The 56,530-nt window shown below is 68.3% G+C and carries 58 protein-coding genes and 1 tRNA gene; 40 read left to right on the top strand and 19 right to left on the bottom strand.

Annotated elements, in window-relative coordinates:
• Positions 1 to 4 precede the first annotated feature (4 nt).
• The 11 genes from AC6CID_RS19940 (at position 5) to AC6CID_RS19890 (ending at position 12,462) form a co-directional block, all read left to right on the top strand.
• Positions 5 to 1,651, top strand: coding sequence for a Na+/H+ antiporter (locus AC6CID_RS19940; RefSeq protein WP_498354352.1), 1,647 nt, complete (start codon positions 5 to 7; stop codon positions 1,649 to 1,651).
• Between the two features lie 32 nt (positions 1,652 to 1,683).
• Positions 1,684 to 3,198 (top strand): SulP family inorganic anion transporter, encoded by a 1,515-nt coding sequence (locus tag AC6CID_RS19935; RefSeq protein ID WP_217580128.1) that lies wholly within the window; start codon positions 1,684 to 1,686, stop codon positions 3,196 to 3,198.
• A 74-nt stretch (positions 3,199 to 3,272) separates the two neighbouring features.
• Positions 3,273 to 4,487, top strand: a complete 1,215-nt coding sequence (locus AC6CID_RS19930) for a sensor histidine kinase (RefSeq protein ID WP_064060195.1) — start codon at positions 3,273 to 3,275, stop codon at positions 4,485 to 4,487.
• Between the two features lie 31 nt (positions 4,488 to 4,518).
• Entirely contained in the window at positions 4,519 to 5,301 is a 783-nt protein-coding gene (locus AC6CID_RS19925) for a LytR/AlgR family response regulator transcription factor (protein ID WP_006551612.1), read from the top strand.
• Positions 5,298 to 5,672, top strand: a complete 375-nt coding sequence (locus tag AC6CID_RS19920; RefSeq protein ID WP_217580127.1) for a hypothetical protein — start codon at positions 5,298 to 5,300, stop codon at positions 5,670 to 5,672. Before AC6CID_RS19925 ends, AC6CID_RS19920 begins: the two co-directional genes overlap by 4 nt.
• Positions 5,673 to 5,679: 7 nt before the next feature.
• Positions 5,680 to 7,476: a sodium/solute symporter gene (locus tag AC6CID_RS19915; protein WP_217580126.1), complete on the top strand. Its 1,797-nt coding sequence runs from the start codon at positions 5,680 to 5,682 to the stop codon at positions 7,474 to 7,476.
• Positions 7,477 to 7,600: 124 nt separating this feature from the next.
• Positions 7,601 to 7,966 (top strand): DUF485 domain-containing protein, encoded by a 366-nt coding sequence (locus AC6CID_RS19910; protein ID WP_498354351.1) that lies wholly within the window; start codon positions 7,601 to 7,603, stop codon positions 7,964 to 7,966.
• A complete protein-coding gene (locus AC6CID_RS19905; RefSeq protein WP_019289888.1) occupies positions 7,963 to 9,597 on the top strand; it encodes a monocarboxylic acid transporter in 1,635 nt (544 codons plus the stop codon). The genes AC6CID_RS19910 and AC6CID_RS19905 overlap by 4 nt, the downstream gene beginning before the upstream one ends.
• Positions 9,598 to 9,693: 96 nt before the next feature.
• Positions 9,694 to 10,131, top strand: a complete 438-nt coding sequence (locus tag AC6CID_RS19900; protein ID WP_016695006.1) for a type II toxin-antitoxin system Rv0910 family toxin — start codon at positions 9,694 to 9,696, stop codon at positions 10,129 to 10,131.
• A 117-nt stretch (positions 10,132 to 10,248) separates the two neighbouring features.
• Positions 10,249 to 11,571 (top strand): diacylglycerol/lipid kinase family protein, encoded by a 1,323-nt coding sequence (locus AC6CID_RS19895; protein ID WP_498354350.1) that lies wholly within the window; start codon positions 10,249 to 10,251, stop codon positions 11,569 to 11,571.
• Positions 11,572 to 11,631: 60 nt separating this feature from the next.
• Positions 11,632 to 12,462, top strand: a complete 831-nt coding sequence (locus AC6CID_RS19890) for a class II glutamine amidotransferase (protein WP_112319952.1) — start codon at positions 11,632 to 11,634, stop codon at positions 12,460 to 12,462.
• A gap of 51 nt (positions 12,463 to 12,513) precedes the next feature.
• On the opposite strand, the gene AC6CID_RS19885 is transcribed toward AC6CID_RS19890, so the two are convergent.
• Positions 12,514 to 13,905, bottom strand: a complete 1,392-nt coding sequence (locus tag AC6CID_RS19885; protein ID WP_498354349.1) for a hypothetical protein — start codon at positions 13,903 to 13,905, stop codon at positions 12,514 to 12,516.
• Positions 13,906 to 14,102: 197 nt separating this feature from the next.
• Between AC6CID_RS19885 and AC6CID_RS19880 the strand changes: the two genes are divergently transcribed.
• The 3 genes from AC6CID_RS19880 (at position 14,103) to AC6CID_RS19870 (ending at position 15,168) form a co-directional block, all read left to right on the top strand.
• Complete coding sequence (locus tag AC6CID_RS19880) at positions 14,103 to 14,552, top strand: DUF6325 family protein (protein WP_498354348.1); 450 nt, start codon at positions 14,103 to 14,105, stop codon at positions 14,550 to 14,552.
• Between the two features lie 32 nt (positions 14,553 to 14,584).
• Positions 14,585 to 14,887 (top strand): SHOCT domain-containing protein, encoded by a 303-nt coding sequence (locus AC6CID_RS19875; RefSeq protein ID WP_033096945.1) that lies wholly within the window; start codon positions 14,585 to 14,587, stop codon positions 14,885 to 14,887.
• A gap of 74 nt (positions 14,888 to 14,961) precedes the next feature.
• Positions 14,962 to 15,168, top strand: a complete 207-nt coding sequence (locus AC6CID_RS19870) for a hypothetical protein (protein ID WP_033096759.1) — start codon at positions 14,962 to 14,964, stop codon at positions 15,166 to 15,168.
• Positions 15,169 to 15,248: 80 nt separating this feature from the next.
• On the opposite strand, the gene AC6CID_RS19865 is transcribed toward AC6CID_RS19870, so the two are convergent.
• Positions 15,249 to 16,700: an MFS transporter gene (locus AC6CID_RS19865; protein ID WP_254707573.1), complete on the bottom strand. Its 1,452-nt coding sequence runs from the start codon at positions 16,698 to 16,700 to the stop codon at positions 15,249 to 15,251.
• Between the two features lie 121 nt (positions 16,701 to 16,821).
• Between AC6CID_RS19865 and AC6CID_RS19860 the strand changes: the two genes are divergently transcribed.
• Positions 16,822 to 18,624 carry a glycoside hydrolase family 15 protein gene (locus AC6CID_RS19860; RefSeq protein ID WP_217580115.1) on the top strand — a complete coding sequence of 601 codons (1,803 nt, stop codon included), beginning with the start codon at positions 16,822 to 16,824 and terminating at the stop codon, positions 18,622 to 18,624.
• Between the two features lie 312 nt (positions 18,625 to 18,936).
• Positions 18,937 to 19,137: a cold-shock protein gene (locus tag AC6CID_RS19855; RefSeq protein WP_033096757.1), complete on the top strand. Its 201-nt coding sequence runs from the start codon at positions 18,937 to 18,939 to the stop codon at positions 19,135 to 19,137.
• Positions 19,138 to 19,759: 622 nt separating this feature from the next.
• Here the strand turns inward: AC6CID_RS19855 and AC6CID_RS19850 are convergent.
• On the bottom strand, positions 19,760 to 20,089 hold the full coding sequence (locus tag AC6CID_RS19850) for a hypothetical protein (protein WP_217580114.1): 330 nt from the start codon (positions 20,087 to 20,089) through the stop codon (positions 19,760 to 19,762).
• Between the two features lie 124 nt (positions 20,090 to 20,213).
• Here AC6CID_RS19850 and AC6CID_RS19845 point away from each other — a divergent pair, with 124 nt between their 5' ends.
• The 8 genes from AC6CID_RS19845 to AC6CID_RS19810 all read left to right on the top strand — a co-directional run bounded on the left by AC6CID_RS19845 (position 20,214) and on the right by AC6CID_RS19810 (position 28,534).
• Positions 20,214 to 22,604, top strand: coding sequence for an ATP-dependent DNA ligase (locus AC6CID_RS19845; protein WP_498354347.1), 2,391 nt, complete (start codon positions 20,214 to 20,216; stop codon positions 22,602 to 22,604).
• A gap of 43 nt (positions 22,605 to 22,647) precedes the next feature.
• On the top strand, positions 22,648 to 23,325 hold the full coding sequence (locus tag AC6CID_RS19840) for a response regulator transcription factor (RefSeq protein ID WP_006551596.1): 678 nt from the start codon (positions 22,648 to 22,650) through the stop codon (positions 23,323 to 23,325).
• Positions 23,309 to 24,532: a sensor histidine kinase gene (locus tag AC6CID_RS19835; protein WP_024103133.1), complete on the top strand. Its 1,224-nt coding sequence runs from the start codon at positions 23,309 to 23,311 to the stop codon at positions 24,530 to 24,532. The genes AC6CID_RS19840 and AC6CID_RS19835 overlap by 17 nt, the downstream gene beginning before the upstream one ends.
• Positions 24,529 to 25,551, top strand: a complete 1,023-nt coding sequence (locus tag AC6CID_RS19830) for a DUF8320 family protein (protein WP_498354346.1) — start codon at positions 24,529 to 24,531, stop codon at positions 25,549 to 25,551. The genes AC6CID_RS19835 and AC6CID_RS19830 overlap by 4 nt, the downstream gene beginning before the upstream one ends.
• A gap of 148 nt (positions 25,552 to 25,699) precedes the next feature.
• Positions 25,700 to 25,972, top strand: coding sequence for a LuxR C-terminal-related transcriptional regulator (locus AC6CID_RS19825; RefSeq protein WP_016692216.1), 273 nt, complete (start codon positions 25,700 to 25,702; stop codon positions 25,970 to 25,972).
• Positions 25,969 to 27,183 (top strand): ATP-binding protein, encoded by a 1,215-nt coding sequence (locus AC6CID_RS19820; protein WP_498354345.1) that lies wholly within the window; start codon positions 25,969 to 25,971, stop codon positions 27,181 to 27,183. The genes AC6CID_RS19825 and AC6CID_RS19820 overlap by 4 nt, the downstream gene beginning before the upstream one ends.
• The gene (locus tag AC6CID_RS19815; protein WP_217580110.1) at positions 27,180 to 28,193 is read left to right on the top strand and encodes a DUF8320 family protein; all 1,014 of its coding nucleotides are present in this window, start codon (positions 27,180 to 27,182) and stop codon (positions 28,191 to 28,193) included. Before AC6CID_RS19820 ends, AC6CID_RS19815 begins: the two co-directional genes overlap by 4 nt.
• Before the next feature lie 11 nt (positions 28,194 to 28,204).
• Complete coding sequence (locus tag AC6CID_RS19810) at positions 28,205 to 28,534, top strand: YnfA family protein (protein ID WP_006551592.1); 330 nt, start codon at positions 28,205 to 28,207, stop codon at positions 28,532 to 28,534.
• Between the two features lie 68 nt (positions 28,535 to 28,602).
• Here AC6CID_RS19810 and AC6CID_RS19805 read toward each other — a convergent pair whose 3' ends face one another.
• The 3 genes from AC6CID_RS19805 to AC6CID_RS19795 all read right to left on the bottom strand — a co-directional run bounded on the left by AC6CID_RS19805 (position 28,603) and on the right by AC6CID_RS19795 (position 30,962).
• Positions 28,603 to 29,055 carry a hypothetical protein gene (locus AC6CID_RS19805; protein WP_019289873.1) on the bottom strand — a complete coding sequence of 151 codons (453 nt, stop codon included), beginning with the start codon at positions 29,053 to 29,055 and terminating at the stop codon, positions 28,603 to 28,605.
• Positions 29,056 to 29,149: 94 nt separating this feature from the next.
• Complete coding sequence (locus tag AC6CID_RS19800) at positions 29,150 to 29,923, bottom strand: amidohydrolase family protein (RefSeq protein WP_217580109.1); 774 nt, start codon at positions 29,921 to 29,923, stop codon at positions 29,150 to 29,152.
• 55 nt (positions 29,924 to 29,978) lie between these two features.
• Complete coding sequence (locus tag AC6CID_RS19795; protein WP_006551589.1) at positions 29,979 to 30,962, bottom strand: helix-turn-helix transcriptional regulator; 984 nt, start codon at positions 30,960 to 30,962, stop codon at positions 29,979 to 29,981.
• A 99-nt stretch (positions 30,963 to 31,061) separates the two neighbouring features.
• Between AC6CID_RS19795 and AC6CID_RS19790 the strand changes: the two genes are divergently transcribed.
• Entirely contained in the window at positions 31,062 to 31,433 is a 372-nt protein-coding gene (locus AC6CID_RS19790; RefSeq protein WP_230826417.1) for a VOC family protein, read from the top strand.
• 21 nt (positions 31,434 to 31,454) lie between these two features.
• Here the strand turns inward: AC6CID_RS19790 and AC6CID_RS19785 are convergent, their stop codons facing one another.
• Positions 31,455 to 32,270 (bottom strand): DUF5602 domain-containing protein, encoded by an 816-nt coding sequence (locus tag AC6CID_RS19785; protein ID WP_006551587.1) that lies wholly within the window; start codon positions 32,268 to 32,270, stop codon positions 31,455 to 31,457.
• Between the two features lie 344 nt (positions 32,271 to 32,614).
• Between AC6CID_RS19785 and AC6CID_RS19780 the strand changes: the two genes are divergently transcribed.
• From AC6CID_RS19780 to AC6CID_RS19740, 9 genes are all read left to right on the top strand, one after another.
• Positions 32,615 to 33,733: a tyrosine-type recombinase/integrase gene (locus AC6CID_RS19780; RefSeq protein WP_498354344.1), complete on the top strand. Its 1,119-nt coding sequence runs from the start codon at positions 32,615 to 32,617 to the stop codon at positions 33,731 to 33,733.
• Positions 33,734 to 34,013: 280 nt separating this feature from the next.
• A complete protein-coding gene (locus AC6CID_RS19775) occupies positions 34,014 to 34,223 on the top strand; it encodes a helix-turn-helix domain-containing protein (RefSeq protein WP_498354343.1) in 210 nt (69 codons plus the stop codon).
• Complete coding sequence (locus tag AC6CID_RS19770; protein ID WP_268655610.1) at positions 34,220 to 34,705, top strand: HNH endonuclease; 486 nt, start codon at positions 34,220 to 34,222, stop codon at positions 34,703 to 34,705. The genes AC6CID_RS19775 and AC6CID_RS19770 overlap by 4 nt, the downstream gene beginning before the upstream one ends.
• 140 nt (positions 34,706 to 34,845) lie before the next feature.
• Complete coding sequence (locus tag AC6CID_RS19765) at positions 34,846 to 36,486, top strand: AAA family ATPase (RefSeq protein ID WP_498354342.1); 1,641 nt, start codon at positions 34,846 to 34,848, stop codon at positions 36,484 to 36,486.
• 322 nt (positions 36,487 to 36,808) lie between these two features.
• Positions 36,809 to 37,099: a hypothetical protein gene (locus AC6CID_RS19760; RefSeq protein WP_498354341.1), complete on the top strand. Its 291-nt coding sequence runs from the start codon at positions 36,809 to 36,811 to the stop codon at positions 37,097 to 37,099.
• Complete coding sequence (locus AC6CID_RS19755; protein ID WP_498354340.1) at positions 37,096 to 37,452, top strand: hypothetical protein; 357 nt, start codon at positions 37,096 to 37,098, stop codon at positions 37,450 to 37,452. The genes AC6CID_RS19760 and AC6CID_RS19755 overlap by 4 nt, the downstream gene beginning before the upstream one ends.
• Positions 37,453 to 37,648: 196 nt before the next feature.
• On the top strand, positions 37,649 to 37,966 hold the full coding sequence (locus tag AC6CID_RS19750; RefSeq protein ID WP_498354339.1) for a hypothetical protein: 318 nt from the start codon (positions 37,649 to 37,651) through the stop codon (positions 37,964 to 37,966).
• Positions 37,959 to 38,441: a phage terminase small subunit P27 family gene (locus tag AC6CID_RS19745; RefSeq protein ID WP_498354338.1), complete on the top strand. Its 483-nt coding sequence runs from the start codon at positions 37,959 to 37,961 to the stop codon at positions 38,439 to 38,441. The genes AC6CID_RS19750 and AC6CID_RS19745 overlap by 8 nt, the downstream gene beginning before the upstream one ends.
• 265 nt (positions 38,442 to 38,706) lie before the next feature.
• A complete protein-coding gene (locus AC6CID_RS19740) occupies positions 38,707 to 39,918 on the top strand; it encodes a phage major capsid protein (RefSeq protein WP_498354337.1) in 1,212 nt (403 codons plus the stop codon).
• Between the two features lie 123 nt (positions 39,919 to 40,041).
• Here AC6CID_RS19740 and AC6CID_RS19735 read toward each other — a convergent pair whose 3' ends face one another.
• The 3 genes from AC6CID_RS19735 to AC6CID_RS19725 form a co-directional block, all read right to left on the bottom strand.
• Entirely contained in the window at positions 40,042 to 40,284 is a 243-nt protein-coding gene (locus AC6CID_RS19735) for a hypothetical protein (protein ID WP_498354336.1), read from the bottom strand.
• A complete protein-coding gene (locus tag AC6CID_RS19730) occupies positions 40,281 to 40,565 on the bottom strand; it encodes a hypothetical protein (protein WP_498354335.1) in 285 nt (94 codons plus the stop codon). The genes AC6CID_RS19735 and AC6CID_RS19730 overlap by 4 nt, the downstream gene beginning before the upstream one ends.
• A gap of 626 nt (positions 40,566 to 41,191) precedes the next feature.
• Positions 41,192 to 41,264, bottom strand: a tRNA-Arg gene (locus AC6CID_RS19725).
• Between the two features lie 236 nt (positions 41,265 to 41,500).
• Between AC6CID_RS19725 and AC6CID_RS19720 the strand changes: the two genes are divergently transcribed.
• Together AC6CID_RS19720 and AC6CID_RS19715 are read left to right on the top strand one after the other, a co-directional pair.
• Entirely contained in the window at positions 41,501 to 42,322 is an 822-nt protein-coding gene (locus AC6CID_RS19720; RefSeq protein WP_217580108.1) for a M23 family metallopeptidase, read from the top strand.
• Positions 42,323 to 42,473: 151 nt separating this feature from the next.
• Entirely contained in the window at positions 42,474 to 43,982 is a 1,509-nt protein-coding gene (locus AC6CID_RS19715; RefSeq protein WP_217580107.1) for a glutamate-cysteine ligase family protein, read from the top strand.
• Positions 43,983 to 43,987: 5 nt separating this feature from the next.
• On the opposite strand, the gene AC6CID_RS19710 is transcribed toward AC6CID_RS19715, so the two are convergent.
• The 3 genes from AC6CID_RS19710 to AC6CID_RS19700 form a co-directional block, all read right to left on the bottom strand.
• Complete coding sequence (locus AC6CID_RS19710) at positions 43,988 to 46,300, bottom strand: M28 family peptidase (RefSeq protein ID WP_217580106.1); 2,313 nt, start codon at positions 46,298 to 46,300, stop codon at positions 43,988 to 43,990.
• A gap of 64 nt (positions 46,301 to 46,364) precedes the next feature.
• Positions 46,365 to 47,588 (bottom strand): globin domain-containing protein, encoded by a 1,224-nt coding sequence (locus AC6CID_RS19705; protein ID WP_498354334.1) that lies wholly within the window; start codon positions 47,586 to 47,588, stop codon positions 46,365 to 46,367.
• Between the two features lie 54 nt (positions 47,589 to 47,642).
• Positions 47,643 to 48,086, bottom strand: a complete 444-nt coding sequence (locus tag AC6CID_RS19700) for an RrF2 family transcriptional regulator (RefSeq protein WP_064852118.1) — start codon at positions 48,084 to 48,086, stop codon at positions 47,643 to 47,645.
• A gap of 146 nt (positions 48,087 to 48,232) precedes the next feature.
• On the opposite strand from AC6CID_RS19700, the gene AC6CID_RS19695 reads away from it, so the two are divergent.
• The 3 genes from AC6CID_RS19695 to AC6CID_RS19685 all read left to right on the top strand — a co-directional run bounded on the left by AC6CID_RS19695 (position 48,233) and on the right by AC6CID_RS19685 (position 51,192).
• Positions 48,233 to 49,141 (top strand): universal stress protein, encoded by a 909-nt coding sequence (locus AC6CID_RS19695; protein WP_064852119.1) that lies wholly within the window; start codon positions 48,233 to 48,235, stop codon positions 49,139 to 49,141.
• A gap of 73 nt (positions 49,142 to 49,214) precedes the next feature.
• Entirely contained in the window at positions 49,215 to 50,255 is a 1,041-nt protein-coding gene (locus AC6CID_RS19690; RefSeq protein ID WP_006551568.1) for an LLM class F420-dependent oxidoreductase, read from the top strand.
• Positions 50,256 to 50,280: 25 nt separating this feature from the next.
• Positions 50,281 to 51,192 (top strand): universal stress protein, encoded by a 912-nt coding sequence (locus AC6CID_RS19685; protein ID WP_217580103.1) that lies wholly within the window; start codon positions 50,281 to 50,283, stop codon positions 51,190 to 51,192.
• 27 nt (positions 51,193 to 51,219) lie between these two features.
• Here the strand turns inward: AC6CID_RS19685 and AC6CID_RS19680 are convergent, their stop codons facing one another.
• Positions 51,220 to 51,483 (bottom strand): hypothetical protein, encoded by a 264-nt coding sequence (locus tag AC6CID_RS19680; protein ID WP_220666717.1) that lies wholly within the window; start codon positions 51,481 to 51,483, stop codon positions 51,220 to 51,222.
• Between the two features lie 23 nt (positions 51,484 to 51,506).
• Complete coding sequence (locus tag AC6CID_RS19675) at positions 51,507 to 52,430, bottom strand: nitroreductase family protein (protein ID WP_498354333.1); 924 nt, start codon at positions 52,428 to 52,430, stop codon at positions 51,507 to 51,509.
• Positions 52,431 to 52,612: 182 nt separating this feature from the next.
• On the opposite strand from AC6CID_RS19675, the gene AC6CID_RS19670 reads away from it, so the two are divergent.
• Positions 52,613 to 53,260, top strand: a complete 648-nt coding sequence (locus tag AC6CID_RS19670; RefSeq protein WP_033096942.1) for a response regulator transcription factor — start codon at positions 52,613 to 52,615, stop codon at positions 53,258 to 53,260.
• A gap of 25 nt (positions 53,261 to 53,285) precedes the next feature.
• Here the strand turns inward: AC6CID_RS19670 and AC6CID_RS19665 are convergent, their stop codons facing one another.
• The 4 genes from AC6CID_RS19665 to AC6CID_RS19650 all read right to left on the bottom strand — a co-directional run.
• On the bottom strand, positions 53,286 to 54,944 hold the full coding sequence (locus tag AC6CID_RS19665; RefSeq protein ID WP_217580100.1) for a sensor histidine kinase: 1,659 nt from the start codon (positions 54,942 to 54,944) through the stop codon (positions 53,286 to 53,288).
• Positions 54,941 to 55,588, bottom strand: a complete 648-nt coding sequence (locus tag AC6CID_RS19660; protein ID WP_064256938.1) for an alpha/beta hydrolase family protein — start codon at positions 55,586 to 55,588, stop codon at positions 54,941 to 54,943. The genes AC6CID_RS19665 and AC6CID_RS19660 overlap by 4 nt, the downstream gene beginning before the upstream one ends.
• Positions 55,585 to 56,079, bottom strand: coding sequence for a hypothetical protein (locus tag AC6CID_RS19655; RefSeq protein WP_039583964.1), 495 nt, complete (start codon positions 56,077 to 56,079; stop codon positions 55,585 to 55,587). The genes AC6CID_RS19660 and AC6CID_RS19655 overlap by 4 nt, the downstream gene beginning before the upstream one ends.
• A partial coding sequence (locus tag AC6CID_RS19650; protein ID WP_498354332.1) for an SLAC1 family transporter occupies positions 56,076 to 56,530 on the bottom strand: 455 nt, incomplete at its 5' end. The genes AC6CID_RS19650 and AC6CID_RS19655, both read right to left, overlap by 4 nt.

Raw genomic sequence — 56,530 nt, 5'->3', positions numbered from 1 at the left:
CGCGATGAACGGCGCGTGGATCCTGCTGGTCGTCATCGCCGGGATCGCGGTGACGGCCGTCGCGTCGCGACGCGACCTGCAGGCCCCGCTCGTGCTCGTCACCGTCGGAGCACTGGTGTCGTTCGCACCGGGTCTGCCGCGGCTCGAACTGGATCCGGACATCATCCTCGGGGTCGTCCTGCCGCCGCTGCTGTATTCGTCGGCCCTGCGGTTCTCGGTTCCTACCTTCCGGCAGTATCTGCCGTCGATCCTGCGGCTCGGGATCTACACGGTGCTCGTCACGGCGTTCGTCGTAGCGTGGACGGCGTCCGCGATGATGGCGACGCTGACCTTCGGTGCGGCGCTCGCTCTCGGCGCGGTCGTCGCACCGACCGACGCGGTCAGCGCCGTCGCCGTGGGGCAACGGCTCGGACTGCCGAAACGGGTCATCGCGGTGCTGACCGGGGAAGGTCTGGTCAACGACGCCACCGCCCTGACCCTGTTCACCGTTGCGATCTCGGCCGTCACCGGCACACACATCCTCGCTGATTCGCCGGTACTGTTCTTCCTCTACGAGGTCGCGGGCGGGGTCGCTGTCGGTCTGGCGCTCGCGTATATCGTCCACCTGATCCGCGCCCGGATGTACGACTCGCCTCTCGAGACCGTGCTCGGCCTGGTGCTGCCGTTCGCGGCCTATCTCGCCGCCGAGGAGATCCACGCCTCGGGAGTGCTCGCCGTCGTCGCCGCCGGACTGTTCCTCGGGCACCGCGCCACCGAGGTCTCGGTGAGCACGCGGCTGCAGGAACGCGCGGTGTGGAAGAGCGTCGACGTGGTGCTCGAGACCTTCGTCTTCGCCTATATGGGTCTGCAATTCCGGTTCGTCCTCGACGACGTCCGCGACAGCGGTACCGACCTGCATGTCGCGTTGCTGGGCGCGGTCGTGATCCTGCTCGTCGTCATGCTCGTGCGACCCGCGTGGGGTCTGCTGCACTGGGGGCGACGCGCGCTCGTGCGGCGCGCCGGATCCGAACGCCTCGGCCGCGACCAACTGAACTTCCGGGAACATGTCGTGGTGTCGTGGGCGGGCATGCGTGGGGTCGTCACCCTCGCCGCAGCCGGTGGGGTGCCCGTGGTGATCGCATCGGGTGCTGCCTTCCCCGGCCGCGAGATGATCCAGATCTCCGCGCTGGTCGTCGCCATCGGCACACTCCTCATCCAGGGAGCGACGATGCCGTGGCTCATCCGCAGACTCGACGTCACCGACCCCTACGAGCGGCTGCGGACCGAGGAACAGATGACCGTGGCCCGCAGGATCTCGGCCGAGTCGAGCGACCGGGTTCTCACCGAACTCGCCGCGCATCCACCTGACGGCGTGGACCCGGAGATCTACGACAGGCTGCTGGCCAAAGCACGCACGTCGCTGCGGTCGCGGCAGGAGGCAGAGACCGTTGAGGACGCGGCTGCAGACGCGGGAGCGCGACTTGCCGCGCTGTTCGACGACATCCGGCGAGCGTCCCTGCGGGCGCGACGACAGGATCTCATCGACGCACGTGATCGCGGGGAACTCGACGACGAGATTCTCCGCGACGTGCTGGAGAGTCTCGATGTCGACGAGGCAGCCGTCGAGGAACGCATCCGCCGCCGCCGTCAGGACGGCAGTGCACAACAGTAGGACGACAGCGCGCAACGGTAGACTTTCCGCAAGTGAACACCCCGCACGGCCCGGAACAGGTGCCGCACGATCCCCGCACCGACGTCTCCGTTCGGTTCGCTCTCCGGTCACCTGCTCGTCTGAAGACCGAACTCCTGGCCGGCCTGGTCGTGGCGCTCGCCCTGATCCCGGAAGCCATCGCCTTCTCCGTGATCGCCGGCGTCGACCCCCGGGTCGGGCTGTTCGCCTCGGTGACCATGGCCATCACCATCGCGATCGTCGGGGGACGGCCCGCGATGATCTCGGCGGCGACCGCGGCCGTGGCACTCGTGATCGCCCCGGTGTCCGAGCAGTACGGGGTGGACCATCTCATCGCGACGGTGATCCTCGGCGGCGTCTTCCAGGTGCTGCTCAGCTTCCTCGGCGTCGCCAAGCTCATGCGGTTCGTGCCGCGCAGCGTCATGGTCGGCTTCGTCAACTCGCTCGCGATCCTCGTCTTCGTCGCCCAGATCCCGCACCTCGTGGACGTGCCGTGGATGGTCTATCCGCTGGTGGCGGCAGGTCTGCTGGTGCTGGTGCTTCTCCCGAGGATCACCGAGGCCGTGCCGGCGCCGCTCGTCACGATCGTGCTTCTCACCGTCGTGACGGTGGCCTTCTCGCTGAATGTGCCGGATGTCGCGGACCAGGGTGAACTTCCCGAGAGCCTGCCCACCCTCTTCTTCCCGGACGTGCCGCTGACCTTCGAGACCCTCCGGATCCTCGCGCCGTACGCGCTCGCGATGGCCCTCGTCGGGCTCATGGAATCGCTGATGACGGCCAAGCTCGTCGACGACATCACCGACACCCGGTCGGACAAGACCCGCGAGGGCTGGGGCCAGGGCGTCGCCAACATCGTGACCGGATTCTTCGGTGGCATGGGCGGCTGCGCCGTCGTCGGCCAAACCATGATGAACGTCAAGGTCTCCGGGGCACGGACCCGTCTGTCTACCCTGGCGGCCGGCGTGTTCCTGCTGATCCTCGTGGTCGCGCTCGGCGACATCGTCGGTCTGGTTCCGATGGCCGCCCTCGTCGCCGTGATGATCATGGTGTCGATCGCGACGGTCGACTGGCACAGCGTCCACCCGCGGACGCTGCGGTTGATGCCGCTCAGCGAGACCGTCGTCATGGTCGTCACCGTCGTGGCCACGGTGAGCACCGGCAACCTCGCGATCGGGGTGTCGCTCGGAGTGCTCACCGCGATGGTGCTGTTCGCCCGCCGGGTCGCGCACATGACCACGGTCGAGAGGACCCTCACGAGCGACGACACGTGCACCTACCGGGTCACGGGGGAACTGTTCTGGGCGTCGAGCAACGATCTCGTCTTCCAGTTCGACTACATCGGCGACCCGGAGAACGTCGTCGTCGACCTCACCGCCGCCGACATCTGGGACGCGTCCACCGTCGCGACCTTCGATGCGATCCAGCAGAAGTACGCGGCCAAAGGCAAAACGGTCACCATCGTCGGACTGGACGGCGCGAGCCTAGAACGCCTCCGCCGGTTGTCCGGCCGACTCGGTGGGGAGAACTGACTGCGCCTCCCGGGAGCAGGCTGCCGTTGTCGAGGCGCAACTCGACGGCGATCGATTCGACGTAACGTGAGCGCATGATCGCGATCGAGCTCGCCGCGGTGGTACTGCTCCTGGTGCTGGTCGTGGTCTCGGTGGTGCTGTGGACCCGGCGGGTGGTCACCACACCCGCCGAACGCGCGGTCCACGCGACCCTGCACACGGCGTCCCTCGCGGCGCGCCCCCTGCGCGCCGGGCTCGACGCGTCGTCCGCGAAGGAGGCCGCTCCGCACCTGCGTATGCTGCTGGCCGAAGCGCGCGCGGTGGCGCTGCTGGACGAGAACGGCGCCCTGCTCGCCTGGGACGGCCCGTTCGAGGAACTGACGGACGCGATGATCACCGCCGCGGGCCGTGCCGTCGCCGACAAGCGTCGCGTGCTCGTCGGGCACCACGACCTGCGACGAGACCACGGCGACCTCGCGGCCCGCGCACTGATCGCCCAGCCGCTCGTCGTGGAGGACATGGGTGTGGCGGGGGTGCTCGGCGTCGTGACGACCGTCGAACCCGGCCCGGCGCTGCTCGGCGCGATCACCGAGGTGGCGCGGTACGCGTGCAGTCAGATCGAGCTGGCCGAACTCGATGCCTCCCGCGCCCGGCTCGACCGCGCGGAGGTCCGCGCGCTGCGCGCCCAGATCAGTCCGCACTTCATCTACAACGCGCTCAACACGGTGGCGTCGTTCGTCCGGACCGACCCGGACCGGGCCCGCGAACTGCTGCTGGATTTCGCCGACTTCACCCGCTACTCGTTCCGCGCGGCCGGTGAGTACACCCTGCTCGCCGACGAACTGCGCAACATCGACCGGTACCTGACGCTCGAACGTGCCCGCTTCGGCAACGCCCTCGAGGTGCGCCTGCAGATCGCGCCCGAGGTGCTCAACGTGACGCTGCCCTTCCTCGCTCTGCAGCCGCTCGTCGAGAACGCCGTGCGGCACGGGATCGCGGGCAAGGAAACTCGCACGGGCACGATCACCATCACCGCGGCGGACGAAGGCACCGACTGCGTCATCAGCGTCGAGGACGACGGGATCGGCATGGACCCGGAGCTGCTGCGATCGGGCACGCTCGACGCGATCGCCGAGAGCGAGCACGGCAGCGGTGTCCGCGAGTCCGCGCACGTGGGTCTCGCCAACGTCGACGACCGGCTGCGTGCGGCCTTCGGTAACGACTACGGCCTCGTCGTCGAGACCGCGCCGGGGGCCGGCACCCGGGTGAGCATGCGCGTGCCGAAGTTCAGGGCGGGTATCCGGCCGTGAGGAACACCGGGCATGGCACGATGGATTCGCCGTGAACGAGATCACAGACAACCTGACCGTGCTGGCGGTCGACGACGAACCGCCCGCCCTCGACGAGCTGGCCTACCTGCTGCGCGCGCAGGAGGAGATCGGCGTCGTCCACACCGCGGGAGACGCGACGACCGCTCTGCGCGTGCTGCGCGACGGAGGCATCGACGCGGTTTTCCTCGACATCAACATGCCCGGACTCGACGGGCTGGAACTCGCAGGCATCCTGCGCAATTTCGCGGTGTCCCCGGCCGTGGTGTTCGTGACCGCGCACGACGATCGCGCGGTCTCGGCGTTCGACCTCGGCGCCGTCGATTACGTCCTCAAGCCGCTGCGGGAGGAACGACTCGCCGAAGCGGTCCGGCGGATCGCCGAACGCAGCCGACCCGCGGCGCAGGCCGCATCCGACACCGGCCAGAGCGACGACGTGATCCCGGTCGAGCTCGGCGGTGTCACCACGCTCGTGCCGCGCTCGTCGGTCCACTGGGTCGAAGCCGAGGGCGACTACGCGCGACTGCACACCGCGACCGGTTCGCACCTGGTGCGGATCCCGATATCGACGCTCGAGAGCCGCTGGGCCGATGCCGGCTTCCTGCGCGTTCACCGCTCCTTTCTCGTGGCGCTGCCGCTCGTCACCGGTATCCGCAGTGTGGGTTCGGGTCTCGTCGTGTGCCTGCGCAGCGACAGCAACTCCCCGCCCGTCGAACTGCCCGTTAGCCGTCGGCACACGCGGGAACTGAAGGACCGGCTCATCCGCGGTCCGATGCAGTCGTGGACGTCGCGATGAGCACCACCGGCGGATCACCCCCGCAGCGGCAGCGTGTCGTCCTCGCCGAACGGCGCGGGGCGCGCATGGTCCGCACCCGGGTCGAGGTGCAGCAGCAGACCGAGGTCGGCGACGCGATGGTCCGCGGGCTGGTCCGTGCGCAACTCGGGCTCGCCCTGCGGGTCGCGTTGTTCACCGTGTGCCTGCTCGGCGCGATTCCGGTGCTGTTCCACGTCTTTCCTGCTCTCGCGGAGATGACGGTGCTGGGGATCCGTCTGCCGTGGGTGTTGCTCGGGGTGGTCGGCTATCCGATCCTGCTCGGTATCGCGTGGGTGTATCTGCGCCTCGCCGAACGCAACGAGCAGGATTTCACCGACCTCACCGACGATTGACGAGCCCATGAGTGGATCGATTCCCGTCGTCACCGTCGTCGGTCTCGTCGCCGCGGCGGTCGCCACCGTCGCGATCGGTGTGTACGGCGTGCGGATGGCGCGCACCACCTCGGATTTCCTCGTCGCCTCGCGCAGTGTCGGACCGCGCTGGAACGCCGCAGCCATCTCCGGTGAATACCTCTCGGCGGCATCCTTTCTCGGCGTGGCCGGGCTCGTCGCGAAGTTCGGCGCCGATGCCCTGTGGTATCCCGTCGGTTTCACGGCCGGCTATCTGGGTCTGCTGCTGTTCGTCGCTGCGCCACTGCGACGTTCGGGCGCGTACACCGTCCCGGACTTCGCGGAGTTCCGGCTGGGGGAGAAGTGGCTGCGCACGCTGTCGATGATGGTCGTGGCGATCATCTGCATCCTGTACCTGGTGCCGCAGTTCCAGGGGGCGGGACTCACGCTGAACATCCTTCTGGGAGTGCCCGACTGGGTGGGCGTCGCCGTGGTCGGGGTGATTGTCGTGGCCAACGTGGTCGGCGGTGGGATGCGCTCGATCACGTTCGTGCAGGCCTTCCAGTACTGGCTCAAGCTCACCGCGGTCGCCCTGCCCGCACTGGTCCTCACGTTGCACTTCGTCGGCGACCACCGGGCCGTCGACGAACCCGTGCCGCCCACCGTCGCGGAGATCACGACCGTCGACGTGACGATCGACGTGGTCGTGCAGGTCGCCGAGCCGTTGCCGGTCGTGGTGACCGGGGAGATCGACGGCCGATCGGTCGCAGGTGACTTCGAACTCGAGCCGGGAGAGCACGTCCTCGGGGCAGGCACCGAACTCGTCCTCGATGCCGGTTCTCCGGTGCCGGTGGTGGCCGGTGCGCCGACCGACAACGACAGCTGGGCGTCGCCGGGGGCCGGATTGGGGGCGAGCAGCGAACATCCGTTGTTCCAGGTCTACTCGCTGATGCTTGCGACCTTCCTCGGAACCATGGGTCTGCCGCACGTGCTGGTGCGCTTCTACACGAACCCGGACGGTCGCGCGGCGCGCATGACGTCCTTTGCCGTGATCGGGCTGCTCGGGCTGTTCTATCTGTTCCCGACGCTGCTCGGAGTGTTCGCGCGCCTGTACGTCCCACAGTTGCTCATCACGGGACGGTCGGACGCCGCGGTGCTCTTGCTGCCGGGATCGGTGCTGTCCGGCTGGGGAGGGCAGTTGCTCGCGGCCCTCGTAGCCTCGGGCGCGATCGCGGCCTTCCTGTCGACCTCCTCCGGGTTGCTGGTCAGTGTCGCGGGCGTGCTGTCCACGGACGTGCTGCGCGGACGGGTGCGCGACTTCCGGATCGCCGCGGTGCTCGCGGGCGTGGTGCCGCTCGTGCTGGCGCTGTCGGTGACCTCGCTCGACCTGTCGCGTTCGGTGGGACAGGTCTTCGCGATCGCTGCGTCGACGCTGTGTCCGCTGCTGGTCCTGGGGATCTGGTGGCGTGGCCTCACCGCGATCGGTGCCGCGGCAGGGATGGTCGTCGGTGGTCTCGTTGCGGGGGGCGCCGCCCTGGCCACCGTGCTGCTGCCGATCGATCCGTCGGTGGCCGCAGGGTGGCCGACGGTGCTCTCTGCCTATCCTGCGGCGTTGAGCGTGCCGCTGGCGTTCGTCACGATGATCGCGGTGAGCGTGCTGACGCGTCGGCAGGTCCCTCGCGACGTGGGCCGGACGTTCTCCCGCATGCACGTGCCCGAGCGGCTCGGCATGGGCCGCGACCGCGAACTCGGAGCGTTCGGCGACCGGGGGCGGGGACCCGGGGAGAGGCGCCGTTCGTCGCGGTGACGTGACCGTTCGTCGCACGAGGACACCCCTCGTCGTTCCATCTCTTGCCTCCTCTGTTCGTGTGACAACCGTCTCATTAGCGTTGTGATCATCCTCACCTCACACGACGACCAAGGAGTCGGTAGTGACCACAGCACCACTCAGCGAGAGTGGCGTACCCCAGCAGCGACGGATACCGACGCCGCAGGAGTTCGTCACGATGCAGGAGAGCCCGGAGTTCCAGGAACTGCGCAACCGTCTGCGCCGTTTCGTGTTCCCGGTGACGGCGTTCTTCCTGGCCTGGTACGCCCTGTACGTCCTGCTCGCCACCTACGCGGACGAGTTCATGGCGACGAAGGTCATCGGCAACATCAACGTCGGGCTGATCCTGGGTCTCGGCCAGTTCGTCACGACCTTCGTGATCACCGCCGTCTACGTGAAGTTCGCCGGCCGTGAGCTGGATCCGCGTTCCGCCGCGATCCGCGAGGAACTGGAAGGACCGCAGCAGTGACCGTTCTCGCGCAGAGTGGGGCCGACGTCGGTAACCCGATCCTCAACATCGCCATCTTCGTCGCGTTCGTCGTCGTGACGATGGGCCTGGTCATCAAGGCCAGCCGCACGACGAAGAAGGCCTCCGACTTCTACACCGGCGGTGGCCAGTTCTCCGGGCCGCAGAACGGCTTCGCCATCGCCGGCGATTACCTGTCGGCCGCGTCGTTCCTCGGTATCGCCGGTGCGATCGCCGTCTACGGATACGACGGCTTCCTGTACTCGATCGGCTTCCTCGTCGCATGGCTCGTCGCCCTACTGCTCGTCGCCGAACTGCTCCGCAACACCGGCCGGTTCACGATGGCCGACGTGCTGAGCTTCCGGCTCAAGGAACGCCCCGTCCGCATGGCGGCGGCGCTCTCGACCCTCGCGGTGTCGCTGTTCTATCTGCTCGCACAGATGGCCGGCGCCGGCGGACTCGTCGCGCTGCTGCTCGACATCGAGGGCAAGGCCGGCCAGGCGATCGTCGTCGCGGTCGTCGGTGTGCTCATGATCGTGTACGTGCTCATCGGCGGCATGAAGGGCACGACCTACGTGCAGATGGTCAAGGCCGTGCTGCTAGTCGCCGGGGCGGGCCTGATGTTCGTGCTCGTCCTGTTCGCGGTGCGGGGCAACTTCTCGCAGCTGCTCGCCGACGCTCAGGCGATGGTGTCGAGCTCGTCGAACGAGGCCGTCGCGCAGCGTGACGTGCTCGCTCCCGGTGCCAAGTACGGCATCAGCAACATGACGCAGATCGACTTCCTCTCGCTCGGTCTCGCGCTGGTCCTCGGCACCGCGGGCCTGCCGCACGTGCTGATGCGCTTCTACACCGTGCCGACCGCCAAGGAAGCACGTCGTTCGGTCACCTGGGCCATCGCCCTCATCGGCGCCTTCTACCTGTTCACCCTGGTGCTCGGTTACGGTGCCGCGAAGATGGTCGGCCCCGACGCGATCCTCGGCGCTCCCGGCAAGGAGAACTCTGCGGCTCCGTTGCTGGCCTTCGAACTCGGCGGCACTCTGTTCCTGGCGATCATCTCGGCCGTCGCCTTCGCCACGATCCTCGCGGTCGTCGCCGGCCTGGCCATCACCGCCTCGGCATCCTTCGCCCACGACATCTACGCCAGTGTCATCAAGCGTGGCAACGCCACCGAGGACGAGCAGGTGCGGGTCTCGCGGATCACGGTCGTCGTGATCGGTCTGGTGGCGATCGTCCTCGGTATCCTCGCCATGGGACAGAACATCGCCTTCCTGGTGGCCCTGGCCTTCGCGGTCGCCGCCTCGGCGAACCTACCCACCCTGCTGTACTCGCTGTTCTGGCGAAAGTTCAACACGACCGGCGCCCTGTTCAGCATCTACGGCGGTCTGATCAGCTGCCTCGTGCTCATCGTGTTTTCCCCGGCGGTGTCCGGTGCACCCTCGGCGATGTTCCCGAACGTGGACTTCTCCTGGTTCCCTCTGTCGAACCCGGGCATCGTGTCGATCCCGCTCGCGTTCGCGCTCGGCATCGTCGGCACCTACGTCGGACGCCGCAAGCAAGAGGACCGGTACAAGCAGGCGGAGATGGAGGTCCGCTCGCTCACCGGCGTCGGTGTGGAGAAGGCCGTCTCCCACTGATCCTCTGCGCCGCGTGGCCCGCTCCCGAGCCGGGGGCGGGCCACCGTCGTGTCGGGGCGCCCCGCCGGCGGAACGGACCGTCTACTGTTGCGGACCATGGCGAAACTCGAAGTGTCCACCGACCTTCCGCTCGACCCGCACGCAGCGTGGGAGCACGCCTCCCGCCTCGAGTCGTTCGGGGAGTGGCTGAGCATCCACGACGGGTGGCGCAGCGACCTGCCGGACACCCTCGCCGAGGGAACCACCCTGCAGTCGGTGGTATCCGTCAAGGGCATGCGCAACCGCGTCACGTGGACCATCGTCGAGCTGGACGCGCCGCACCACGTGGTGTTGAAGGGGACCGGCAAGGGAGGTACGAAGTTCTCCATGCGACTCGCCGTTGCAGCTCGCGGGGACGGTTCGACGCTGTCGATGAAGATCGACCTCGGCGGTGCGCCCCTGTTCGGTCCGATCGGATCGGGGGTTGCGCGCGCCCTGCACGGCGACCTGCAGTCGTCGCTCGACACCTTCGCACGCCGCTACGGCGGGAACTGACGCCTCTGGACACGTCCCCGGGAAAGGCGTAGACCCGTAAGGACAACCGCGGCCCGCCCGCGGATCGGATCCGTCGCCGAGTGCTCGGTACTCGACGCGAATGCGAGGTCGACGCCCATGTCCGAGGATCACGGCCCGGGTAGCGGCGGGCATGCCGCCGAATCGCGGTGGTGGGCGTGGGCGGCCTGTCTCGCCGTGACCGCGGCGATCGTGGTGCCGCTCGCGGAGGCGGGTCTGCGCGGCGTCGTCGCACTGCTGCTGGTCGCGGTGGCCGGCGCAGCCCTGGCCGTTGCCGGGGCCTACTGGTTCCTCACCCACCGGGGCGTGATCCGCGGGGCAGCTCTGGCCATGACCGTCCTCGCGCCGGGGGTCGTGATCGTCGTCTTCGCGGCGTCGGGTCACCTGGGGGTCGCCGTCGTGTCGGTGCTCCTCGTCGCTGTGGCGGTCGCGTGCGGACGCCGTGCCCTGCGGGCCGATCGCGTGAGCCCGCAGCCGGAGTTCCCGGCCGTTCCCGTACAGCACCCGTTCTTCGTCATGAATCCACGCTCAGGCGGGGGCAAGGTTGTCCGTTTCGACCTGCAGCACAAGGCCGAGGAACTCGGGGCCGAAGTGGTGTTGCTGAGCGGTCCGCAGCAACTCGACGTCACCGAGCTGGCGGAGAAGGCCGTCGAGCGCGGGTCGGACCTGCTCGGCGTCGCGGGTGGTGACGGAACGCAGGCCCTGGTCGCGGCGGTCGCGGCGGAACACCGGCTTCCGTTCGTGGTGATCAGCGCCGGAACCCGCAACCATTTCGCTCTCGACCTCGGACTGGATCGGGAGGATCCCGCCGCGGGTCTGGACGCCCTCCGGGACGGGGTCGAACTGCGCGTCGATCTCGGCCGGATCAACGGGCGGCCGTTCGTCAACAATGCGTCCTTCGGTGTCTACGCGGAGGTGGTCCGGAGTCCGCAGTACCGTGCCGACAAGACGGCGACGGTGCTGCAGATGCTGCCCGATCTGCTCGGTGAGCAGGGCCGGCCGGGCTTGCGGGCACACATCGACACGGAGGCCGTCGACGGGCCCCAGGCGGTGTTGATCAGCAACGGTCCGTACGCCTTCGACGACCTGGCAGGTATGGGCCGACGTCCCCGTCTGGACAACGGCCGGCTCGGCGTCGTCGCGATCTCGGTCTCGAACGCACGCCAGACGGTCGGCCTGTTCCGCCGCACCCACGACCGAGGACTGTTGCAGCGCACGGCGACAGAAGTGGTCGTCGATGCGGACGTACCGGAAATTCCGGTCGGAGTCGACGGCGAGTCGGTGATGCTGTCGACACCGGCACGATGCACGATCTCCACCGGAGCGCTACGAGTTCGTGTTCCCCGCAACCGTCCGGGAGTGCGTGTGCCGCCCCCGCGCCTCGATTCCGCCCGATTGCGGAAGATATTGTGGCCGAATTGAACTCTTCGGATCTCACATTCCGGCGTATCCCACGACTTCAATGGAGGGATGTGCAGATGGATGGCGTATACCGGTGATCCCGTCCTGATGGACGACCTGCTCTTCCGGCCGGTGCACTCCCTGATCGACCAGAGCCTGCATTCCAAGATGGGCGCAACTACCACGAACGGGGACGGCTTCGGCATCGGCTGGTACGGAGAAGGCCCGAGGCCGGCATTGTTCAAGTGCATCGAACCCGCCTGGAACGAGAGCAACCTCCGCGAGCTCGCCACGCAGATCCGTACGCCGTTGATGTTCGCGCATGTCCGCGCCTCGACGGGAACTCCGGTGCAGCGCACCAATTGCCACCCCTTCCGCTACGACAACAGGTTGTGGATGCACAACGGGGCGGTGCACGGATTCCACCTCATGAAACGGGACCTGGCGATGGCCGTAGATCCGGGTCTCTACGACGCGATCCGGGGATCGACGGATTCCGAGATGCTGTTCTACCTCGCGCTCACCTTCGGCCTCGCCGACGACCCGTTCACCGGCGTGGCGAAGGCCGTCGGTTTCGTGGAGGACATCGGAGCACGCATGGGCATCGAGAATCCCATGCAGGGAACGATCGCCACCACCGACGGCAGCTGCGTCTGGGTGTTCCGGTATTCGACGGAGCGGAAGACACGCTCGTTGTTCTACTCGGCCGACATCAAGGCGATACGGGCGCAGCATCCTGAAGTGGAAGTGCTGTACCAGCTGGGGGACGACACCCGCTTCGTGGTGTCCGAACCCCTCCGCGATCTCGAAGGGGCTTGGCTGGAGGTTCCCGAGTCGAGCGCGGGTGTCGTTCGGGGGAGCGATCAGGAGTTCCGGCCGTTCGCGCCGATCTCACCCGTGCGCTCGATGTGATCACGACGAATTCCCCGCTACAGACGTCGCTCCCGCCGAATGCGGCAACGATCAGGTCGTCGGTTGGTTCCCAGGGTTGCGCGCGGGCCTGATCACCAGCTCCAGAGCGAGCAGTGCCAGTACCGCACCCAGCACGATGAGCGTGACCACGAGTCCGGTGGGATAACGCCAGAACATCACGAGCAGTGCGGCCGCTCCGATGATGACCGATCGGATGGCGGTGCGGGCGCGGAAAGCGGTTTTCTCGAAGGGATTCGGCGAACGGGGCTGTCGCAGTCGCTGAACGGCATCGAGGCTGCGGCCGAACCCACGCCGAACGGTCCGGGCGGAGGACGAGCCACCGGTGAGGTAGGCACCGAGAGCGATCACCAGTCCGAGCACCGCGACCGCCCGAAGGCTGGTCCGCAGCGGCATCAGCACGGCATCGATGATGGCTGCTGCCGCCTCCGGCGATAGGACGTCGGGCGGGACATCGTCGAGATACAGCGACCGGACGATGATGAGCGCGACCGCCAGAACGAACATTCCTACGACCAGTGCGAGGCCGACGAAGGCGAGTGCGCGTAGGCGACGGCCCGGCGGCGCGAGGGCGACTGCGCCGGCAGCAGCGGCGAGAGTGATCCAGGGCAGCACATCCGAAACGTTGTCGAGAGTGTTCACCGCCCGCTGCGCCCGGACCAGTTCCGGTGATCGGAACAGGACCAACTGCTTGTCGACACTCGGGATCTTCTCGGCGAACGTGAAACCGCGGTCGAGAAGACGTTCCTTCACGTTGTCGATCACCGTGCCGAGAGAGATGCTCACCGTGCCCGAATCGTCGACCGTCACCGACGACGGTCCGACGTTCCCGGTCACGACCGCGACCAATGCGTTGTGGGCGGCGCGGTGGGCCTGGATCCACAGATCCTCGAACTGCTCGCTCTGCACGAGCGACAACACCGTCTCGTTGACGAAGTTTCGTGCCTGCCCGGTGATCACCGGTGCCAGTCCCTCGACGGCGCGGTCGACGCGCGGCGCGTTCTCCGTGGCCGGAACGGCATCGGTGAGAGCAACGAGAGCGTCGGTCGTCAGTCCTTCGACGCCGACGCGTGTGAAGATCTCGTCGGTAACGGAATTCGCGATCTGTGTCTGGACGGCGGGATTCGAGCCCAGTGGGGCGACGGTGGTCACGTACCGGTCGGTGTCGAGGATCTCGCTGCGCACGAACCGTGCGGTGATCGAGAGGACGGCCAGAACCGCGACCAGCACGGTGAGCAGCGCAACGGCAGCCCAGCGCCATCCGTGTCTCGCGGGCCGCGGCTCGGGAACGGGCTCGACCCCGACAGCGGCTCGCTCCCGAAGCGTGGCGACCTCCGCACGCAACCGGTCGAGTTCGGCGCGTTCGTCGTCGCTCAGCCGGCCCGGTCGGGGCTCTTCACCGCCCGCGCCGATGTTCGTGGTCATCCCGGCATCGCCCCCTTTCGGGGCCGGATCCAGTATGCGCCGCTGCGGATCGCTCCGGCAGGAATTCGAACCGTATTCGCTTCAGAAGTGGCCGTCGGGCGGTCATACTCGACGGGAGGGGGATCTGTTCTCGACGACACCGACGGAAGTCGGCTCCCGGCTTCCGTGAACGATCTTTCATCGAAACGAGGCTCCAGGTGACCGATTCGGATATAGACGAGATGGGCCCGGTCGACTATCTCGTCATCGAATTCCCTGCCGACCGATCACCGAACGGCTCTGCGCTACCGCTGCTGCTCGACCTCGTCGAGCGAGGCATCATCCGGGTGCTCGATCTCGCGTTCGTCCGCAAGGACACCGACGGTTCGGTCACCGGGATCGACATCTCCGAGGTCGGACTCGAAGGAGAAGTCGACGTGACGTTGTTCGCGGAGGCGTCGTCGGGCCTGCTCGGCGACACCGATTTCGACGAAGCGGGGGCGGCGCTCGAACCCGGCTGCTCGGCGGCCGTGCTCGTCTACGAGAACACCTGGGCTGCTCCGCTGGCGCGGGCACTGCGTCGCAACGGCGCCGAACTCGTCGCGTCCGGGCGTATCCCGGTTCAGAGCATCCTGGCTTCGCTGGAGAAGCTCGACGTCGAAATGTGATTCCAGCGAACGAAATACAGGAGGAGATCGACATGCCAGGATTACTCCGCGGGGTGGCTCGCACCGCAGTGGTAGCGGGGACGGCGACGGCCGTCTCCAACCGCGTCTCCCGTCGGCAGGGAGAGCGATGGGCATCGCAGGGGCAGGCCGTCTACGGTCGTCCGGCGCAGTACGCGCCGGAACCCGAACCCGTGCCCACGCCTCCTCCGGCCGCCCCACCTCCGGGTGGAACGGACCGCATCGCCGCGCTGAAGGACCTCGCCGAACTGAAGGCCCAGGGCGTGCTCACCGAGGCCGAGTTCGAGAGGGAGAAGGCGCGAATTCTCGCATCCTGAAATACGAGTGCGGCATCCGGTGCGAGTGACTACGACCGTTCCGACGCGACGATCGATGCGATGGGACCGGGCTCGTGGGCGACTGGAGGTGCACGGTACACCGGATCGGCGAGCCGGCCGACCGTCTGGCGAGGCTGTCGTTGGTGCTCGCGGACGAACTCACCTCGGCGGAGGTACGGGATCGTGCGCGTGCGCTCGCCCGTGAGCTCTTCGGGCACGACGTGGACGTCGGGGAGGTCGAGCCGGAGAACTGGTCGACCCGCCGGCCGCCGTCGACCTGAGCTCGTACCGGTCATGCATCGAATGTATAGAGAGAGACCGTATTCCGTATGTTTCCGGCCCTCTCCTCGCGACACGGTCGTCACTGTGCTCCGGAGGCGGAAGGCGTGGCACTCGAGGTCGCGGGAAGGAGAGCGGACGCGACGAGTCCGACGAGCCCGATGCATGCCAGCACGATCATCGCGGCCGCATACGAACGGTTCGGCGTGGCCAGGCCGACGACGAGGACGGTACCTGCCACGGCAGTGCCCAGGGACGAACCCAGATTGGACACGCAGCGCGACAGACCCGAGATCTCACCCTGCTGTTCCTCCGGGAACGCCGACTGCACGACGTTGACGGAGGGAGTGAGCATCGCACCCAGCCCGACGCCGATGAGTAACAGGCCAGGAGCGAACGCCCATGCGCTGGTCCACGCACGCACCAACAGGAGCAGAACCACGATGCCGGCGAGGGTGACGACGAAGCCGCTCATGATGAGAGCGCGCTGTGAATGCCTGTCGGCCAACCGCTCCGCCAGTAACGAGGCACCGAGGATGCCGGCGGTGGCCGCGGTGAAGATGACGCCGGTCTCGATCGCGTTGTAGCCGCGGACCACTTGCAGGAATGCCGAGACGACGAACGCGACACCCATCAATAGCAGCCACTGGATGTTCTGGGTGACGAGCGCGAGATTCGACGTGCGATTGCGGAACAGGTCGGTCGACAGTAGTGGCACTCTGCCGGCTCGTTCGAACCGCCGTACGTGTAGGAAGAACCCGACGACGAGCAGGATTCCGATGCCGATGAGGGTAGCGGACACCGAGAGTGCGTTGTCCGCCTGGAGAATCCCCATGACGATACAGACGAGACCCGCGGCGGACAGGACGGCACCGATCCCGTCGAAGGGTGTGGTCGGATCCGGGGGCAGGGGATCCTCGAGCCCTCGGCTCAGAACGACGATGGCGGCGACGATCAGTGCCTGGAAGACGAAGGCAGCCCGCCAGTCGATCGCGGTGGTGATCAATCCACCGATCAACGGCCCCGCCGCGGCGCCGATCCCACCCATACCGGTGATCACGCCGAAGGCCCGTGCCCGGGACTTCATGTCGGTGAAGAGCATCGTCGTGAGGATGTACACGGGTGGGATCAGCAGTGCGGTGCCGATTCCTTCGAAGATCGAGTTGCCCAGGATCAGGATTCCCAGACCCGGTGCTGCCGCACTCAGGAGGGCTCCCACGCCGTACAGTACGAGTCCGGCGACGAAACACCGCTTGCGACCCCATCGGTCCGTCAGTTTCCCACCCGGAATCATAAAAGCTGCCATGACCAGAAGGAACACGGTGATCGCGGTCTGCACACCCTGCACCGTGGTGTCCAGGTCGACGCTGATGTCGTTGATCATCACGTTCATGTTCGAACCTGCGAAACTGCAGATGAACTGAGCGAGGGCGAGCGGGAGCAACATTCGCCGGACGGGGGCGGACGGTCTCGCCACCGGATTGTCGGTCATCTCGTACTTCCCGTCGCGAAGGACGTCGCCGAAACTCTGCACGTCATGATCCACCGCGGTGGTGCACAGTGGCGTCGACGAGTCGAAACCGTGACCTTGACCTCGCATCCGAGACCAGAGGAGGATCGAAGGACTCGACTCCTCTTCTCGCGGGGGTACCGCCATGCTTCTCGAGGACTACGGCTTCATCGGTGACCTGCAGACCTCCGCGCTCGTCGGCCGGAACGGCTCGATCGACTGGCTGTGCATGCCCGCCTTCGACTCCGGATCGTGTTTCGCGGCTCTGCTCGGCGGCCCGGAGCACGGACGCTGGCTCGTCGCGCCCGAGGCGGAACCCGCGGCGGTGAACCGCCGCTACGCCGACGGCACCCTGGTGCTCGAGACCGACTTCGAGACCGCGGACGGTGCCGTCCGCCTGATCGACTTCATGCCTCGCCGGGGGTCGGGTCCGCCTCGGTTGGTCCGCATCGTCCAGGGTCTGCGCGGTCGGGTGCCGATGCGGATGCATCTGTCCTTGCGTCCCGACTATGCGGCCGTCACTCCATGGGTCGAGGCGGTGGCCGACGGTGCCGTCGCGACGGCCGGCCCGGATGCCTTCCATCTGTGCACGACGGTACCGTTGGAGATCCGTGCCGGGACCGTCGAATCCGAGTTCGTCGCCGTGGAGAGCGGCCGATACCGATTCGCTCTGGACCGGTACGCATCCTTCGAACCGGCCCCCGTCGTCGAGGATGCCGAATCCGCGCTCGCGCGCACCGTGGAGTGGTGGCGCGAGTGGACCGGCCGGTGCACCTACAAGGGGGCGTATCGCGACGAGGTGATCCGGTCTCTGATCGTCCTCAAAGGGATGACCGACGAGACGACCGGCGCGATCGTGGCGGCCCCGACCACTTCCCTGCCCGAAGCTCTCGGCGGGGTACGCAATTGGGACTACAGATACTGCTGGCTGCGCGACTCGGTGCTGGCACTCGAGGCGCTGCTCGCCGGCGGATACACCTCCGAGGCCCTGGCCTTCCGTGACTTCCTGCTCCGGGTGGGGACGGGTGATCCGGCCGATATCCAGATCATGTACGGGATCAGGGGCGAACGCCGGCTGACCGAGTTCGAGGTGGATCATCTGCCCGGTTATGAAGGGTCGGCACCTGTGCGGGTCGGTAACGCCGCTGCCGAACAGTTCCAACTCGATGTGTACGGCGAAGTCCTCAGCGTGGCGTACAAGGGGGCCGAGGCGCTCGGCAGGATCGAGGCGCACATGTGGCCCCGATGGCAGGCGGTGATCGAGCACGTCGAGAAGATCTGGCGGGATCCTGACGACGGGATCTGGGAAACACGCGGTCCCCGCCGGGATTTCACGCAGTCCAAGGTGATGGCCTGGGTCGTCTTCGATCGCGCCGTCCGGATCGCAGAGGGATTCGGCCTCGACGCTCCGCTCGAGCGGTGGAAGCGGGCTCGCGACGAGATCCACCACGAGATCTGCGAACGTGGATACGACCCCGTCCGCGGCACGTTCACGCAGTACTACGGCTCCACGGAACTCGACGCCAGCGTGCTGCTCATACCGCTCGTCGGCTTCCTCCCGCCGACCGACGACCGGGTCACCTCCACGATCGACGCGATCCGGAACGAACTCGGTCGCGACGGCTTCGTATCCAGGTATTCCACGACGCACACCGACGACGGGCTTCCCGGCGACGAAGGGCAGTTCCTCGCCTGCTCGTTCTGGCTGGTGAGCGCTCTGGCGCTCAACGGCCGGGTCGACGAGGCCCGCGCATTGTTCGAGAGGTTGCTCGGACTCACCAATGACCTCGGACTGCTCGCCGAAGAGTACGACGTGCCGGCGGGACGGCAGGTCGGCAACTTCCCCCAGGCATTCAGTCACCTCACCCTCGTCGGCGCGGCCTGTGCGATCACTGTCGCCGAACGGGCACAGGCAGTGGATCCGGTCGACGGAGCACCGGCCGTATGACCCGACGTCATCCGAATGTCATGTGTCCGTAGGCTCTTCACACAAATGCGTGCGTGTTGTATGTATCCTGTCGGCACCCACAGCCCGGATACGCCCCCACGATCGTCGGTGTCTGTCCATCGAACGAACTATATTGGCACGCCGTGAAATCGGTAGAAATCGTACGAATGTCGCCGATTCGGCGTGGACACTTCCCCGGACCCGCCGGGCACGTTTCAATGACAGGTGCAGAGGGGCTGTCGGGAGCGCAGGGGATACGCTTCCGCGTCGCTGCTCCGTCGGGACAACGCGAACGGTGGCAGGGGAGCGACAATGGAACATGGTGTTGTGCTGTGGTTCGACGCCGGTCTGGGTCACGGGTTCATCCGTGACGACGACGGTACGGAGATCCTGGTGCACTACTCACAGATAGATGGGAGCGGCTACCGCTTCCTGACCGGTGGCCAACAGGTCCGTTTCGAGATCGGTTACGGGATCTTCGGTCGACATGCGGTCAACGTGCAGGTGTGCTGACATACGGGACGTTCGGATGGTGGGATCGGGAGATGGACACACGGGCGAACGAGTGGGCGGAGGAGACCCACCTCGCTGCTGCAGCTCCGACCGAGGAGCAGATGTGGGCCTCGCGGGCCAAGATCTGCAGGCCGCCGACCCGAACGATGAGACGGTCGCGTCGATCGCTGCGCGGTGGGGCTTCTCCTCGCCCGGACGATTCGCGACGCAGTACCGGTCCGTCTACGGCCGGGCGCCTCGTGGGACCCGGTCGGGCAGGCTGTGGTCCGATCGAACTACTGCCGATCCTGTAGAAAACGAATAGACTGCACCGGAAGCGAACGATGCGTTCGCTGTCGACTCTGTCGGCGGGGCGCGAGACTTCCGACGCAGGGGGTCGGATCTGTCGACCTGCCCCGTCGGCCGTGCCTCGAGTACGCACAATCGGTCCCGGTGAGGGCATTTCGGCGTATGCTCAGGACATCGGTGATCGCCTGTCACCCCCTGCGCGGACGATCGCCGGCGCCGGGTGGATCAGAGGTAGGCCACTCGGGCGATGCCGAACCCTGTCGCCCATTTCCCCCTGCTCGGGTGGCAGGGTTTCGGCGCGCCGCAGGTCGTTCGGCGCGCGGGCGTCATCACTTCAGCGGTCGGAATCCGGCCCCGTTCCTCGTGATTCGCCGGGATCGTCGCCGCCGTCGTCCACTTCGGGGAGGGACGCGGGGAGTTCGGCTGCATAGGGTGCACGGGGTGGGGCGATCTCGTCGAGGCGTTCGTTGATCGCATGGGTGATCAGATCGTGTTGCACACGGGAGAGGGGAAGCAGGCCGTCGAGATACGCCTCGATCTCCATCTTCCCCACCTCGCCGCCGAGCGCGAAGTGGCGGAGCCACAACTCCTCGACACCGGGTTCGGAAGCGCGGAGCGCAGCGAGGAGTTGCCGGCGATGCTCGCCGTCGGGGAAATAGTTCATCGCCGCGTCAGACCGACTCTCCGAACCTACCTCCTTTCGAAGCTCGGCGTTCCCGGACGTGCAGTCCCGATCGTCACCCTTCGACACCGCACCCGAACGCGTCCGAATTGGCAGAATTCGAGATATGCCGACCCGGACGATCGACGGTCACCGCATCACCCTGACCAACCTCGACAAGGTGCTGTATCCGCGCACCGGGACGACGAAGGGCGAGGTCGTCGAGTATTACGAAGCCGTCGCCGAGGCGATGCTTCCCCATATCGTCGGCCGGGCCGCGACCCGCAACCGGTGGCCGAACGGTGTCGGCGAACAGTCCTTCTTCGAGAAGAACCTCCCCGACCACGCACCGGCCTGGCTCGACCGTCGCACCCTGCATCACAAGGACCGGCGGGTCACCTACCCGCTGTTCGATTCCGCCGCCGGGCTCGTCTGGCTCGGGCAACAGGCAGCCCTCGAACTCCACGTGCACCAGTGGCGTTTCGACGGAGAGAAGGCCGGACCCGCGACCCGCATCGTCTTCGACCTCGACCCGGGGCCCGGCGTGGGCCTCGCCGAGTGTGCGGAGGTCGCGCGCCATGTGCGCGACACCGTCGCCGAACTCGGGTGGTCGGCCTATCCGGTCACCAGCGGCAGCAAGGGCATCCACCTGTACGTCCCGCTCGATCGGATGCTGTCGTCGTCGGGGGCGTCGAAGGTCGCGAAGCAGGTCGCGCGCAATCTCGAGACCACCCTTCCCGACCTGGTGACCGCGACGATGGCGAAATCGGCGCGCGAGGGCAAGGTCTTCGTCGACTGGAGCCAGAACAACAGTTCCAAGACGACGGTCGCGCCGTACTCGCTGCGCGGTCGCGACGAGCCGTGGGTGGCGGCGCCGCGCAGCTGGGACGAACTCGACGACCCCGACCTCGCGCAACTGCAGTTCCGGGAGGTCCTCGTCCGCATCGAGAAGTTCGGGGACCTGCTCGCCGGTCTCGACCCGCCCCTCGACAAGGCTGTGTCCGGAGACAAGGCCGTGTCCGGAGACAAGGCCGGGTCCGGCGGCAAGACCGTGTCCGGCGGAGACGCCCTGGACACCTACCGCGGCAAGCGCGACGCGTCGCGCACCCCGGAACCGGTACCCGACCGCGTCCCCGACGACGGTCCCGGCAACAGGTTCGTCATCCAGGAGCACCACGCGCGTCGCCTGCACTACGACCTGAGGCTCGAACGCGACGGTGTGCTGGCGTCGTGGGCCGTACCGAAGAACCTGCCGGACACCTCGGGGCGCAACAATCTCGCGGTCCGGACCGAGGACCACCCGATCGAGTACCTGACCTTCCACGGGACGATCCCGAAGGGCGAATACGGCGCCGGCAGCATGACCGTGTGGGACACCGGCACCTACGAGACCGAGAAGTGGCGGGACGACGAGGTGATCGTGCGGTTCCACGGCGACCGGGTCGAGGGACGGTACGCGCTGATCCGCACCGAGAAGAACCAGTGGCTGGCGCACCGCATGAAGGACCAGTCGTCGCCGAGCACCGAGTCGTCCGATGCCGATCCGGCCTCCCTCGTCGGATCGTCGGGGTCCAAGGCCTTCCCGCGCGATCTCGCGCCCATGCTCGCGACCTCCGGTGACGTCTCGGGTCTCGACGCCGAAGACTGGGCGTTCGAAGGCAAATGGGACGGATACCGCGCCATCGCGGAGATCGAGGACGGCACCGTCAGGCTCCGCAGCCGATCCGGTCGCGATGTCACCGGCGACTACCGGAAGCTCGTCGAACTCGCGACGATCCTCGACGGTCACCGGGCGGTGCTCGACGGGGAGATCGTCGCCGTCGACCGCTCCGGGGTGACGAGCTTCTCGATGCTGCAGCGGGGCGTGAACTACGAGTACCGCGTGTTCGACGTGCTGTATCTCGACGGGGTGTCGCTGCTGCGCAAGACCTACGACGATCGCCGACGGGTCCTCGAGGCGCTCGCCGCTGCCACGGACGGACTGATCGTCCCGGATCTGCTCTCGGGTGACGGCTCGAAGGCTCTCGCGCGCAGCCGCGCGAAGAACTGGGAGGGCGTGGTCGCCAAACGCCGGGACTCCGTGTATCTGCCGGGCAAGCGCGGCGCCGGATGGATCAAATCGAAGAACTGGCTCACCCAGACCGTCGTGCTCGGCGGATACCGCCGTGGCAACGGCAACCGTGCCTCGACCTTCGGCTCCCTGCTGCTCGGCGTCTACGACGACGACGGTGAGTTCGTGTACGTCGGCAAGGTCGGCACCGGTTTCGACGACGAGACGCTCCTGTCGGTGGCGAAGGCTATGAAAGGGCGCACGAGCCGCACGAACCCGTTCGCGAACGAAGTGCCGGCCGCCGAACGCCGCGATGCGGTGTGGTTGCGGCCCGAACTCGTGGGGGAGGTGCGGTTCGGAGGATGGACGGAAGGAGACCGGGTGCGGCACGCGAGCTGGCGTGGTCTGCGCGACGATGTGGACGCGTCGAGTGTGGTGCGAGAAGAGGAAACAGGCGCTGACTGCTAACGTTCGTTCGAAGTCGGGTGATCGGGCATTAGGGGAGGCATCAATGGCCGAGGGCTCGCGTGGCGTCGTCCGTCGGATCGGTTTGGTCGAGGATCACGAGTCGGTCGCGCTCGGGTTCGCAGCGATGCTCGCCGATCAACCCGATCTCGAGCTCGCAGGTACCGCCACCACCGTCTCGGGTCTGCTCGAGCAGGTCACCGACCTCGACCTCGCCGTTCTCGACCTGCGCCTGTCCGACGGATCCTCCCCGAAGAGCAACGTCGAGCAGCTGCGCGCGGCGGGCCTCGAGACCCTGGTCTTCACCGGCGCCGAGAACCCGTATCTGCTGCGTTCGGCCGCCCGCGCCGGTGTGCTCGGGGTGGTGCGGAAATCCGAGCCCGCGGCCGTGGTGATCGAGGCGATCCGCGTGGCCGCCGCCGGAGGGCAGGTCGCCAGCACCGAGTGGGCCGCGGCGATCGACGGTGATCCCGAACTCGACGATGTCGGCCTGAGTCCGCGACAGCTCGAAGTGCTCGAACTGTATGCGTCGGGGGAGAAGCTCGACCGGGTCGCCCGGCTGACGGGCCTCGCTCCGCAGACCGTCAACGACTACCTGCAGCGGATCCGCCAGAAGTACGCGGAGGCAGGTCGTCCCGCACCCACGAAGACGGATCTGTACAAACGTGCCGTCGAGGACGGGTGGCTGCCGATGCCCGAACGGTCGGATGTCCGCCGTCGCTGACGAGCCGGCCGGGGACACCGGGGAGAAGTCGCACGATCGCAGCACGGCGGCTGCCGACCGACTTCTCCGGATGTTCGCGCGATTCGTCGCGATCGGATATCTCTGCTACTTCGCGTTGCTCGTGCCGGAGATCCTCGAAGTGTCGGCACTCGTCGCGTGGTGGTGGACTCCCACCGCGGCCGTCCTCATGTTCGGATCCGGGGTCGCGCTCGGCTTCGCCTCGTTCCGCGGCACGGTGTGGATGCAGCGGACCGCGACCGTCAATGCGCTCGCCTACGTCGTGATGGTCGCATTGTGGTTCGTGGCGTGGAACGGGACGCAGATCCCGCAGGACCAGTCGTTGTGGTTCACCGCCTTTCCCGGCCTCGCGTCGCTCGCGGCGGCGGTCGCGTGGAGACCCCGGCGGGCGTTCGTCCACATGATCCTCGTGGTTCTGCTCGCGCAGTGCGCGAATCACCTCGCCCGCGACGCCCCCTTCGGATACTTCCTGGCACCCGACCTGGCGTTCGCGTTCGTCTTCTGCACGGTCTTCCTCGCGGCCGCGGTGGTGGGACTCGGCACCGGCCGCACCCTCGACGAGACCATCGCTGCCACCCAGGCCACGGCGGCCGCCGCGGCCGCAGCGGAAGCACGGAACGCCGAGCGCGCACGGTTCGATGCCCTGGTCCACGACCGCGTGATGTCCACCCTGCTGGCGGTGTCACGCAACGCACCCCGAGAGTCGCTCGTCGAGCAGGCCGAACGAGCGGTCGCCGAACTCGACGAGTTGCGGCGCGGCACCGATCGGGAGTCGGCGCTCGACGCCGCCGCGGTCGTGGCGCGGCTCCGATCGGCGGCGACCGAGGCCGACGAGGATGTCGTCTTCACCGGCCGTGTCGCCCCGGGATCCGGCGACGTTGCGTTCCCACCCGAACCCGCGCGCGCGACCGCCGCTGCCCTCGCCGAGGCGGTACGCAACAGCGTGCGGCATGCCGGAAAGGACGCGTCCCGCACGGTCGAGGTCGACGTGGCACCGAGATGGATCTCCGTGCAGGTCGTGGACGACGGCAGAGGCTTCGAACCCGAGGCCGTCGACCCGCACCGGCTCGGTCTGGAAGTGAGCATCCGAGGACGTATGCGCCGGGTGTCCGGGGGCCGGGCGGTCGTGCAGTCCGCTCCCGGCGCCGGGACCCGGGTGTTGTTGTACTGGCGGGATCCGGCCGCATGAACACTGCGAACTCGACCGTCTCCGATCTGCTGCGGATGCACAGCAGGCCCGCGCGGGCCTTCGCCGTCCTGTACGCGGTGACCTGCGTGGTGCTCGCCCTGAACACCGCGCCCCATGCGGAGGTCCGCTGGCCCCTCGCGATCGCCGTGATCGTGTGTGTGGCCGCCGCCTACGCGCTCGTCGCAGTCGAGGGGGACCCACTACCGGTGCGACCCGCACTGGCGATGACGTTCTCGGGCGCGATCGCGTCGGCGTCGGTGCTGTGGGTGGTGCCCGCCGATCCGGCGCCGCACCCCATCGAGTTGTGGCCGTTCGGGATGTCCACGACGATCCTCGTGTTCATGTGCGTGCGGGGACGCACGGGGTTCGCCTGGTGCGGGATGCTCCTCATGCTCGTCGTCGCCGCGCTGTGGTCGCATCTCACGGGCCCCGGGTTCGGCTACGGACTGGGGCTGACGATCACGAGTGCGGGACCTGTGCTCATGGGCACCGTCTGCGCCTACACGATCCGCCCGCTCGCGCGGTCGATCTACCTGCTGCGCGCCCGGTCGATGCAGCGGATCGCGGCGGAGTCCGCGGCTGCCGCGGCTCTGGAGGAACGTGACGTCCGCCTCGGAAGCCTCGACGCGTCGGCGCGTCCGTTGCTCGAGCGGATCGTCTCGGGCGAACCCCTCGACGAGAACGAACGGATCGAGTGCGGACTCGTCGAGGCACGACTGCGCGACGGTCTGCGTGCGCCCGTACTCCAGGTACCCGAGGTCGACCGGGCCGCCGCTACGGCCCGCCGGCGCGGCGTCGAGATCGTTATGCTCGACGACCACGCCATGGACTCGGCATCTCCCGAGGTTCGGCGCGCCGTCTACCGGGAGGTGGTGGACGCGCTCGATTCGGTGAGAGAAGGGTCGGTGACCGTGCGTGTGTTGCCGCCGGCCCGCGCGGCGATGGTGACGATGCTCGTGAAGGGCGAGGATGTGTGCCGAATCGAGATCGGGCACGACGGCCGGCGCACCGGTAATTAGGCGAAACACCGATGCCCATATTTTCTTGGGCAGAGAAAAATCTGTCTGGGTAGTTGTCGGTTTCAACCGTTACGTTGTAGACACTCGAAACGGAGTTCGTCGGGGGACTCGGTTCGATCCCATGTATTCATCTCGGTAGGGACGCGCTATGACGACGATGCTCGAACATTCCCCGGCACAGAAGCCTGCGCCTCAGAAGCCCGCACTCTCGGCTCGCGAGATCGAGATCCTGCGGGCCTGGCTGCTCTGCGAGTCCAAGTCCGAGGCGGCTGCGAGCCTGTTCGTCACCGCAGCCACGGTCAGCACCCACATCGTCCGCATCCGTGAGAAGTACGCCCGCGTCGGGCGTACGGCGACCACGAAGACGGCACTGCTCGCCCGCGCTCTGCAGGACGGTGTGGTCTCCATCGACGAGCTGTGACCCGTCGGCCTGCCACCACACAGGGTGGACACACGACGGATCCGACGAGCGCGGCCGACCGGATCCACCGGGTCTTCGGTCGGTTCATCAGCGCGGGCTACGTGTTCTACCTGCTGTTCGTCGTCCCCACAGCGGTGTCGCAGGCCCACCTCACGGCATGGTGGTGGTTGCCGACGGCACTGCTCGCGATCTTCGGCACCGGGATCGCGCTCGGGGTGGCGACCTTCCTGAGCGATGTCCGGTGGGTCGGACGACTCGCAGCCGCCAACGCCGTCGCCTTCCTGGTCGCGGCGGTCCTGTGGTTCCCGGCCTGGACGGGTGAGGTTTCCACGAACACGGCCTGGCAGGCGCTCTTCCCCGGAGTGGCAGGACTGTCCGCGGCGGCAGCGTGGCGGCCGCGGACGGCGCTCGCCTACCTCACGGTGGTGGTGCTCGTCGTGCAGACCACCAACTATCTGCTGGTGAACACCACGACGGGATACCGCTTCGTCCCGGAACTCGCGTTCGCGCTCATGTTCTGCGGGGTCTTCGCCGCCGCGGCGATCGTCGCCTTCCGCACGGTCGACGTCCTCGATTCCACCGTCGCGGCCACGGAGAAATCCGTCGTCGCAGCAGCGGCGGCCGCGGCCAGGACGGTCGAACGCGAGCGGTTCGACGCACTCGTCCACGACCGGGTGATGTCCACCCTGCTCGCCTCGGGTCGCGGCGCATCCGACGGTCCCGTCGCGGCCCAGGCCCGTCGTGCGCTGGAGATGTTCGACTCCCTGCGGCGCGGCGACGACACCGAGAGCAGCTTCGACGCCGACCGGGTGGCAGCCCAGTTCCGCTCGGCAGCCTCCGAGGTCGACGAGGACGTCGAGTTCACGACCACGACGAGCACCGATGCCGGACCGCACTACCCGGCCGACGTGATCAGAGCGGTCGCAGCCGCACTGGCCGAGGCCGTGCGGAACAGCGTGCGCCACGCCGGCCCGGGCACGCAGCGGGCCGTGCACGTCGACCTCGGGCCCGGATCGGTCCGGGTGGTCGTCCGCGACGACGGCCACGGATTCGACCCCGCCCGGATCGACCCCTACCGGATGGGCATCCGCGCGAGCATCCACGGACGCATGCGCGGCATGGCCGGGGGCGACTCGGAGATCACCTCGGGTCCCGCGGGCACGACGGTGACGCTGCACTGGTGCGATCCGGCCGAGCGTCGCGCGCCGTGACCGCCGAACCCACCCGCGACGTGCGCGACCTGCTGGGGATGCGCACCACGGCCGCACGTGCGCTCGTGAGCCTCTACGCCCTGGTCTGCCTCGTGCTGGCGGCGTTCGGGGCCGAGCACACGTCCGCGAGCTGGCCTCCCGCCCTCGCCGTGCTCGTGTGCACGTTCGCGGCATTCACCCTCATCACCGTTCCGGGCGACCCGCTGCCGATGCCGGCGACGATCCTGCTCGCCGCCACCGGGACGGTCTCGTCGGCGCTCGTGTTCTCGGTGCTACCGGTGCCGTCTCCGGGAGGCATCGCGACCTGGCCGCTCGGGATGTCCACGGTCGTCTTCACCTTCATGTGCGTGCGCGGTCGCACCTTCGCGGCGTGGATCGGGTTGGCCTGCATGATCGCGACCGCGACCTTCTGGACCTACGCCACCGGACAGGGGATCGGCCCCGGCCTGTCGCTGTCGCTCGTCAACGCCGCCCCGGTCCTCATGTCCACCTTCTTCGCCTTCACCCTGCGACCCCTCGCCGGATCCATCTACCTGCTGCGTGCGATGTCGTTGCAGCGCAGCGCCGAACAGGCGGCCTCGGCTGCAGCGCTCGAGGAACGCGACGCGCAGCTCGATCGGCTCGACTCCCTGGCCCGTCCCCTCCTCGAACGCATCGCGACCGGAGAGGTACTCGAGGCGGGGGAGCGACGCGCCGGTGTGCTGCTCGAAGCACGTCTGCGGGACGGGCTTCGAGCACCGGCCCTGCAGGATCCCCAGGTCGTCGAGGCGGCCGACGCCGCGCGCCGGCGAGGCGTGGACGTGGTGATGCTCGACGATCACGGCCTGGACGGGGTGCCCCCCGACGAACAGGCCCGCCTCCGCCGTGCGGTCGCCGACGAACTCGACTCGGTGTCACACGGTTCCGTCACGGTGCGGGTCCTGCCCCCAGGACGCCGGGCCCTCGTGACGATCCTCGTGCGCGGGGACTCCGTGCGCCGCATCGAGCTCGGCAAGGCGTCGCAGGGTTAGAGTCACCTCTCGTGACCGTGCTGAAGTCGTTGCTGCTGTTCGCCGTTGCCGCCCTGTTCGAGATCGGTGGTGCGTGGCTGGTGTGGCAGGGCGTGCGCGAACACCGCGGCTGGATCTGGATGGGGCTGGGCGTGATCGCTCTCGGCGCTTACGGTTTCGTCGCCACACTCCAGCCCGACGCGAACTTCGGTCGCATCCTCGCCGCGTACGGCGGTGTGTTCGTGGCGGGTTCCCTGGTGTGGGGCATGGTGATGGACGGCTTCCGGCCGGACCGATGGGATGTCGCGGGCGCGCTGGTGTGCCTCGCCGGCGTCGCCATCATCATGTATTCACCTAGGTGACGCTGCATCCGGCCTCGCCTCGGTGACGAGGCATCCGGCACAGTGGCGGCCGGATGCCTCTCCGGACGTCACGGCACCACGACGCCGCCGACTGCGGGGGTCGAGTTGCACAGCGGTCCACTGCCGAGATTCACCGAACCGAAGACCGTCGCCACGACCTCGCCCGGACCGGTGTCGACCAGGGTCGACAGGTTCGGGTACGTACCGACCAGATCGACGATGCCGGTGCGGCCGTTGTTGCGGTTGAGCCATGCGACGCTGACCTGCCCCGCTGCCGGGACCGGCCACAGGGCCTCCCGTGTGGAGAACAGGACGTGGCCACCGGGGATGCCCTCGTCCGGTCCGGGTTGCGCCGTGACCGAGGTGAACGACGCCAGGCTGCCCTGGTTGATGCAGCCGATGGTGATCGCCGTGCCCAGAGGCTGAGGGGGTGCAGCGGTGGCCACACCGGTGAATGCGATTGCGGCGGCGACGGGTGCCGCCAGGGCGAGAACTCGACGTGGAATTCGCAGTGCAGGCATGGTGCTGCTCCTCGGAAAGGGAAGGTCACGTCCGGGAGCCGACCGCAGCGGGGAACACCGCGGCGCGTCCCGCGCACCGATGACGAGCGTGAGTCTATCGAGACACCGAAGACCCAGGAGCGGTTTCGGTCTCGATCCGATACAGCTCGGAAGCATTGCGGCGCAGTACCGCGTCGGAGAGCTCGTCGCCGAACACGTCCTCGACGAGGGTGATGTCGCTGTCCCGGAACGGTCGCGGTGCGCGGGTCGACGGCAGATCGGTGCCGAACACGAGTGCCCCGGGATTCACATCGGCAACGGCGCGAAGCGCGTCGGCCACCGGGAGATCGACGCGCCCGAACCCTGTTGCCTTCACGTGGATACCGCTCTCCACCAGCCGCAACAGTGACGGCAAGCCGTCCTGCGACAGTCCCAGGTGGTCGACGGAGACGGCGGGCAGTGCCGCGATCGTGGTGTGCAGCTCGGCCAGATCGCGCGAATCGACGTACAACTCGGCGTGCCAGCCGACGAGATCGTGGACCCGCCGGGCGAGCCGGTCGAGGTCGGACAGTGCCGCCGATCCGCCACGGCGGACGTTGAATCGCACGGCCCGCACTCCCGCCGCGTCGAGCCGGGTGATCTCGTCGTCCGAGGCGGTGGCCGGAAGTTGTACGACGCCGACGAAAGTGGGCCCGAGCCGGTCGAGCGCGTCGAGGAGATAGCCGTGGTCGAAAGCCTGGAACGACCCCGACACCACCGTGCCTCCGGTGACACCCAGATGCGCGACCCGCGCGAGATAGTCGTCGACGGTGAACGGTTCGGGCAGATAGCCGTCGTTCTCGACGAGGGGGAAACGCGGATCGATGATGTGCAGGTGGGCGTCGAACATCTCCCCACGATAGGAAGCCCGGTCCGAGCGGAACAGGGTTCGGATCAGCGGGAGTTCACTCGCGGCGGCGATGCGCGGTGTGACGGCGGAGGAGGGATTCGGCCAGTTCCGCCACGAGGTTCCGTGCCTCGGGTGGCCCGACGATCTCGATGTGCTCACCGAACTGCAGCAGTTGCCGCACACCGTCGATCGAGTCGTAGGCCACCGTGATCCGCGAGACGTCCGGTCGCGGCCCTGCGGTGCTCCCGCGCAGGCGGGCACCGAGGATGCGCCGGGCGAGATCGAGGCGGTTCGCCGCGAGATCGGCGGTGACGACGACGTCCTCGCGTCGTTCGAGTGCGTCGCCGAGTTCGCGTGCCAGGGCGGGCAGGGTGCGGCCGGGGGACAGGCGGCGCGGCCGGTCGAGCACTGTCCACGCACTCAGGCGGGTCAGTGCGAACAGTCGTGGTCGCCCCTCGTCGTCCGCCACGAGATACCAACGGCCGGCGCGGGAGAGCACACCGTAGGGATCGACGACGATCTCGCGTTCGCCGCGGTGCCCGCTCGACCGGTACGTGATGGCGAGTTGCCGTCCGCGCCGCAGGTCGCGGGTGAGGGCAGCGACGTCGGCCCGGTCCTCGGTGGCGAACCATCCCCGATTGTCGACGGTGACCACCTCGGTCAGTGGCAGCAGGTCGTTCTCGCGTGCGGTGGAGGGCGTGCGCCGGGCGCGTGCGGTGAGCTTGTGGACGGCGTCCCGCGCGGCGGCGTCGACACCGAGTTGGCGGGCCCGGCCCATGTCGACACCCAGGGCGCGCAGGACATCCACCTCGGACGCGTTGAGCCGGTTCAGGTCGGTCTGCCGGCCGGGGAGCATCACGATGCCGCCGTATCTGCCGCGTTCGGCGACCACCGGAAGGTCCGCAGCAGCAAGCGTTTCCACATCGCGCAACACGGTGCGCTCGGAGACGCCGAACTCCTCCGCGAGTTCGGCGGCCGTGACCCGGCTGCGGGCCTGCAGGACGACCAGCATGCTCAGCAACCGCTGCGGCCGGTTCATCGGATGCGCGATCTCCTTTCGAAAACACGACAGGAACTGTCGGGTTTCGGTGTCACGGTAGTCCTCGAAGCCTTCACCGCCTACCGGAAGGAGGGACCGATGACCGTGTCGTCGCCCAACCTGTTCCTGATCTACGTGACCGACGTCGAACGCGCGACCCGCTTCTACAGCGACCTGTTCGCCATGACCCCGCAGATGACGACCCCGCGCTACGTCTCCTTCGAAGTGGCGCCGGGAGTGCTGTTCGCACTGTGGTCGGGTCGCGCGGAGACCGTGGATGCGACCGCTCCGCGGTTCTCCGAGGTGGGCGTGATGGTGCCGGGCTCGACCGCCGCCGTCGATGCGATCCACGACGAGTGGGCCGGTAAGGGGGTGACGGTCGTGGAGGCGCCGCACGACGAGGTGTTCGGGCGGACGTTCGTGGTCTCGGACCCGGACGGGAACCTCATCCGCGTCTCCCCGCTGGACTGAGCCTCCGCTCGACCGACCGGCCTACGACGCCTCGCGCATCGTGAGCCCACCGAGTTCGACCGTGTACGTCTGCGACGCCTCGTCCCACCACACGGAGTAGGTGGTGGGGTAGAGGCCCTCGCGTTGGTACGCCTCGGGCAGTCGGAGTTCCTCGTGGTGCGCCGGCCGCGTCGCGAGCCACTCCCGGCTCAGCATGGGTTCGATGAACGCCTGCCGTCCGTCCCACGTGCCGTAGAGCACGGTCTCGGTGAGGTGGTGTCCCGCTGCCGGATCGTGCTCCGCCTCGGTGGTGTCCACCCAGTGCAGTCCCATGCCCGCGACGGTCGACGTCAGCGGATCCCCGGACGGTGCGTACCCCTCCGGCACGTAACGCGGGTCGGGCACGCGGGCCGCGGCCGGGATGTAGCCGGGGGCGAAGGGATGGATCGACTCCACCGTGGGCCGATCCAGGAGATAGAAGTGGACGTCGAAGTGCGGGACGTCGAAGCCGTGCTGGGGGTCGTGGCCGTGCGAGTTCCAGTCGACCGTGACGTGGTCGAACGCGGTGGCGGCCGCCTCCTCGGGCAACTCGAGCACGTAGGCCTCGGTGACCGGCAGCAGCGCACCGGGCAGGTCGTCGAGGGCCGCCGCATCGAGTCGCACCCCGATGGTGGCCGGCGTGCCCGCCTCGTCGACGGTGACGTACGTGCGGGCGTTGCCCGCCCCGACGGGATGAGCGGGTCCTTCGACCAGGCCGGAGACTCCCCCGGCTCCTGCGGGAGCGGGAGTGACGAACAATCCGAGGACCGCCGCCGAGACGATCACGGCGAGATGTCGGGCACGAGGCCGAATGTCCATGCGGGGTCCTCGATTTCCGTCGTCGTCGAGCGGCATCGTTGTGGATGCTAACTGTCGCGCGAACGGTGGAGGGCTGACTAGATCGAACCGTGATGCGTGGAGGGGACGGTGCCCGTGACGTTCCGGGGGTGGGGTCCGGGAGTGCTCGCGGAGCCGGCGGACCCGATGTGTGCCCCCGGCAGGATTCGAACCTGTCGCCGTCCCATTCTGGAATTGTCGGTTTGCCTGGGGATACGAGCCGTATCCGCCGGTAGTGGCTCACAGTAGCCGTGGACATAACTGCACGCAAGCGGACACATCCGTACTCTCTGACTGCACGGTTACTGCACGATGAGGAGGGCTAGATGGCCGGAACGACACGACGCGGCTGGGGGATGGTTCGCCGCCTCCCGTCCGGGAGGTACCAAGCCTCGTATATCGGACCGGACCTCGCACGGCACAACGCCCCGTCCACGTTCGCGGCCAAGGTGGACGCGGAGGGATGGCTGGGGCAACAACGCCGCCTCGTGGACCTGGGCGTCTGGACGCCGCCGGGAGCGGAGCCGTACGAGGACGGTCACGACAAGCTCACCGTGGCCGTGTACGCGAGGCGGTGGCTCGAGGAGGCCCTGGGCCGCCTTAAACCACGGACCATCGTCCTGTATCGCGGGTACCTGGAGAACCTCGTCCTCCCGGACCTGGGGAGCGTGCCGCTGGCGGAGCTCACCGCTCCGGAGGTCCGGCGGTGGCGGGCCGGACTGGACCCCGCATACCCGACGCGCAACGCGAACGCTTACGCCCTCCTGCGCGGCATCCTGGCCCAGGCGGTGGACGACGAGCTCCTCCCGGCCAACCCGGCCCGGGTCCGTGGCGGGGCCGTGAAGCATCGCAAACACGAGCCGGTGGCCCTCACCGCTGCGGAGATTCGGGCACTGGCCGACGCCCTCCCCAGGCGGTGGGCGGTGGTTGCTCTGCTGGCCGGGCTCGGAGGGCTCCGCATCGGTGAGATACAGGGCCTCCGCCGCCGGGACCTCACCCTCACGGACGCGGAGGTGTCCGTGACCGTCCGGCGGGCGGTGGTCCGCGTGGCGGGGGAGTGGCGGATGGACCGCCCCAAGTCCAGGGCGTCCCTCCGGACCGTGCCGTTGCCTCCCGGTCTCCGTCCGGTCCTCGAGGCGCACCTCCGGGAGTTCGCGGAGCCGGGACGGGATGGCCTCGTGGTCGTGGCGGCGGGCGGGAAGGGCGTCGTCCATCGTGACTCCATCGCGGAGCCGTTCAAGAGGGCGGCGGCGTCCATCGGTCACCCGACGCTCCGGATACACGACCTCCGCCACTCTGCACTCACGTTGTGGGGCAACGCCGGAGCGACCCTGGCGGACCTCATGACGATGGCCGGGCACACGTCCGCGTCGATGGCGGCCCGGTACACGCACTCCACCGCCGCACGGAACGCCGCTCTGGCCGCCAAGGTCTGGGAGCAATAGGCCGGCAGCGCCCAGGTGGAGGCCCTCGTCGGACGTTCCGGCGGGGGGCCTTTGCCTTCCGTAAACGTCGTCATTTGCGTTGCCCACCAACGAGTCCCGCGTACCTCATCGTTGACACCGCCGGACACCGCAGGTACGTTCGCAGTTGTACCGCCCGGGCGGTGCCGGCGGGACTACCCACCCTGGCCGGAACAACACACTTCCCGGACCCCGGTACGAACTCCATACAGGACCACACCGCCGGAACTCGAACAGGTTCCGGCGGACCTACCAGTACGAGGTGGTCCTGTTGTCTTCCCCTACGAAACTTGCTGTCTCCATTGACGAGGCAGCGGCCATGATCGGTGTCAATCCGCGGACTATCCGCCGATACATCGCCGCCGGTCATCTGGCAGCTTTCCGGCTCCCTTCCGGGCGTGCGCTCCGCGTCCCCATCTCTGCCATTGAGTCCCTCGTGAACAGTGGCACCGCCGGAGGTGCGCGACCGTGATTACCTCCACGACCCTGGCCCGGGGCCGCGGTGGCCTTACGGAGACGCTCCGCCGTTCGATCCTGGACGACGCCTCCTGCCACTACTGCGGCACATCCGAACCGTCCCAGGTGGACCATGTGGTCCCGTTCTCCCGCGGCGGGGCCGATGCTCCGGAGAACTACGCGGCGGCGTGCAACCGCTGCAACCTGGACAAGTCCGATATGACCCTGGACGAGTGGGAGCATGACCGGAAGGCACGCGGGGCCTCGTGGCCACCGCCCACCTACGCCATGGCATGTGTTCCGCTCCTGTCAGTTCTCCCGCATTTGGAGCTCCTGGCCGTGGACGCCTTGCGCCGGTCCGCCGATCCCGTGATCGGTGAGCGGATTACGGCGTACGTGAACCTCGTCCACCGCCACGGGTTCGATGACCTCGAACTGGCTTACGCAGCAAACGACGTCATCACGGCCATTCGGTCCATCATTCGAGGCGGTGCGTAGGCCATGCCCACATACGAAAATGGCCCCACCGTTTCCGATGAGGCCACTCCCGCGTTCTGGACGTTGACGGTTGACGAGACCGCCACCAACGACGATACCGCGTATCCGGCGCTCCCCGTGGACCTTCGGGCGGTGGCGTCATGACCTACGAAGTTGTCTTCTCCGCCGCCCTCCGGGCACTGGAAGCGGCGGAGAACGACTACACGAAACTGGACACCGCCCACCTCCGGTTCCTGTACCGGGCCTGGGTACGTGAGGACCCGGGCTTCCCGTACGTCCGGGAGTTCGACACCGCCGCCAACGAGGCATACGAGAAGGCGGAGGGACTGTTCCGCTTCGACTCCCTCCCCACGGAGGGCCAGCGGAACGCCGTCGCCCGGGATATCCAACGGCACCCCGACGACCCCACCGCCTGGAGCAACTCCACGGTGTCCACCCTGGCGTCGTTGGTTCTCCAGCACACCGAACGGGACCGGGAAGCCTTCCCGGACGACCATGACGGTCTCGTGGCGCTGGCGGAGCTCCGGCGGCGTTTCGAGGACCGCTACGGCGTCCTCGTCGCATCCGCGGCCATCCGCCGCCACGAGATGGATGCCCAGAGTGCCCGGGAGGCACACGGTGGGCGTCCCGGGACCTGGGTCCGGAAGGACGGCACCACCGGGTCACGGAAGGACGCCAAGGGAAAGGGCCAGGAAGCCGACGACCGCAACGTCCGCCTGTTCCGGGCCCGGGACCTCACCGCCGCCGAACAACCACGGTGGTTGGCCAAGGGGCGTATCCCCCGGGCGTCCGTGTCCCTCCTCGTGGGAGACGAGGGCATCGGCAAGTCCCTCCTCTGGGTCTGGGTAGCCGCGGCGGTGACGACGGGCAAGCCGTTGCCGGAGTTCGGAGTACCGGCCCGGGAGCCCGGACGAGTTCGCCTCGTCATCACGGAGGACGTGTGGAGTCAGACCGTCCTTCCCCGCCTCGAGGTTGCCGGCGCGGACCTGGACATGGTGGACGTCATCTGTGAGGACGAGGACGGCAGCGGTGCTCCCGTGTTCCCCGATGACATGGAGTACGTCACCGCCGAGCCTCGTCCGGTCCTCGTCGTCGTGGACGCCTGGCTGGACACGGTGCCCGCGAAGTTATCCGTCCGGGACCCCCAGCAGGCCCGCCAGGCCCTCCACCCGTGGAAAGAGGCGGCTACGACGACGGACGCCGCGGTCCTGCTCCTCACGCACACCAACCGCGTGGCCTCGTCCAACGCCCGCGACAAGTACGGAGCGACCGGGGAACTTCGGAAGAAGGCCCGTATGACCCTCTACGCCCAGGAGGACGAGGAGGGCCACCTCGTGGTCGGTCCGGAGAAGTCCAACACGTCCACCAAGGCGGTGGCGTCCGTGTTCGCCATCGACGGCGTGCCGTTCTTCGAGGCCAACGAGGAACACGACGGGACCGTGCCCCGACTCCGCTACGTCGGGGAGTCCGACCGCACCGCCGCCGAGCACATCGTGGCGAACTTCGAGGGCGGAGCGGACGAGTCGATGACGGAGGCGGAGGAATGGCTTCACGACTACCTCACCGCCGCCGCCGGGTGGGTGGCGTCCAAGGATGTGAAGGCCGCCGCCAAGGACGCCGGTATCCGTGAGCGGACCCTCCAACGGGCCGCCAAGCGGGTGGCGTCCATCGCCTCCCGGGAGATGCCCAGACGGACGTTCTGGGCCGCCAAGGCGGTGGCCGCGAAGCTGGACCCCATGGACCCGGACACCGCTCCGGGTACCGACCAGGGGGCGGAATGACTACCACCGCCCTGTCACGTCACCGCCGCTCTATATCCCATGGCGCGATAGCGCAACTGTCTATGACCTGCATATATACCTGTCGCAACTATGACGCGACAGGTGGCACGACAAGGGCCAACGATGGCGCGACAAGGGCGGTGTGGACACCTCGAGTCCGTGACGGACCGACGAGCGGCGGCGCAGTCGTGCCATTTCCGTGGCGTAGTCGCGCCACGAAACACATCACACAAAACTCCAGGTCACGCGCAGTTGCGCCCAGTCGCGCAATTGCGCCAAGTGACACCTCCCCGCACTTCGACTCCCAGAACGGACAACTCGCATGACTACCTACCCGCTCCTCCCTCCCGGCTCCGTCGTCATCCCCGTGGCCATGGACATGTCACTCCTGCACTACACCGACGCCGGGGACCAATACCGCTGTTACTCCGTCGTGGCCATGGCCTCCATCCCGGAGCCCGGCGGCGTCCGCGTGGTCCCCCTCGTCGTCAAGGGCTACCGCATCGTCCGGGCCGACGAGGTGGGCCGTCCGGATCGTTGTCTCATCACGGCAGACGACATCCCGGCCCCGGCCCGTATCGCTCCCGCTACGACCCGGGAGACCGTCCGGTGACCGCGACACTCTGGGGCGGTGAAGGTGGGAAGGCGGCGGACAACGCCCGGGCCGCCGCTTCTCTCCTCCGCCGGACCACCACGCTCCACGACGACCCCGTACCTCCGTGCGTGTCCCGCCCTCACCTGTTCGACCATCACGAGCCCGGGGCCGCCCTCGTGGACGAGATGCCTCGTCTCCTCGAGGCCGAACGCTTCTGCCTCCGGTGCCCGCTTCTCGCCACGTGTGATGCAGTCGCGGACGGGTTCAAGGGCGTGGCGGCGGGCAGGCTCTACGGGTTCCCCCGAGTTGCAGACGGGACCCCGCCCTCGTCCGTCTCGTTCCCGGTATCCAAGCGGAAGGCGGTGGCGTGATGCCTACTCCCGGCCCGGGTCAACGAGCCCTTCCCCGGGTACCGGAGCCCTCCGGAACGTCCGCCAGCGGGCCGGGAGGGAAGGGGACCGCCGATCCGTGGAGGGGACGGCCCTGGACACCGGCCATCGAGGTCGGCGCACGCGGGCTCAGGTTGGGCCCCTGTTTGACCCATCATTTGTACCAACAGGAGGAATTATGACCATCCACGACGACCTCACCAAGGCGGAGGCCACGCTCACGGTCTCCATGGCCCTCTACGCCGCGGCGGTGGGAGATGACGAACGAGTGGCACAACTGGCCGCCCACGATGACCCCGACGTGATCCGCCAGGCGTTCACCATGTTGGCCTCGTGGACCGCGGCGACGGTCCGGGCGGCGGTGGGGTCCCGCTCCGCGACCATCGCGCTTCTGGCGGACTCCGCCGAAGCGGCGTATCTGGAAGCGGCGTACGCGGTCCCGGAGACCGGGGCCCACGCGGTCCTCGAGGACGAGAAGGGAGAACATCATGCGTAAGGGACCCGCACCACGCCCGCCGGCATTGAAGTTGCTCAACGGACGCCGGGAGGGCTACGACTCCGGAGGCCGGAAGGTCAACGCGGGCCCCGGATTCAAGCGGGAGCCTCTGGGACCGCCACCGCCGGACCTGCCCGACGTGGCGGCGGCGGAGTGGGCCTCCGTGGCCCCGGAGTTGGACCGCCTGGAGTTGTCCAAGGCGGTGGACCGGACGTCCTTCCGTGCCTACTGCATGGCCGTCCAGAGGCTCCACGACGCCCAGGCGGAGGTGGACCGCGACGGGCTCACGGTTCCCGGTTCCACGGGCTCCCTCGTGAAGCATCCGGCGGTGGCCATCCTCGAGGCCGCGGAACGGTCCGTGAGGGCCTGGGCCCAGGAGTTCGGGCTCACTCCCTCCGCGGAGGGCCGTATCTCCGCCCAGGCCGTCAACGACGCGGACGAGGGCAACCCGTTCGCGAACGAGGCCACCTCGTAGCCGACGAGGGTAGGAGGGCGGTGGGATAGCGTGTCCCGCCGCCCTTCTCGCGTCACGTGACGTAATGTGGACGACGAGGTACCGGACCCGCCGCCCCGTGGTCCGTGTCGGGACGCCGACGCCAACCGCGGCGGTGGGGACGGTACCGACGAGGCCAGCGGTCACAGTCCGCGGGAGCCGTCCCCGTCCTCGGGGGCCATGACCCGGACCCTCAACCCGTCCGTCTCGGGAAACTCACCAATCCCGTTGGAACGGAACAACTCTGATGAATGCAAAGATCAAGTCCCTTCAGAACGAGGCCCTCAAGCACACCGCCCAGGCCCGCGCCATCGCGGAGAAGGCCCAGGGTGAACGCCGCGACTTCACCACCCAGGAGAAGACGGAGTACGACGCGGCCATGGCCAAGGCCAAGAGCTACCTGGAACAGATCAAGACACTCAAGGCCGACGAGAACATTCTGGCCCAGGCCAAGGCCCTGGCCGCCCAGATCGGGGACCCGGTGGACGAGAGGGGTAACCGTCTCGACGGTTTCGCGGGCGGCGGTGCCACCAAGGCCAAGGGCCGCGTGGGCCTGTCGGGCAAGGCGGGGAAGGAACTGGCCTCCCGTATCGCGGCGGGCATGGTGGACGGCCAGAAGGCCCTCCTGCCCGCCGGTACCGCTCACGCGGGCGTCCCGCTCCTGCCGGAGATCGTGGAACTGGGCCACCCGTCCAATACCCTCCTGGACGCCCTCGTGGCACTTCCGGCCCCGGGACCGACGTTCAAGGCCCTTGTCCAGCGCCAGCGCGACAACAACGCCGCCCCGGTGGCGGAGGGTGACACCAAGCCCACGTCCGTGTTCGGTCTGGAAGAGGTGGAGGTCAACCTCGAGGTCCTGGCCCACATGTCGGAGCCGACGCCGCGGTATTGGTTCGAGGACAACGACGCTCTCCAGGTGTTCGTCCAGGACGAGATGGTCCGCGGCCTCCGTGACGCCCTCGAGGGCCAGGTTCTCACCGGAGACGGCACCCGTCCCAACCTCCAGGGCGTCCTCACCACGTCCGGAGTCCAGGTCCAGAGCTTCACCACGGACGTGGCCCGTTCGGTCCGCTCCGCCATCACGAAGTTGGAGACCGCCGGCCACGAGGACAACCACGTGATCGTTCTCCGTCCGGAGGACTGGGAGGCGGCGGAAACCGCCCGGGCGGAGGGTTCCGGCCAGCTCGAGGCGGTGGCCAATGTGACCCAGCGGGCCCAGCGGACCCTCTGGGGCGTCCCCGTCGTCGTCTCCAACGCCCTCCCCGTGGGGACGGGTCTGGTCATCGACCGGGAGGCCGTCGTCGTCTACTCCGACAACGTGGTGGACGTGCGGTGGAGTGAGACGGTCGCGGACGACTTCCAGAAGAACCTCGTCCGGGCCCGTGTCGAGTCACGTTACGCCGCGGTGGTGTCCAAGCCGCTGGGCGTCGCCCGCGTGGCCACGGTCGCCACGCCGTAACCCAGACCTCCAGGCGTTTGGTCCCCGCCTGGAGTCGCGGTCCCCTGTCACTCCGGGACCGCACACGAGAGGCCCCGTCCGGATGGTTACCGGGCGGGGCCTCTCCTCGTGTTGGGGCGGTGCCTACCGCGTGTAGACCCAGGTGTGGTGCCTGGTCGGAAGCGTCGTCCAGTTGATCCGGACCCCCGCCCCGCCCCTGATCTTCACGGCGAACGACTCCCCCGGATTGACCGGAGCCGGTACGGCGTCCTGGTAGTCGCTCCCGACACCCTGGAGCGTGACTGCCACGGCCCGGTCGTCGGTCGCGTTGGTGAAGCGGAACTTACCGCCGTCGATGGAGACGGCCCACGGTTCGGTGTTCGTCACGCCGTGACCTCCCGCCACTCACCGAACGGCGGTTTGGTGGTGGAGTGAACCCGGGCGGGCCCGTGGGCCGACACCTTCACGTTGTGAACCTTGAACTTCTCGTCCCCGTTGATAACCCACCACCCGACTCCGCGGGCCTCGTCCTTGGCGGCGGCCATGGCCCGCTCCGGGCTCCCTGGCGGCGTCATCGCCACGCCGTGGTATCCCGTCACGGACTCGACGTGGTGGTACTCGTAGTCATCCGAACCGACCGGCTCCCACACACGAATCTCTGCACTCACGTTGTTGTCTCCCCTTGGTTCCTCGTCCGTCCCCGACCCGGGCAGAACTCTACGACTTGTGTCCGTCGGATACACAGAACCCAGGCGACGAATCGGACCGCCTGGCGGCGGGCTCCCCTCGACCTCGAGGAGGACCTAGCGGTCCCGGAGCCTGACTCCCCTTCCCCACCGCGGCCCGGTCACCATGCCCCGTTAGACCGTCACGGCCAGCACCGATAGCCCCGTGCCCTCGAGGACACGCGGCTGGCTGGACCCTCACGACGCCTGGCCAGACTCACCGTGAAGGCGGGCCGTCCGGTTACGGCCATTGCGAGCACCGGGACACGTTGGTTTACGTCGGACGTGCCGAGAAGAACGACGAGGACCCCCGACGCCCATGACAACGGGGCGGTGGGGGTCCGGCTAGCGAACTTCTCGGGCGGAGACGTGAACGGACGCGGAGCGTCCTACGATGGCGGAACGGTTCATGACGGGGCCTACTTCCGTTGTGATCCCAGGCCCCGGGCGGTGTTGCGAGCACCGAACGGGGCCGTTCTTTATGTGGGACAACGGCAGGCTTACTGCACGCGAACTGCACGAGAGGGTGCAGGCGATGGGAGAAACCGCCGTGACCAGCGGTTTCGTTGTGCCCCCGGCAGGATTCGAACCTGCGACACCCGCTTTAGGAGAGCGGTGCTCTATCCCCTGAGCTACGGAGGCGTCCGGCCGGGCGAAGCCGACCTTGGCGCGTTGTGAGTGTAGCCGCCGGGCGCGTGCCGTAACCAAGCGCCCGTTCTCGAGGCTCTCGAGGCCGGGCGTACGACCTGCAGGTTCCCGCCGATTGAGATCAAGGAAAGGTAACACTGGCCTTTCCCTATACCGTTTTGTTACCTTGGGTCGCCAGGAGCGGCCGGGGGGATACCCGGTCGAAGTCGGGACGAAACAAGGGACACACTGTGGGACGCCATCAGCGCACACGCGAAGACGAAGCATTCGACCTCGAGACGATTCGCGTGCCGTCCTCCGGCAAGGGCCGTCACCGCGTCGAGCCCACCGGTACGTCCGCTCCGGTCAAGGCCGCCACCGTCGCCGCTGCCACGGGTGCCTTCTTCGCTGTCGGCTCGCAGATCGGCGCCGGCACCGCTGCCGCGCATCCCGGCCACGACCACGTCCAGGCCGAGGCCCCCGCGCCCAGCCTGCCCTTCGAGCTCCCCGCGGGCCTGCTGCCCGAGGGTGTCGAGATCCCGGCCATCCCCGGCATCACCACCCCGGGCGAGCAGGGCGCACCCGAGCTTCCGGCCGAGGTCACCGGCTTCCTCGATCAGTTCTCGGGTCCCAGCTGGCTCGACCAGCTCAACCCGGCTTCTCCCTCCGCCGTCCAGCCCGTCTCCGGCACCCTCACCTCCGACTGGGGTCCGCGCTGGGGCGCCCACCACGGCGGCATCGACATCGCAGCCCCGATCGGAACGCCCATCAAGTCCGCGGCCAACGGCACGGTCCTCGACGCCGGACCGGCTTCCGGCTTCGGCCAGTGGGTCCGCGTCCTCAACGACGACGGCACCACCGCCGTCTACGGTCACGTGAGCACCTACCAGGTCTCGGCCGGTCAGCGTGTCAACGCCGGCCAGCAGATCGCCACCGTCGGCAACGAGGGCTGGTCCACCGGACCGCACCTGCACTTCGAGGTCTGGGACACCGAAGGCACCAAGATCAACCCGAACGCGTGGCTGAGCGATCGCGGCGTCGTCACCGACTGGGGCGGCTACCGCGCCGTCTGATCCCACCGCAGTGTTCGATCCCACTGCAGTGTTCGATCCCACCCGACGGCACGCCGTCGATCCCACCCGACGGCACGCCGTCGATCCCACCCGCAGCGTGAGCGCGCGCTAGGCTTGGCTCGACAGACCGCGCGCCGACCCGGGGGTTCCATTGGGAGCTGAGATATCCGCACGTTCGTTCACCGGGGAAGACCGGCGGATGTTCCGGAGCAAGGTTCGCGACTGCATGAAGGCGCTCGAGCGGATGCTTCGAGAGGACGTCTTCGTCGACGTGCACTCGTCACCCGAACCACATCTCGGCATGGAGATCGAGTTCAACCTCGTCCGCGACGACATGTCGCCCGCGATGTCGAACCTCGAGGTGCTCCAGGCGATCGACGATCACGCGGTCTTCCAGACCGAACTCGGCCAGTTCAACGTCGAGATGAACGTCGAGCCGCGACGTCTCACCGGCGACGAACCCTTCGAACTCGAAGAGTCGCTGCGGTCGTCGCTGCGGCGCGCCGACGAGCGGATGCACCTGCACGACGCGCAGCTGGTCATGATCGGCATGCTGCCCACGCTCGAACTCGACGATCTCGAACGGGGCCGGATCACCGCCAATCCCCGCTACGAAGCGCTCAACGAGCAGATCTTCGCGGCGCGCGGCGAGGACATCGAACTCGATCTCGACGGTGTGCCGTTGCCCGGCAGCGATGTCGTGGAAACCCTTCGCGCAGACATGAATTCGGTGGTTCCCGAGGCGGCCTGCACGTCCCTGCAGCTGCACCTGCGGATCGCCCCCGAAGATTTCGCGACGCACTGGAACGCCGCCCAGTGCCTGGCCGGAGCGCAGGTCGCGCTCGCGGCGAACTCGCCCTTCCTCGCCGGCAAGGCGCTGTGGCACGAGAGCCGGATCCCGTTGTTCGCGCAGGCCACTGACACGCGTCCGCTCGAACTGCGGAACCAGGGTGTCCGTCCCCGCGTGTGGTTCGGTGAGCGGTGGATCGACTCCGTCCTCGACCTGTTCGAGGAGAACTCCCACTACTTCACGGCTCTCCTTCCGGAGGTCTCGGACGTCGATCCGATGGCCGAACTCGACGCCGGCCGGATTCCCGAACTGCGCGAACTGCAGATGCACAATGGCACCATCTACCGGTGGAACCGGCCCGTCTACGACATCAGCGACGGCCATCCGCACCTGCGCGTCGAGAACCGTGTGCTCCCTGCAGGACCCACCGTCCTCGACACCATGGCCAACGCCGCCTTCTACTACGGGACGCTGCGCGCCCTCACCGACGCCGACGAGCCGCTCTGGCGCGACCTCAGCTTCGACGCCGCCGAGCGGAACCTCGTGCTCGGTGCGAAGTTCGGTCTCGACGCGAAGCTGTACTGGCCGCGCACCGGATGGGTCGGCGCCGACGAACTCGTGCTGCGGTGCCTGTTGCCGCTTGCGCACCAGGGCCTCGAGGCATACGGACTGTCGGCGGCGGTCCGCGACCGCTATCTCGGCATCGTCGAGGGGCGTGCACTGACTCGGCAGACCGGGGCGGCGTGGCAACGACGGCAGGTGGCCCGACGCGAGGCTGTCGGCGAGAACCGTCGCACCGCCCTGCTCGGGATGATGAAGGACTACGTGCAGAACATGGCCTCGGGTACTCCCGCTCACGAGTGGGAGTGACGGCCCTACAGTTGTAGGGTCCGCGTCACGGCCACCGTCGGCTGGACGACGACGCGATCCGCGGGTGGCTCGAAGCCGGCTACTTCGCCGAGATCGTCACCGAGATCGGCGACGCGGACGCCTAGGCGGCTCTCGAGCATGCTCAACGTCAGCTCGACCTCGATCCCGTCGGCGCCGGGAGCCCAGAACAGGAAACCGAAGTCGTCGGACGGTTCGGCGCGGAAGCCGTCCACCGTCGCGCCGTGGACGTGGGCGGTGGTGTTGTCGATCCACAACCCGACAGCCTGGGCGTTCCTCGGTGAGCTCAACCGCAGTCGTATCTTCCGGGCGCTTCCGCCGGTCGTGTCCTCGAGGATCTCGACCTCGGGCGCCTCGAGGTCGGCGACCGGAGCGGGTCCGTGGTACATCGGCCGGTGCTCCCGCCACGGGAAGGCGGTGGGGAGCGATTCGGGACCGGTGGTGAGCAGCCCTTCGCTCCAGTCGGATCTCGGGCCGTCCGGCGATCCCCACACCGCGGCACCCCGATCGGCGTCGAGCGAGTACCAAAGGTATTCCTGCCGGGGATCGGTCGCCCCGTCCCGGTTGAGGTAGCCGGCGAGCAGCGTGCCCACCACGACGATCGCGATCGTGCCGGTCGCGGAGACGACGAGCCCGCGGCTGGTCGACGCGAACGGCTCGCACAGCGGGAGTACCGCGGCGAACGTGAATGCAACGAACAGACCGGCCACCGGTGCCCCGTAGAGGAGTCCGGCGTCGAACGACACCAGCACGGCGGGCAGGCCGAAGATCAGCGAGCCGAGCGCGCCGAGGGCGATCGCGACGAGCGGCCACACCGTGTCGTCCTGTGGGAGAAGCAGCGCCACCAGCAGACCCAGCGCCGTCGGCAGGACGAGTACGAGCATTGTCAGCGGCACACCGGCGAAGGGGATACCGGCGAGAGCGAGCACCGCGACGAGCGTGAACGCTCCGCACGTGAGCGCGGCGGCCGGACGGCCGCGACCCCACCACGATCGCGCGACCAGCAGTACACCAAGGGCCGCGACGACCGCCGCGAACTGGAAGACACCCGGCCGGTAGGGCTCGTCGGCGACCGGCGCGGCCATGCCCGGATCGACGGTCTGCACGATCCACCACGGCAGCCACGCTGCGCCCGCCGCGAGGACGGCGGCGAGCAACGACACGGCCACGGCAGCGCCGGCCTGCCAGGCCGACGTCTGGCCGCGGCGCACCCGCAGCACGACGATCGCCCCCACGACGCCTGCCAGCACGATCGCCCCGACGACCTCGGCCCACCGCGGCGCGTGGAGCAGTCCCCAGGGCGCGGTCGTCACGACCTGGTCGCCGCCGTCGCCGACGGTCGCGAGATCGGATCCGGCGAGCGTGCGGGCCGTCGCGAGGGAGGTGTCGCCCATGTGCTGCAGTGACGTCCGGCTGAGACGGTCGGGGGTGTCGAGAGGGCTATGGTAGTACGCCGAGCCCGCGGAGATCGCGGTGTCGAGGGCGTGGTGGCCGTGCTCGGCGAAGCGGCGGTAATCGGTGTCGTTCGGCAGCGCCTCGAAGATCAGTTCGGTGAGGGAGTCCGCGTTCGCGCCCGGTGCCCCCGCCAGACTGTCGATCAGGACGCCGTTCGGTGAGGTGATCCGGAAGGTCGTCGGCGTACCGGCGTTCCCGCGCGCCTCGTGGTTGAGCACGACGACCGGACCTGCCCGGACGGACTCCGTGCCCACGAACCGGTGGGCGCCGAGCAGACCGTTCTCCTCACCGTCGGTGAGCAGGACGACGACGTCGTTCCGCGAGGGAGGACCGGACTCGATGGCACGAGCGACCTCGATGACCGTGCCGACGCCGATCCCGTCGTCGCTCGCGCCGGGGGAGCCCCGGACCGTGTCGTAGTGCGCGGCGAGCACGACGGTGCCGGTGGGATCGGTACCGGCTCGGGTCGCCACGATGTTCTGCACGCGGGCACCGCGCTGGGTCGCCTCACCGGACCGCGCCATCCATCCGACGCCGGAGTCGACGCGGGTGGACCACCCGAGATCCTCCAGGGCTGCGACGAGATGGTCGCGGGCGGCGGCGTGGGCGGTCGACCCGGGCGGTCGTGGGCCGGTGGCGATCGCGTCGATGTGTTCACCGGCGCGGGCGGCGCTGAAGACATCGGCGGGTGCATCGGTTCCGAGCGGCTCGTCGGACGCGGGGAACAGCGCGACGAGGCCCGCCACGAGAAGGACTCCGATCAGCGCGAGGACACTGCTACCCAGTGCCTGGAATCGGCTACGCGGGGACGGGGCCGGGTGGCGAACAGCCGCGGCGGAGTCCATGGGTGCAGCCTAGCCGCGAATGCAGCGGTGCCCCGGCAGACTCGGCCGGGGCACCGCGATCGGATCAGGAGGCAGGCGCCCAGCTGTCGGGCCCGAACACCTCGTAGTGGATGTTCTCGGCCGGGACGTTGCGCTCGATCAGGGCCTCGCGCAGCGAGAGCATGAACGGCAGCGGGCCGCACAGGTAGGCCTGGGTCTTCGGATCGAGCGGCAGATCGGAGATGTCGGCACGTCCGACGCGGACCGTCTCGAGCGGCCGGCGGTTGCCGAGGTCCTCGTACCAGCGGTACAGCTGGGCCGACGGGATCTTCTCGGCAAGGGTCTCGAGCTCGCGGCGGTGGGCGTGGCTCGCGACCGACCGGTCGGCGTGCAGGACCGCGACGGGACGCTCGTCGCCGACGCCGGCGAGATGATCGAGCATGCCGATCATCGGGGTGCATCCGATGCCGGCGGACGCCAACAGGATCGGGGTGTCGTCCTCGGTGAGTACGAGATCGCCGAAGGGAGTGGTGACTTCCAGCTCGTCGCCCTCGAAGATGTTGTTGTACAGGAAGTTCGACACCTCACCGGCGGGAAGCACGGTGCCGTCGGGTGCGGTGGTCTCCAGGACCCGCTTGACGGTGATACGCCAGTCGCCCTTCGCGGGTGCGCTCGACAGGCTGTACTGACGGATCTGGCGGGCGCCGTCGGGGAGGCGGACGCCGACCGAGAGGTACTGGCCCGGACGGAAGGTGGGCAGCGGGGAACCGTCGAGCGAGGTGAGCACGAACGAGACGGTGTCGGCGGACTGGTGGACGCGGTCGGCGACGCGGACGGTGCGCCAGACGTCGCCGGCCTCGACACCTGCGGCCCGGTACAGATCGGCCTCCATCGAGATGAGGGTATTGGCCATCAGCCAGTACAGCTCGTCCCACGCCTTCGCGACTTCCGGAGTCACTGCCTCTCCGAGGATTTCGACGATCGCCTCGAAGAGGTGCTTGTGGACGATCCAGTACTCGTCGGGCTTGATGCCGAGCGAGGCGTGCTTGTGGGCGATGCGGGACAGGATCGCCTCGACACGGGCGGGATCGGGATCGAGCTGGAGCGTCGCGAAGGCCGCGATCGATCCGGCGAGTGCCTTCTGCTGCTCACCCTGCTTCTGGTTGCCGCGGTTGAACAGATCGCGTTCGAGCTCGGGATGGGCGGCGAACATCTTGCTATAGAACAACGGGGTGATGTCGCCGATGGCGGCTCCCACCGCCGGGAGGGTCGCGGCGATGACGTCCTTGGATTCGGGTGAGAGCGGCATGGTGTGTCTCCTCGTGTGTGTCGTGACGGGCTGCACCGGCAGCCTCGCCGTGGGTCAGCGGCCGGTGGGTGGTTCGAGGGTGAGCAGGACCGGACCGGCGTCAGGGGTCGCCAGGTCGGCGATCGTGACGTCGTCGAGAGCGGCGTAGAAGGCGTCCTGTGCGGTACGCAGCTTCGAGCGCAGGTTGCAGCCGTGACGCAGGGGGCACGGCTTCGCTCCTTCGCACTCGACGACTTCTTCTTCACCTTCGAGGGCTCGGGTGAGCCATCCGAGGCTCGCCGTGCGGCCGAGTTCGGTGACGGTCAGGCCTCCGCCGCGTCCGCGGCGGGTGGCCACCACCCCGAGCTCGCCGAGTCGGGCGACGACCTTCGTCGTATGTGCGTACGACAGATCGAGCTGGTTTGCAATCGTTCTGGTACCAGGCATACTCCCCGCCGGGCCGGCGACGAGATGCATCACAACTCTCAGTCCGAGATCGGTGAACCGGGTGAGTTGCATGGCCCTACGCTAGTAAATTCGCATTCGCGATGACAATTTTATGTGACGCACATCGCTGTCGATGGAATGCATTGCCACCGAAGGAATCCCGATGTGATGACCAAAGTCCGTATCCGGACGTACCGGATCCGACTAGCCTCACGGACGTGAAACCTCTCGGTGAAGCACCCCGCGACCACAACCACGTAACCGTCGGTGCCGACGGTTCCCCGGCCTCCGAGCGGGCGGTGAGGTGGGCTGCCGCCACCGCGGCCGGCCGGAAGATCCCACTGCATCTCGTCCACGCGGTGGACTTCGCACCCTCGGGTTGGACAAAACTTCCCTTCTTCCGCCCCTCGCAGGTCTTCGAATGGAGCGAGGCCGAGGCTCAGGCACTCCTGAAGGAGGCTGCAGAGACCGCCGAGGCGGTGGCGCCGAACCTCGAGATCACCGCCGAGCTCGCCCTCACCGGAAGCGCCAAGTGGCTCGTCGAACTGTCCCGCACGTCGCGCATGATCGTCCTCGGGGCCACCGGCAGCACCAAGATGGGGGAGGCCTTCCTCGGTTCCACCCCGGTCTCCGTCGCCGGTCATGCCGAATGCCCGGTCGTCGTGGTGCGGGGACCGGAAGGGCCCGTCCCCGACGAGCGACCCGTCGTCGTCGGCGTGGACGGCAGCCCCGCGAGCCGCCAAGCGGTCGATCTGGCGTTCGAGGAGGCATCCTGGCGCAGGGTCGACCTCGTCGCCGTCCACGTCTGGAGCGACCTGAAAGTCGGGGAGATCGACGAGTCGCCCCTCGACTTCGATCCCCGCGCGTTCGAGGAGTACGAGCACTCCCTGCTGTCCGAGTGCCTCGCGGGCTACGGCGAGCGCTATCCGGACGTGACGGTCCACCGGAAGGTCTACGTCGACGGCCCCCGCGCCCATCTGCAGTCCTGGAGCGAGAAAGCCCAGCTGGTCGTGGTAGGGACTCGCGGCAGGGGAGGCTTCAAGGGGATGGTGCTCGGTTCTACCGGAAACGCGCTCATGCGCGAGGCGCGCTGCCCGGTGATGGTGGTGCGACCGGTCACCTCCTGACGGCGGTAGTGTGCGGGGCACATGGACGATCGCGCCCCCGAACGGGGGTGTGCAGCAGGGACGAAGGTGGCGCATGCGCATCGGGATGGGACTGAACTACAGCGGAGGTTTCGCGGAGACCGCGGCGGAGGTGGCCGACCTGGAGAAGGCCGGCCTCGACATCGTGTTCGTACCCGAGGCCTATTCGTTCGATGCGGTGAGTCAGCTCGGCTATCTGGCGGCGAAGACCTCCCGGGTCGAACTCGCCTCCGGCATCCTCCAGTTGTTCACCCGGACACCGACGCTCACTGCCATGACGGCGGCCGGTCTGGACTTCGTCTCCGACGGCCGATTCGTGCTCGGTGTCGGCGCGTCGGGCCCTCAGGTCATCGAAGGTTTCCACGGCGTTCCCTACAACGCGCCGCTGGGTCGCACCCGCGAGATCGTCGACATCTGCCGGCAGGTGTGGCGCCGCGAGAAGGTGGACCACCAGGGCAAGTACTACCAGATCCCGCTGCCCGAAGACCGCGGCACCGGACTCGGCAAGCCGCTGAAGATCATCAACAAGCCTGTGCGCGAACGTATCCCGATCATCATCGCGTCGCTCGGCCCGAAGAACGTCGAGATGACCGCCGAGATCGCCGAGGGCTGGCAGCCGCTGTTCTATTACCCGGAGAAGGCCGCCGACGTGTGGGGCGAATCGATCGCGAAGGGCAAGGCCAAGCGCGATCCCGCACTCGGCGACCTGCAGATCTACGCGCAGACCCCGCTCGCCATCGGCGACGACGTCGACCACATGCTCGACTGGGTCCGGCCCATGGTCGCGCTGTACGTCGGCGGCATGGGCGCCAAGGGCAAGAACTTCTACAACGACCTCGCGATCCGCTACGGCTACGCGAAGGAAGCCGAGACCATCCAGGAGCTCTACCTGGCCGGCAAGAAGGAGGAGGCGGCCGCGGCGGTGCCCGTCGAACTGCTCCGCTCGATCTCCCTGATCGGTTCGGAGGGCTTCGTGCGGGAGCGAGTCGCTGCCTTCGCGGAGGCCGGGGTCACCACCCTCAACGTCACCCCCTTCGCGGCCGACACCGCAGGTCGTGTGCGACTGATCGAACAGCTGCGGCAGATCTGCGGCTGACCCACCGAGAAAGGTTCCTCGTGCGATGACCGAGAACAAGCCGATCGTCGTGGCCGTCGACGGATCCGACGCGTCCACGACCGCGGTGCACTGGGCGGCACGGACGGCTGCGATCCGCGGCCTGCCGTTGCGCATCGTCACCGTCGTGCACATCCCCGCCTTCTACTACTCCGAGCCCTACCTCGCGCAGAGCTTCCACGAGGAGATGAAGGCGACGGCCCGCGACCGGCTCGACAACGCGGCCGTGCTCGCCCGGCAGATCATCGACGAGAACCGTCACGGGAACGTCGAGATCACCACCGAACAGCTCGAAGGCAAGGTCGTTCCCACGCTCATCGCACAGGCCGAGCACGCCGACCGGCTCGTCGTCGGCTCGCGCGGCCTCGGCGAGGTGAAGGGCCTGCTCGCCGGTTCGGTCTCCACGGCGGTCGTCTCGCACGCGACGGCGCCCGTCGTCGTGGTGCGGGGCCGCACCTTCGACGGTGCGCCGCCGACAAAGGGGCCCGTCGTCGTCGGTGTCGACGGCTCGGTCTCGTGCCGCGACGCGGTGGAGGTCGCGTTCGAGGAGGCATCCGCACGCGGCGCGACGCTCGTCGCGGTGAACGTGTGGAGCGACGTGAGCGTCCAGCCCTCGCTCGGCGCCGTCCCGGAGGACCCGCACTGGAGCCGGATCCAGACCGGTGAGGAGATCGTGCTCGCCGAACGTCTCGCCGGATACCAGGAGCGGTACCCGGACGTCACCGTCGAACGTGTCGTCGCCCGCGACCGGCCGGTGCGAGTGCTCAGCGAATACGCCGAGGCCGCACAGCTTCTCGTGGTCGGAACCCGCGGACGCGGCGGCTTCAAGGGGTTGCTGCTCGGCTCCACGAGCAACGCGCTGATCCAGACCGCGGACTGCCCGGTCCTCGTCGTCCGGTCGAAGCAGACCGAGGACTGATCCCGGACGAGGGAGCGATGCGAGGCGTCACCCGAAGTCGTCGACGCCCCGCTCGCGCAGTTCCCTCCACGCGTCGGCCGGATGCACGCCGCGGCTGATCGCGCCGTTCTCGATGAGCACCCCGAGCATCTGCGAGAGTACGAACGCGACGTCCTCGACGCGCCCGCACTCGTAACGGGCGGACAGCCACCCGGAGACGTTGCCGGCCTTGGCGGCCTGCGCCATGTCCAGGGCTGTGCGGAACAACTCGCGGGTCGGATCGTCGATCGGCTGCTCGGTCGGTGCACTCATCGTCGCTTCACTCTCCCGTTTCTTCAGAAACCCACACGCAGGACGACCAGCGGAACGACCGTCAGGTCGAGCATCTCGGCCAGGCGCGACCCGGCGTCCTCCACCCGCAGGGGATGCGTCAGTACCGATGCCGACAATCGCGCGTCGATCGCCGCCAGCCAGCACCGTTCGACGGCCGCGCCCACCCAGATCAGATCGGCCGGTGAGGTCGACGGTGCGGAGAACAGCAGCACCGACTCGCGCGCGATCGCCGATGCCAGCGCATCGACGTCCGGGATCCCTGTCGTGACCAGGGCTTCGCCCGCCGCGCCCTTCCCATCGAGGGTCGCACTCCACGTGGTGACCACCTCGGAGTTGCCGCGCGGCTGCCAGTGGGAGGTCCACGAGAACATCTCGCGCTGATAGTGCGGATGACGTCGGCAGGCCTCCGCCGCATAGGCGAGCACCTGCGCCAGGGCGACGGCCTCGTCGGCGGCGAGCAGACGCACGTCGACGTCGGGTATCTCCCCGGCCGCGGCGACGACGTCGGCGAGCGTCTCCGTCGGCACCGGGATGTCGGTGAACGATTCGCGATGGCTGCGCCGATGCGAGATGGCGGCGTACAACCGTAGGTCGCGGCTGCTCGGGGTACCCGAGCCGAGCGTCTCGATCCGGGCGATGAGCTCCGGACGTTGCGGATCGGGCAGCACGGAGGTGCGCGATCTGTTTCCGAGGACTCGGATCGCGAGTTCGAGGTTGGTGAGGGCCGCGCCGCACGAGATCAGCCGGTCGACACGCAGCGGGTCCGGGCCCGGCTCGGCGAATTCGAGGCGTTCCTCGAGTTCGGCGCTGTGATCGGGCAGGCGCAGATTCCATGGTTGCGTGTCGTGCACGGAGGGTGCTTCCACCACCGCACGTGCGATGATCTCGGTGTCGCCGAGCGACCAGGTTCCGGCATCGACTGTCACGACATCCTCCTCGTCGGCTCGTTCGTCCCGCATGTTCGCTTCTACGTTCAGCGTCTCCCGAGCAGCGTCCGCGGGGGAGGGGGAGAAGGTCCTGATATGGATGTCGAACGGCCCCGCGGACGTGGGTATCGCGGTACACCTGGGACAATGACGGGACAGCATGTCAACGAAAGGTGCCCGAGATGACCCGCGTGTTCCTCGTCGACGATCACGAGATCGTGCGGCGCGGCCTGGTGGATCTGCTGAGCAGCGTGCCCGACTTCACCGTCGTCGGTGAGGCCGCCTCGGTTGGGGAGGCCCTGGCCCGTGTGCCCGAGAGCGGTGCCGACGTCGCGGTGCTCGACGTGCGGCTTCCCGACGGCAACGGTGTCGAACTGTGCCGCGAGCTGCGTACCCGCATGCCGGGTCTGCGCGCTCTGATGCTCACCTCGTACGCCGATGACGAGGCACTCTTCGACGCGATCATGGCGGGTGCCTCCGGGTTCGTGCTCAAGCAGATCCTCGGCACCGACCTCGTCTCGGCGATCCGCACCGTCGGCGAGGGCGGCTCGTTGCTGGACAGCCGCGCCACCGCCGCCCTCATGGAGCGGATCCGGGCGTCGCGCACGGCCGATCCGCTGGCCGAGCTGTCGGAGCAAGAACGCGCCGTCTTCGAACTCATCGGTGAGGGCCTGACCAACCGGGAAATCGCCGAACGGCTGTTCCTCGCGGAGAAGACTGTGAAGAACTACGTCTCGCGGCTGCTGGCGAAGCTCGGCATGCAGCGCCGCACGCAGGCCGCGGTGCTCGCCACCGAGCTGCGCAACGAGCGCGGCAAGCCGACGTCCTAACCCGATGCGGGCGGGACCCGTTCCGTCAGAGCGGGACCGCCCACAGCACCCGGGTGCCGCGCGGGTGGGCCGGACCGATCTCGCACGACCCGCCGCACTGCACGGCGCGCCGCTCGAGGTTCGCCAGCCCGCTGCGGCGAGGCATGTCGGGCAGACCCGTGCCGTCGTCGAGGATCTCGATCCGGAAGTCGTCCTGAACCGAGACCGACACCGAGATGTTGTCGGACTGGGAATGGCGCAGCGCGTTGCTCAGCCCTTCGCGGAGCACGGCCTCCGCGTGTGGGTGGATGCGCATCGGCACCAGCGTGTCGATGGGTCCGACGAACTGCACGTTGGGCGCCACCGAGGAGTGGATGCTCAGATCGCCCACGACGTCCAGCAACCTCCGGCGCAGACTGTTCGACGCCGCCGCGCCGGTGGTGTGCAGATCGAATATGGTCGTGCGGATCTCGCGCACCGTCCGGTCGAGCTGCTCGATCGCGTGGCGGATCACCTCCACCACGCGTGCGGTGTCCGCCCCGTCCGCGGTCGCGCTCTGCAAGCTCATACCCGTGGCGAACAGGCGCTGGATGACGTTGTCGTGCAGGTCCTGTGCGATGCGATCGCGATCGGCCAGCACGTCGAGCAACCGCTTCTTGCGTTGCTGTTCGGCGAATTCGAGGGCCACGGCCGCGAGGTTCGCCATGGATTCGAAGCGGGCCACGTCCTCGTCGTCCCACGGTTCGGTACCGGCCTCGCGGGTCGCGACGAGCACACCCGTGACCGTCGACGTCGCCGACAGCGGCAGCACCACCGCGTGTCCTTCGTCGCCCTGCTCCATCGGTGGCAGTCCCTCGAGGGTATCGAGGTGCATCGGCTGCCTGCTCTTGAGCGCTTTCAGCACAGGCGATCCGGTGAGATCGAAACGCTTGTCCTTCCCGCACGGCGCCGCGGGGGACGCGGCCTGCAGGCGGCCGTGGTGGCCGTCGACGAGCATCACATAGGCGCCCGCACACCGGGCGAGTTCGCGGACCTGGCCGGTGAGCATCGACAGCGTCTCGTCCACCGACCCGCCCATCAGCAGCCGGGAGTTGATGGATGCCATTGCGGTAAGCCATCTCTCGCGGTCGAGGGAGCCCTCGAACAGGCGCGCGTTCTCGACGGCCACACCGGCGGACATCGCGAGCACCTTGAGGATCACCTCGTCCTCTTCGGTGAACTCGGGTGCGCCCAGCTTCTCGGTGAGGTAGATGCTGCCGAAAACCTTGCCGCGCACCATGATCGGAGTTCCGAGGAAGCTCTTCATGGGCGGATGGTTGGGCGGGAAACCGATGGAGGCGGAATGCTTCGACAGGTCGCCGAGACGGACCGGCCGGGGATCGTTGATGAGCAGACCGAGGATGCCCCGGCCCTCGGGCAGATGGCCCATCACCTCGCGCTGCGTCGGATTGATCCCGACGTACACGAACTCCGACAGGCCACCGTCGGCGGCGCGCACGCCGAGCGCGCCGTAGCGGGCGTCGAGAAGGGCGGTCGCGGCGGAGACGATGCGCTGGAGCATGGAGTCGAGTTCGAGACCCGATCCCACGACGAGCACCGCTTCGAGCAGTCCGCGCAGGGTCGTCGGGGCGTCGACGGAATCGTCGAGCCGGTCGCGGAGCTCGGCGAGCAGCGTGTCGATGGCGACGTCGGTGGGTTCGATCATGACTTCTTCTCTTCCAGCAGGTGCAGCGCCGCGGACACGGCGGATTCCGAGGGATCCGTCTTCGCGCGGCTCAGGTCGTGTGCGGCCCCGGTGACCTCGATGACAGTCGTGGCCGCGGGCAGGAGATCGAGTGCCTCCCGCAGTTCGTCGAAGGTACCGAAGGGGTCGCGGTCGCCGTGGACGAACACCGTGGGCACCGAGATCTTCGGCAGGTGCTCGGTGCGCAGCTTCTCCGGCTTGCCCGGGGGATGGAGAGGATAGGACAGCAGGACGAGGGCGTCGGCGATGCCGGGTTCGTCGGCCGCGAGCATCGACGTCTGCCGGCCGCCGTAGGAGACGCCGCCGAGCAGTAAGGGCCCGGACACGCGGTCGCGCAGCTCCGCGGCCGCGGCGGACACACCCTCGCGGTCCTCCGCGGCGCGGGACGGCTGCGGGGGTCCCTTGGGCTTGCGACGGCGGAACGGCAGGTCGTAGCGCAGGGCGAGGAAGCCGGCATCGGCGAACCGGGAGCACATCAGCTGCAGGATCCGGGCGTCGCAGTTGCCGCCGGCGCCGTGCGTCAACGCGACGGCACCCCGCGGACTGCCCTCGGGAAGATGCAGGTGACCGGCCACGGTGCCGGTGTCCAGCGGTTCGACATTCACACCGATACGGTAACCGCCGCGTCGGCGACGGCACCGGTGACGAAGCCGTAGACGCTCTTGTGGAGGACGTCGATCGCCAGCTCGGAACGGGGCCACGTTTGCGGGGGTGCTCCCACGCCGGTCGCGTTCTCGAGGATCTGGTCGTTGGTCAGACGGACGACGGTGAACTTCGACGATGCGAGCGGCCCCCGCAGGCCCACCTCGGCCATGACCGAACGCAGGACGCCGAGGGCGATATCCTGCCCGAAGTGCATCGCCCAGTTCAGGGCGGTCGAGCGCTGTCCGGCCGATTCCGAGGCGCCCGTCAACCGTGCGAGTACGCGGCCCGGCACGTGGGAGTTCGGTCGCCCGGTGACGGCCTGCTCGATCTTCTCCCCGATGGTCATGGCGGCCACGCCGGCCGCACCGGCGACCAGGCCTGTGGCCCTGGCTGTCGTGCTCGCCGTCCGCTGGTACGGCGGGATGGGGCGGGCCCGAGCACGGGCGGTCACCGTCGGTCGCGCTCGACCGGCCGTATGAGCCGTACCCACATGCGGTGCAGCATCGCGGCGAACACCGCGACCCAGGCCGCCACCGCGACCCACAATTCGGCGGCGCCGATCGCGCCGACCAGTGGCAGATCGTCGGCGCGACCCAGATACATCCCCGCGATCGCGTACATGCCGAGCGGGAAGACGATCGACCACAGGGACGAGTCGTAGTCCAGCCGCACCCGGTGGACGCGGTGTCGCCACCAACCGGCCGCGACGAGCGGGGGGAGCAGCCACGTCGCGAAGACCCAGATGACGACGGCGAGGCCCGCGATCAGTCCGCGGGTCGCGTCGACCATCGGTGCGTCGTCCATCTCGACGATCCGTGAACCCGCCACGACGGTGATCGAGCACGCTCCCATCGACACCCAGTAAGGGGCTCTCCGCATTTGAGCGGGGCGTGTGCTGATTC

This window comes from Rhodococcus sp. GQ147, from assembly GCF_059759155.1.
This window is presented reverse-complemented; position numbering and strand designations above follow the sequence as displayed.

Excerpts from the sequence above, each read along its gene's own strand:
- AC6CID_RS19940 (WP_498354352.1), top strand. The coding sequence starts at position 5 with ATGAACGGCGCGTGGATCCTGCTGGTCGTCATCGCCGGGATCGCGGTG.
- AC6CID_RS19930 (WP_064060195.1), top strand. The coding sequence starts at position 3,273 with ATGATCGCGATCGAGCTCGCCGCGGTGGTACTGCTCCTGGTGCTGGTC.
- AC6CID_RS19920 (WP_217580127.1), top strand. The coding sequence starts at position 5,298 with ATGAGCACCACCGGCGGATCACCCCCGCAGCGGCAGCGTGTCGTCCTC.
- AC6CID_RS19915 (WP_217580126.1), top strand. The coding sequence starts at position 5,680 with ATGAGTGGATCGATTCCCGTCGTCACCGTCGTCGGTCTCGTCGCCGCG.
- AC6CID_RS19900 (WP_016695006.1), top strand. The coding sequence starts at position 9,694 with ATGGCGAAACTCGAAGTGTCCACCGACCTTCCGCTCGACCCGCACGCA.
- AC6CID_RS19895 (WP_498354350.1), top strand. The coding sequence starts at position 10,249 with ATGTCCGAGGATCACGGCCCGGGTAGCGGCGGGCATGCCGCCGAATCG.
- AC6CID_RS19890 (WP_112319952.1), top strand. The coding sequence starts at position 11,632 with ATGGCGTATACCGGTGATCCCGTCCTGATGGACGACCTGCTCTTCCGG.
- AC6CID_RS19885 (WP_498354349.1), bottom strand. The coding sequence starts at position 13,905 with ATGACCACGAACATCGGCGCGGGCGGTGAAGAGCCCCGACCGGGCCGG.
- AC6CID_RS19875 (WP_033096945.1), top strand. The coding sequence starts at position 14,585 with ATGCCAGGATTACTCCGCGGGGTGGCTCGCACCGCAGTGGTAGCGGGG.
- AC6CID_RS19860 (WP_217580115.1), top strand. The coding sequence starts at position 16,822 with ATGCTTCTCGAGGACTACGGCTTCATCGGTGACCTGCAGACCTCCGCG.
- AC6CID_RS19855 (WP_033096757.1), top strand. The coding sequence starts at position 18,937 with ATGGAACATGGTGTTGTGCTGTGGTTCGACGCCGGTCTGGGTCACGGG.
- AC6CID_RS19850 (WP_217580114.1), bottom strand. The coding sequence starts at position 20,089 with ATGAACTATTTCCCCGACGGCGAGCATCGCCGGCAACTCCTCGCTGCG.
- AC6CID_RS19845 (WP_498354347.1), top strand. The coding sequence starts at position 20,214 with ATGCCGACCCGGACGATCGACGGTCACCGCATCACCCTGACCAACCTC.
- AC6CID_RS19840 (WP_006551596.1), top strand. The coding sequence starts at position 22,648 with ATGGCCGAGGGCTCGCGTGGCGTCGTCCGTCGGATCGGTTTGGTCGAG.
- AC6CID_RS19835 (WP_024103133.1), top strand. The coding sequence starts at position 23,309 with ATGTCCGCCGTCGCTGACGAGCCGGCCGGGGACACCGGGGAGAAGTCG.
- AC6CID_RS19830 (WP_498354346.1), top strand. The coding sequence starts at position 24,529 with ATGAACACTGCGAACTCGACCGTCTCCGATCTGCTGCGGATGCACAGC.
- AC6CID_RS19825 (WP_016692216.1), top strand. The coding sequence starts at position 25,700 with ATGACGACGATGCTCGAACATTCCCCGGCACAGAAGCCTGCGCCTCAG.
- AC6CID_RS19805 (WP_019289873.1), bottom strand. The coding sequence starts at position 29,055 with ATGCCTGCACTGCGAATTCCACGTCGAGTTCTCGCCCTGGCGGCACCC.
- AC6CID_RS19800 (WP_217580109.1), bottom strand. The coding sequence starts at position 29,923 with ATGTTCGACGCCCACCTGCACATCATCGATCCGCGTTTCCCCCTCGTC.
- AC6CID_RS19795 (WP_006551589.1), bottom strand. The coding sequence starts at position 30,962 with ATGAACCGGCCGCAGCGGTTGCTGAGCATGCTGGTCGTCCTGCAGGCC.
- AC6CID_RS19790 (WP_230826417.1), top strand. The coding sequence starts at position 31,062 with ATGACCGTGTCGTCGCCCAACCTGTTCCTGATCTACGTGACCGACGTC.
- AC6CID_RS19785 (WP_006551587.1), bottom strand. The coding sequence starts at position 32,270 with ATGGACATTCGGCCTCGTGCCCGACATCTCGCCGTGATCGTCTCGGCG.
- AC6CID_RS19780 (WP_498354344.1), top strand. The coding sequence starts at position 32,615 with ATGGCCGGAACGACACGACGCGGCTGGGGGATGGTTCGCCGCCTCCCG.
- AC6CID_RS19765 (WP_498354342.1), top strand. The coding sequence starts at position 34,846 with ATGACCTACGAAGTTGTCTTCTCCGCCGCCCTCCGGGCACTGGAAGCG.
- AC6CID_RS19760 (WP_498354341.1), top strand. The coding sequence starts at position 36,809 with ATGACTACCTACCCGCTCCTCCCTCCCGGCTCCGTCGTCATCCCCGTG.
- AC6CID_RS19750 (WP_498354339.1), top strand. The coding sequence starts at position 37,649 with ATGACCATCCACGACGACCTCACCAAGGCGGAGGCCACGCTCACGGTC.
- AC6CID_RS19745 (WP_498354338.1), top strand. The coding sequence starts at position 37,959 with ATGCGTAAGGGACCCGCACCACGCCCGCCGGCATTGAAGTTGCTCAAC.
- AC6CID_RS19740 (WP_498354337.1), top strand. The coding sequence starts at position 38,707 with ATGAATGCAAAGATCAAGTCCCTTCAGAACGAGGCCCTCAAGCACACC.
- AC6CID_RS19710 (WP_217580106.1), bottom strand. The coding sequence starts at position 46,300 with ATGGACTCCGCCGCGGCTGTTCGCCACCCGGCCCCGTCCCCGCGTAGC.
- AC6CID_RS19705 (WP_498354334.1), bottom strand. The coding sequence starts at position 47,588 with ATGCCGCTCTCACCCGAATCCAAGGACGTCATCGCCGCGACCCTCCCG.
- AC6CID_RS19700 (WP_064852118.1), bottom strand. The coding sequence starts at position 48,086 with ATGCAACTCACCCGGTTCACCGATCTCGGACTGAGAGTTGTGATGCAT.
- AC6CID_RS19690 (WP_006551568.1), top strand. The coding sequence starts at position 49,215 with ATGCGCATCGGGATGGGACTGAACTACAGCGGAGGTTTCGCGGAGACC.
- AC6CID_RS19685 (WP_217580103.1), top strand. The coding sequence starts at position 50,281 with ATGACCGAGAACAAGCCGATCGTCGTGGCCGTCGACGGATCCGACGCG.
- AC6CID_RS19680 (WP_220666717.1), bottom strand. The coding sequence starts at position 51,483 with ATGAGTGCACCGACCGAGCAGCCGATCGACGATCCGACCCGCGAGTTG.
- AC6CID_RS19670 (WP_033096942.1), top strand. The coding sequence starts at position 52,613 with ATGACCCGCGTGTTCCTCGTCGACGATCACGAGATCGTGCGGCGCGGC.
- AC6CID_RS19665 (WP_217580100.1), bottom strand. The coding sequence starts at position 54,944 with ATGATCGAACCCACCGACGTCGCCATCGACACGCTGCTCGCCGAGCTC.